The organism is Streptomyces sp. NPDC058246, assembly GCF_042881985.1.
Lineage (GTDB): Bacteria > Actinomycetota > Actinomycetes > Streptomycetales > Streptomycetaceae > Streptomyces.
In genome coordinates this window covers 342,297-397,783 of the sequence record NZ_JBHVWZ010000001.1, presented here as the reverse complement: position 1 = coordinate 397,783, position 55,487 = coordinate 342,297, and the positions used below count along the sequence as shown (strand labels likewise).

Here is a 55,487-nt window from a genome sequence, read left to right as displayed (position 1 = left end):
CGCATCCGGGGCGGCTCAGGGCAGCTACCCGGGCGCTACTGTCCCGATCCGCCCGTTGAGACCCACCAGCAACTCGTCGTAGGGCCCGGCGAACCGGCCTCGCGCGGCCCCTCAGCCGCCGCCGGAGGGCGCGACCGTCTCCGGGGCGCTGCGGGGCACGGAGGTGACCGCGGAGGGCGCGGGGACGGAAGGGGCCGTGGACGAGGACTGCGTCGTCCGCTCCGCGGAGGCGGAGCCCGACGTCGAGGTCGAGGACGAGGTCGCCGTCGGAGGCTCGCTGGACGGGGACTTGGATTCCGACGAAGACGGTGGCGAGGAGGACGACGAAGACGGCGGGGAGGACGAGGAAGGCGACGAGGACGAGGACGACGGGGAGGAGGAAGAGGACGACGGGGACGACGCGGAGGTGGAAGGGGACGAGGACGATGGAGAGGTCGGGGAGCACGGGCTCGACCCGCCCGTGGAAGAGACGCACGGCGACGGGGACTTCGGCGACGGCGAACTCGGCTTCGGGGAGGACACGCTCACCGACGGGAAGGGCGGCCTCTGCGGCGGTCTCGTCTTCTGGTCCTGGTGGACCTTGTCGCCCCTGTGCCGGGCGATCCACTCGTTGTGGTGCGGGTCGAAGATGACGAACACGTTGATGATCGTCGTGGAGGGCGCGACGACCACGACGTTCTGGCTCCGGTACGACGGCCACGAGTCGCCGGTCGGTTTGGGCGTTGTCCTCTGCTGCACCGGCTCCTTCATCGGGTTGCCGCACGCGCAGCGCACCCGGGGCACCCCGCGGGAGTCGACGAGGACGGAGGTGCCCGCCTGGAGGACCGCCTGGTAGCTGGTCGCGGCGCCGTTGCGGTAACCGTGGTTGGTGACGCGGGTGTCCACGCGCAGCTGTACCGGGGTGAGCGAGCGCAGATACGCCGGGACCCCGGACGGCTGGATGCCCTGCGCCGTGGCGAAGGCCCTTTCCTTCGCCGGGTCCGCCTGGAGCGAGCTGATCTGCTTCTCCACGTTGCAACTGGAGACGTTGCGGGTGCCGCTGTAGAGGCCGGGCGCGGAACCGTCCACGCCACGCGTCACGTTGGCGGCCTCCGACGCGGACGACACCGTGGGGGTCTCGGGTGCGGCGGAACTGTCCTTCGCCGTCGACTCGGTGAACGGGTCGGGGCCGGCGTTCGCGGCGGACTGGAGGAAGACCTCACTGCCGGCGTTCTTGCTGCCGCCGGAGTTGGTGTTGCTGAACACGAGTCCCAGGACCACCGCGGCCGCCACGCCCGCGGATATCAATGCGACGCGGGGCGCCGACTTCCACCAGGGCCGCCCCGGTCCCTTGCCCGGCTCATCGGGGCCGGCCGGACCACCGGGTCCGGAAGGGCCGCGGCCGCCCGATCCGCCCGCACCGCTGCCTCCGCGCGAATCGCTCGGCGGCTGCGGTATGCGGCCGTCCGGCTGAGTCGGGGTCGGTCCGGAGGTGCTCGGCTGCGACGGACCCGACAGTGGGCCCGAAGGCGGTCCGGTGGGTCGGCCTGATGACGGCGGTTCGACGCTCACGGGCTCTTCTTCCCGGTGGAGGGATCCCGCGACACTTTGACCATTTTGTGCCGCTTTTCCGTAATGAACCCATTGTGTGCTCCGGTGCCGTACTGCCCGCAAGCCGACGCGGTCGGCCCTCCCGGGGGGCGGGCCGCGTCAGGCCTGTCTAGCGTGGCTGCGTGAGCCCCCCAACGCCGTCCGACCAGGCAGGTGCCCGCAACGGTGAGCGGACGGCCGGCCGCCACGGCTGGGCCCAGGCCGTCGTAGCCGTGCTGGCCGGGCTGATCGTCATGGGGGTGACCGCCGCGCTCGGACTGTGGGCGGCGGGTGCCATGGACCTCCCGGACAACGCCTTCCCGCGGGTCGTCGCGGCCACCGTCGTGACAGCGGTCGGCGGCACTGTCGTCTTCTCGGGCGACGCCGGAGTCATCGCCGACAGCCAGGCGGGTCTGACGGTGATTCCGCTGTCGGTCACCCTGGCCGGTGCGCTGGTGTTCGCGGCCGGTTTCCTGCGGCCCCTTCGGCACCGGGCCGTCGCGGGCGCCCCCGAACTGGCCGGATGGGCCGCCCGGATCGCCGTCCTGTGGGTGCCGGCCCTGGCCGGACTCGCGTGGTTCGCCCGCCAGGACTTCAAGATCTCTCTCGGGAACGGAACCATCGGCGCCATCGGCGACCTTTTCGGCACGACGCCGAAGGCCGGCTTCAAGGCCGATGTGCCGCAGACGCTCGGCTTCGGACTGCTGTGGCTGGCGGGCGTGTTCGTCCTCGCCCTGCTGGTCTCGCCCGGGGCGCCGCTGCCGGCGCGGCTGCTGCGGTTCCAGGAGTCGGTGCGTCCGGCCGCGTACGCCATGGTCGCGCTGCTGCTCGCCTGTGTCGCCGTGGGCCTGGTCATCGGGCTGGTGACGGCGGCGAGCCGCGGGCACGTCCCCGAGACGTTCGCCGTGCTCCTCCTCGGGCTCCCGAATCTCGTCTGGCTCGGCTTCACCATCGGTCTGGGCGCCACCTGGCACGGCCGGGTGGACGGGCCTTTCGGGCTGCCGATGCCGCATCTGCTCGACCAGGTGCTGCGCACCCCCGACGTCTCCACGCTCAACCTCCGCAGCCTGGGCGACTACGACGGCAAGCTGTGGTGGCTGCTGCTCGTCGACGCGGTACTGCTGCTCGGCGCGGCGTTCTTGATGGCGGCCCGCTCACCGGCCCGGATGCGGGCCTGGCAGCACGCCGCGCACATGGCGGTCGCGCTCGCGCTCACGGTGCTGATGATCTGTCTCGTCGGCCGTGTCTCGGCGCACTACGGCCTGTCGATCCTCGGCTTCGGCGATGTCGGCGGCGGCCTGAAGGGCGAACTCTTCCTGAAGCCCCAGGTGTGGAGCGCGCTCGGCTTCGCCGTGCTGTGGGGACTGGTCACCGGCTTCCTCGGCGGTCTGCTGGCCAAGCGCGTCCGCCGGAAGGGCGAGGTCAAGCCGACGGCTCCCGAGGGGCGTTGACGCCGCGACCGAGAGGCGCGGGAAACCGGCCGACCTGGCCGGCTCGGCACCGGCCGGCAGCCGTCGGGCGGGCCGGCCCACGTGGGTGCCGCGCCTCAGCCGGTCGGCCGCCGATCAGGCCACCCGCGCAACACCGGTCCACCAGCACGCGCACCGCCCCCATCCAGTCGTAGGCCGGTCACCGCACGTGCTCTTTCCTCCCTCAGCGGTCGCCCACGTCGTCCCCGTCGTACGTCACGAGCCGGGTGGATTCGTGGCTGTCCTGAGCCGGTCCCCGGACGCCGCCGGTCTGCCCCCGAGGCGTCTCGTCCGCGCCCTCCGGCCTCCCGCGGACCGGGTCCCCCTCCGCCGCGAGAGTGGTCAGCCGGGTTCCGTCGCAGTACACCCACCGCTCGTGCTCGCCGTCGTACAGCCAGAGGGACTCGCCGTCGACGACCACGCCGATCCGCCGGCCCTGCGTACGGCTGCGGAAGGACTGTCCGTCTAGCTGCCCGGCCGCCAGTTCCTCGGCGGCGGCGCGGTAGCGGGTGAGTGCCGCCTCCACGCGGGCGAGCAGCGGGCGCGGGTCCGCCGTGCGGGCGAGTGGGCTGCTCGCGGCGGGCGGTGCCTGCGGTACGGAGATCAGGAGGCGGCCGTCGATCCAGGCCGACCAGCCGTTGGCGCAGACGATCCGGCCCCAGTCCCCGAGCCGGTCGACCAGCTGGACCGGCAGCAGCCCGTCTAGTGGCACGGTGGGCCGGGAGGGATCCGGGCTCTCCCAGGCGGCCATGCCGTCCTGGGGGACGACGTGCGTGGGGTGGAAATCGGGGGTCGTCATCGGTGCCTACTTCCGCATGACCGCGGGTTCGTACCGCCGCAACAGGCGGATCACCGCGTATCCGAAGACGAGGGAGAGCGCCACCAGCATCGAGACGTTGAGCAGCCAGACGCCGCTCGAGTGCCGGAACTGCGGGTAGGCGGTCAGGTCTCCGGGGATGATCCGGGCCAGGCCGATGGTCCCGGCCATGGCGCCCAGGGCCCAGCGCGAGGGCACCAGCCAGGACAGCTGTTCGAGTCCGGGCACACCGTTCACGTTCAACAGTGCGCCGCAGAAGACCACTTGGACGATGGCGAGCAGCACCAGCAGCGGCATGGTGACCTCCTCCTTGCGCACCAGAGCGGAGACGAACAGGCCGAGCATCATCGCGGTGAAGGCGAGCAGCGCCACGGCCACCGTGATCTCCGCCAGCGGCGGCATGAGGACCCCTTTCCCGCCAGGTGCGTTGAGGTTGACACCGAGCAGTGCCACGAGGGTCAGGACGACGGCTTGGAGCACGGTGACGGTGCCGAGGACGACGACCTTGGACATCAGGTACGCCGACCGGGACAGGCCTACCGCGCGCTCGCGCTGGTAGATCACCCGTTCCTTGACCAGTTCGCGCACGGCGTTGGCCGCGCCTGTCAGGACTCCGCCGACGCACAGGATGAGCAGCGCGTTCATCGCCGTCTCCCGGGTCAGGGCGCTGCCGGCCAGTGCCCGGGCCATCGCGCCCATGACGAAAGGGAGCGCGATCATGATGGCGAGGAAGGTCCGGTCGGCGCCGAGCGCGGCCGCGTAGCGGCGGACCAGGGTGCCGAGCTGGGACGCCCAGCTCTGGGGCTTGGGCGGCGGCGGGACGACCGTACCCGAGACGCCCGGCGGCAGATGCGGCTGTTCGCTGGAGTTGTCGATGTACTGCTGGTGGAACGGCGAGTCCCGGTACTCCCCCGCCCAGTCCCGGTCCCGGTCCCCCTCGAAGGCCTCGAAGGCCTCGGGCCACTGCCGGTAGCCGAAGAAGGCGAGGGTGTCGTCGGGAGGGCCGTAGTAGGCGACCTTGCCGCCCGGCGCGAGCACCAGGAGCCGGTCGCAGACGTCGAGGCTGAGCACGCTGTGGGTGACCACGACGACCGTGTGACCGTCGTCGGCGAGCCCGCGCAGCATCTGCATCACCGAGCGGTCCATGCCGGGGTCGAGACCCGAGGTCGGCTCGTCGAGGAACAGCAGCGACGGCTTGGTCAGCAGTTCCAGGGCCACGCTGACCCGCTTGCGCTGGCCTCCGGAGAGGCTGTGCACGGGCTGGTCGGCGCGCTGCCCCAGGCCCAGCTGGCCGATCACCTGGTCGACCCGCGCCCGGCGCTCCGCCTTGGCGGTGTCCTGCGGGAAGCGCAGCTCGGCGGCGTATCCGAGGGCCCGGCGCACGGTGAGCTGCGTGTGCAGGATGTCGTCCTGCGGGACCAGGCCGATGCGCCCGCGCAGTTCGGCGTAGTCACGGTAGAGGTCGCGGCCGTCGTAGAGGACGGTGCCACGGTCGGCGGGGCGCTGCCCGGTCAGGGCGTTGAGGAGCGTGGACTTTCCGGCGCCGCTCGGTCCCACGACCGCGAGCAGACATTTCTCGCCGACGGGAAAGGACACCTGGTCCAGGAGCGTGGTACGGCCCCCGTCGACTTCCACGGTGAGGTCCTGGACATCCAGCGAGACCTCGCCCGTGTCGACGTACTCCTGCAGTTGGTCGCCGACAAGGCAGAACGCGGAGTGGCCGATGCCCACGATGTCACCCGGTGTGACGAGAGCGTGCTCGACGGACCGGCCGTTGAGGAACGTGCCGTTGTGACTGCCGAGGTCGACGATCTCGTACGTACCGTCCGGGTGGGCGCGCAGCTCCGCGTGCCGGCGGGAGACCGCCAGCTCGTCGACGACCAGGTCGTTGTCGCCGCCGCGGCCGATGCGGACGGTGCGCACCGGCAGCGGCCGCACGGCGCTCGGCTGCCGGAAGGTGCCCGTGGCGGCCGGCACGGAGACACGGGAGGGGCGTTCCCCGTCCGGTGGCGGGCGATCGAGGAGGACGACGCGGGGGCCGTCGGAGGGGTTGCCGAAGCGGATGACGCTGCCCGGTCCGACGTACCACTCGTGGACGCGGCGGCCGTCGGCATAGGTGCCGTTGGTGCTGTTCTCGTCCGCGAGCGTCCAATGGTCGGCCTCGGCCCGCAGCACCGCGTGGTGCCACGAGACCCGGACGTCGTCGAGGACGACGTCGCTCAAGGGGTCGCGCCCGACGTGGTAGTCGCGGCTCGGACTCATCACCGTGGAGCCCGTCTCGGTTTCGAGGACGAGTTCGGGCGCAGTCGGCGCGACCGGCCGCTCTCCCATGCCAGGATTCTAGCTATTCGTCCACATGTGCGCCTGATCAATACCGCCGGTCGGGTCGGACCGGCGGTATCGGCCGGACGGCGATCAGGCGGCGGAAATGCCCAGCACGGCGGCGGTCCGCTGCATCCGCAGCGCGTCCACGGATTCGGCGAGCAGTTCGTATTCGGTGGTGTCGTCGCTGGTGGCGATGCGGACGAGCTTTCCCGCGGCCAATTCCTCGGCGACCAGCTCCTGTTGGGCCGAGTCACCGCACCAGGCGCGCAGCATGCTCGGCACGTCGGGGACGGTGTCCGCGACCGGCGCGATCGAGTTCGGCGGGAACGTCGGGTCGTCGGGCTGCGGGTCGAGCCGCTCGGCCATCCACGCGGCACGGTCCCGCATCCACCACAGGGCCAGCGCCAGGGTCGGCGCGCGATACGTCCCCAGGGGGACGCCGACGCGCTGACCACCGCATATTCCGTACGCGGTGACATGGCACAGGAATTCGTCGTGCACGATCGCTCCCCCAGTGGCGTCGCTCGCTGCCGGTCCGGCCTCGCTTTCCCTGCGGCTCATTGGTTGTGCACGATGGCGCTGTGGTGACGTGGTGACGTGACGCTGTGGTGACATGGTGCTGTGGCGAAGCGGCACCGTGGTGATGTGGCACTGTGACGCTGTGGCCCTGTCCGGGCGTGGCTGAAGTGCCCTACGGATTGAGTATCGCCACTCCTGACACTCTGTCACCATGTGATTCCAGCCAGTCTCTTGGCATATTCACCCCCCGGCTTGGCCGAAACGGCACGCCGGCGCGAACGCCCGCGCTCGCGGACATCCCCCGTCGGTCACTCCGGGCATTACCCGCGGGGTAATCGACGCTCCGAACGCCGCCCGGCATGGTTGGTCGTACCGGATCCCAACGGGGCAGGAAGTGTGGGGGTTCGGCCCCTGACCAGCAGATACGACCTCGATGGAGGCTGATTCGCCATGTCCGCGAGCAACGAACGATACGAGACCGCCGTCACCCGTTACCTGGAGGCCTGGAACGCGGGCGAGCAGGACACGCTGACGAAGGCGGTCGCCGCCGCCTGGATCCCGGACGGCAGTTACACCGACCCGCTCGCCGATGTCCGCGGGCACGAGCAGATCGCGGCCGTGATCGCGGCGGCGCACGAGCAGTTCCCCGGGTTCGCGTTCCGGCTGCTGGGCGCGGTCGACGGGCACCACGACATCGCACGCTTCGGCTGGGAGCTGGTCGACACGGCGGACGGCTCGGCGCCCGTCGCCGGATTCGACGTGATCACCCTGGACGGCGAGGGCCGCATCCGGAGCGTCCACGGGTTCCTGGACCGCGTTCCCGCCCAGGCCTAGCGGCGGTCGCCGTCGGCTCGCGATGAGTTTCCCGGCTCCCGGGGGTCTCTTTGAAGGAGGACGACCACGGGACAGGGAGAATCGCATGAGCACGGTGCGCAAGGTGGACGCGGAATTCAGCGCGGTACTGCGGAAGAGCCCGGAGAAGGGTGGCTGGACCTATGTCGTCTGGCCGGAGTCCGTCGCCTTCTTCGGGACCCGCGGACTCGTCAAGGTCAGCGGGACGATCGACGGCCGCCCGTTCCGTAGTTCGTTCATGGCACTCGGCGACGGCACCCACAAGTTGCCGGTCAAGGCCGACGTGCGCAAGGCGATCGGGAAGGAGGAGGGAGACACGGTGACCGTCCGCCTGGAGGAACGCCTTGAGGCGTAGCCCTCGACTCCGAGTCCTCGACGCTTAGTCCCGGACGCGCAGTCCTCGACGCGCAGGCCTCGACGCGCGATCGTGGCACCGGGCGGAGCAGCGCGCTTCAGCAGGCGACAACCGAGACGACAGAGCGTTTCAGCCCGCGGCCGGCGACCGGTGCGTGGCCCGGTAGCGCCTGGGGGCGATCCCGGTCGTGCGCTTGAAGGCGTTGCTGAACGCGCTCTCGGACGTGTAGCCGACCTGCTGGGCGAGGGCGGACACGGAGGTCTCCCCGTCCCGCAGGGCTCGCCGGGCCAGGCTCATGCGCCAGTCGAGCAGATAGGTCAGCGGCGGCACCCCGGCCACGGCGCGGAACCGCTGGGCGAAGGTGGTCCGGGACATGGCCGCCGCCCTGGCGAGTTCCTCCAGCTGCCAGGCGCGGCCGGGCTCGGCGTGCATGAGACGCAGAGCGGGGGCGATGCGGTCGTCGGCGAGGGCGCGCAGCCGGCCGGCCGGAAGCGCGTCGGCGTCCGCGAGGTAGGCCCGCAGGACCTGGACGAACATGAGCTGGGCGAGCTGGTCCGCCGCGAAGTCGGCGCCGGCTCGCCCCGCGGTCAGTTCGCTCAGGAGCTGGTCGAGCAGCCAGCGCAGCACGGGCGCCTCGTCGTCGGCGGCGCGGACATGCAGCAGCGGCGGCAGGGCGTGCAGCAACAACTCCTCTCCGGCCCTGCCCAGTTCGACATGACCGCCGACGGAGACGACGTCGGCTTCGTCGTCCTCGCCGAGGTGGACCACGGGCTCGGGGGCGTCCGCGAACAGCCGCGAGGCGTCCACCGGCTCCAGTACCGGATCGCTGGAGATCACGAAGGGACGGCTGCCGTCGAAGACCGCCGCGTCGCCGGGCTCCAGCAGCACGGCCTCGGACATACCGTCGAGCGCCACCCAGAAGCTCCCCCGCACCACGGCGGTGATCTTGAGCCGGTCCGGCCGGGGGAAGCGCAGCGCCCACTGCCCCGCGGCGGAGAACCCGCCGGAGATCACACAGCGGGCGTCGGTGAGCGCGAGGGTGTCGGAGAGCGGGTCGACGGCCATGCCCGTACTATCGCGCAAGTATTGCGGACTATCAAGCATTCATCGTACGGGTGAGCGGTCCTACGGTGGCGGGGAAGGCACATCCACCTGAGGAGATCCAAGCCATGACCACCGCCCAGCACTCCCTCCACTCCGGATTCGACGCCGCCTCCACCGCCGAGGACGTCATCAAGGGCATCGACCTGACCGGCAAGGTCGCCGTCGTCACCGGGGGCTATTCCGGTATCGGCCTGGAGACGGCGCGCGTGCTGCGCTCCGCCGGTGCCGAGGTCGTCGTACCGGCGCGTGACATCGAAAAGGCGCGGGCCGCGCTGAAGGGAATCGACGGCGTCGAGATCGACACGCTGGATCTGCTGGATCCCGCCTCGATCGACGCCTTCGCCGAGCGCTTCCTCGCCACCGGCCGGCCGCTGCACATCCTGGTCGACAGCGCGGGCATCATGGCGACCCCGCTGACGCGCGACGCGCGCGGATACGAGGTGCAGTTCGCCACCAACCACCTGGGCCACTTCCAGCTGGCCAAGCGCCTGTGGCCCGCACTGCGCCGGGCCGGCGGCGCCCGGGTCGTCGCGGTGTCCTCCTGGGGGCACCGGTTCTCGCCCGTCCTGTTCGACGACCCGCACTTCGAGCACCACGCGTACGACCGCTGGGCCGCCTACGGTCAGTCGAAGACGGCCAACATCCTCTTCGCGCTCGCGCTCGACGAGCGCGGCAGGGCGGACGGCATCCGCGCCTTCTCGCTGCACCCGGGAAGCATCGTCGACACCGGTCTGAAGAGGTACCTCGCGGAGGAGGACCTCAAGGCCGTCGGTGTCCTCGACGACGAGGGCCGTCCCGTTCTGGACCCGGAGCAACAGCTGAAGACCGTCGAGCAGGGGGCGGCCACCAGTGTGTGGTGCGCCACCAGCCCCCTGCTCGACGGTCTGGGCGGGCTCTACTGCGAGAACAGCGACGTCGCGCCCCCGATGTCGCTGGAGGAAGGCAGTGACTGGAGCCTCACGAACAGGTCCCGGAAGCCCGGCGTGCTCCCCTACGCCATCGACCCGGAGGCCGCCGAACGCCTCTGGGACCTCAGCGAGCGCCTCACCGCCTGATCAGTGCGCTCCCGAGCCGGCGTCGGGCGGGGGCCTCACCGCCTGATCAGTGCGCTCCCGAGCCGGCGCCGGGCGGGGGCCTCACCGCCTGATCAGTCCGCTCCCGAGCCGGCGCCGGGTGGGGCGTCACCGCCTGATCGGCGGGCGCCCCAGCGCCTGACCGCCGGGCGTCACGGCTGGATGATCGCGTCGATCCGGGCGAGCTCGTCCGGCTCGAACTCCAGGTTGCCGATGGCCGCGACGCTGTCCTCCAGCTGCCGCGGGCTGCTCGCGCCGATCAGCGCCGACGTCACCCGGCCGCCGCGCAGCACCCAGGCGAGCGCCAGCTGGGCCAGGGACTGGCCGCGCGACTTGGCGATCTCGTCGAGGGCGCGCAGCCGGCGTACGAGGTCCTCGGTGACCGTGTCGGCGCTCAGGAAGGGGCTGTCACTCGCGGCACGCGAACCCGCCGGGATGCCGTCGAGGTAGCGGCCGGTCAGCAGGCCCTGTTCCAGCGGCGAGTAGGCGATGGAACCGACCTGGAGTTCGTCCAGGGCGGCCAGGAGCCCCTCCTCCTCAGGGCGGCGGTCGAGCATCGAGTAGCGCGGCTGGTGGATGAGCAGCGGGGTGCCCAGCTCGCCGAGGATGCGGGCGGCCTCGCGAGTCTGCTCCGGCGAGTAGTTGGAGACGCCGACATACAGCGCCTTGCCCTGCTGGACCGCCGAGTGCAGGGCACCCATCGTCTCCTCCAGGGGAGTCTCCGGGTCGGGACGGTGCGAGTAGAAGATGTCCACGTAGTCCAGGCCCATCCGGGCCAGGCTCTGGTCGAGCGAGGACAGCAGGTACTTGCGCGAGCCCCATTCGCCGTACGGACCCGGCCACATCAGGTACCCGGCCTTGGTGGAGACGACCAGCTCGTCGCGGTAGGGCGCGAAGTCGGCCTTCAGCGCGTCACCGAGGGCCGACTCGGCGGCGCCGGGGGGCGGCCCGTAGTTGTTCGCCAGGTCGAAGTGCGTGACGCCGAGGTCGAAGGCGCGGCGCAGGATCGCGCGCTGCGTCTCCACCGGCCGGTCGGGGTCGAAGTTGTGCCACAGGCCGAGGGACAGCGCGGGAAGCTTCAGGCCGCTGCGTCCGGTGCGCCGGTAGGGCATGTCCGCGTAACGGTCGGGGTGCGGGGTGTACAACGCGTACTCCTGGAAGGCCGGGAAAACAGGCCTCCACTCTCGCGCGCGCCGGGGCAGCGGTCCAACGGGAGAATCGGATGGGATTGAGCGCCGCCGCTTCTCAATCGGCGACGGCGTGTGTCCCGCCCAGTACGCTTGCGCCTCATGGAACTGCGCCACCTTCAGCACTTCGTCGCGGTCGCCGAGGACCAGCACTTCACCCGGGCGGCGGAACGGCTGATGGTGTCGCAGTCGGGCCTGTCGTCCTCGATCCGCGCCCTGGAGCGGGAGCTTCAGGCCCCGCTCTTCGTCCGCACCACCCGTCGGGTCACCCTCACGGAGGCCGGTCGCGCCCTGCTGGGTGAGGCGGAGCGGATCCTCGCCCAGGTGCGCTCGGCACACGACGCGGTGGCCGCCGTGCAGGGTGTGCTGCGCGGCACCCTCTCCCTCGGCACCGAACAGTGCATCGCCGGAGTGCATGTGGCGAGGCTGCTGGCCGCGTTCCGGCGCCGGCACCCCGATGTCGAGATCCGGCTGCGGCAGGCGGGCTCCGGCGCGCTGGCCGAGGAGGTCGCCGCGGGCCGTCTCGATCTCGCCTTCGCCGTGCGGACGCGGGCGGACTCCGACCAGCTGCGTTCGGTACCGCTGACCAGCGAGTCGATGACCGTGCTGTGCCATCCGACGCATCATCTCGCGACCGCCGCCGTGCTCACACCCGAGGAGCTGGGCGGCGAGCCCTTCGTCGACTTCCACCCCGACTGGGGGCCGCGCCGCGTGACGGACGCGGCCTTCGCGGCGGCGGGCGTGCAGCGGACCGTGACGCTGGAGGTCAACGACGTGCACAGCCTTCTCGAGCTCGTCCACGAGGGCCTCGGCATCGCCGTCGTACCGCGGCACTTCGGCCTCAAGCGGGAGGCCGGCGATCTCACCGCGCTCCCCCTCAAGGGCGCTGCCGAGACCTCGTACGAGACCGTCGCCATGCTGCCGCCGCCGGAGGCCACCAGTCCGGCGGCGCGGGCGTTGATGGTCCTTCTGGACACCCCGGAAGAGGGGGCCTGACACCACCCCCACAGGGGTTCCAGCACTCCTGACCCGCCCCGGTCGGCCGCCGCAGACTCGTGGACGTCCACCACGACAACCGCGAGGCGGGAGTACGGAGATGACGGATCACACGCGACGGACGGTCCTGCGGGGCGCCACGGTCGCGGCGGCGGCAGGGCTCGTCGGCGGCGTGAACGGCCGGGCCGCGGCGGCCCGGCCGCACGTTCCGGAGCAGCGGCACCACCCCTTCCTGGAAGGGGCGTTCAAGCCGGTCACCGAGGAGCTGACCGCGTTCGACCTGCCGGTCACCGGGCGGATTCCGCGCGAACTGAACGGCCGCTTCCTCCGCAACGGCCCCAATGTCCTGGGTCTCGAGGACCCCCGCGCCCACCACTGGATGCTCGGCGACGGCATGGTGCACGGCGTACGGCTGCGGGACGGGCGCGCCGAGTGGTACCGCAACCGCTGGGTCCGCTCGGCCTCCGTGGCGCAGAAGCTCGGCGAGCCCTACCCCGGGCCGGTACCGCCGGACGACTTCCCGTGCAACACCCATGTGATCGGGTACAAGGGGCGCATCCTGGCACTCCAGGAGAGCGGTCCGCTGCCGTACGAACTCGATCACGAGCTCAACACGGTGGGCACGTACGACTTCCGTGGCACCCTCAAGGGAGCCTTCACCGCGCACACCAAGTTCGACTCGGCGGCCGGCGAGCTGCACGCGATCGCCTACTACCCGACCTGGGACCATGTCCGGCACCAGGTCATCGACCACACGGGCCGGGTCGTGCGGACCACACGGATCCCGGTGGCGGACGCGCCGATGATGCACGACTTCGCGCTCACCGAGAAGTACGTCGTGATCTTCGACCTCCCGATCACCTTCGACCCCGCGGCAGCCGAGCGGGGCGACATCGTGCCGTACGTCTGGAACGAGAAGCACCCGATGCGCGTCGGCCTGCTGCCACGGGCGGGCGGCGAGATCCGCTGGTTCCAGACGGAGCCGGTCTACTACTCGCACACCCTGAACGCGTACGACGAGGGCTCGTCCGTGGTCATCGACATGACGACCTATCCGGCTCCCTTCTACGTCGCGGGCCGCGGTTCCGACGGACCCTACGGGGCGGGCACCGCCTCGCTCGAACGCTGGACCGTCGACCCGGTGCACGGCCGCGTCCGCACCAGGACGCTCGACGATCGCCCGCAGGAATTCCCGCGCGTCCACGAGGCGTTGGTGTCCCGGCGGCACCGGTACGCCTACACGGCGGCCGCCGCCGACATGACGCTGGCGTATCTGACGGCGGACGGCAATCCGCCCGACCGCGCCTTCGGCAACGCGCTGATCAAGCACGATCTGCTGCGCGGCTCCACCCAGGTGCACCGCCTGCCGCGGGACGCCGCCGCCGGGGAAGCCGTCTTCGTTCCCTCCGCGGGCGCGCGGGAGGAGGACGACGGCTACGCGATCGCCTATGTGCACAACCCCGACCGCGGGGCGGCCGACCTGGTCATCCTGGCCGCCCAGGACTTCACGGGCGAGCCGGTGGCGCGGATCCATCTGCCCGGCCGGGTGCCGCTCGGCTTCCACGGAAGCTGGATTGCGGACGCGTGAGCGACGGCCATGCGCGATGGTGGACCCATGCACGCAAAGGACGTCCTCATCGACGCGTACAGCCGCATCCAGGAAGAAGTCCATGCCGTCGTCGACGGTCTCGCCCCGGACGACCTCAACGCCCGTCCCGCCGTGGGCGCCAACTCCATCTCCTGGCTGGTGTGGCATCTGACCCGCGTCCAGGACGACCATGTCGCCGAGGCCGCCGGGCTGGACCAGGTCTGGCTCGACCAGGGCTGGGAGAAGCGTTTCGGCCTCGATCTGCCCCGGCGGGACACGGGGTACGGTCACAGCCCGGCGAAGGTGGCCAAGGTCCAGATCCCGTCGGGTGACCTGCTGACCGGCTACTACGACGCGGTGCACGAACAGAGTCTGGAGTTCGTGCGCGGGCTGACCGCCAAGGACCTGGAGCGCGTCGTGGACGAGCGGTGGACCCCGGCGGTCACCCTGGGGGTACGCCTGGTGAGCGTCCTGGCCGACGACCTGCAGCATGTCGGCCAGGCCGCTTACGTACGGGGGCTGCTCTAGAACGTGCCTGGTACGGCGGCTGTTCTGGAGCGTGGCCCGGTACGGCGGCTGTGCTAGAGCGCGGCCTCGTATCCGGGCAGGACCACGTCCCGGATCAGGGCGTTGCGCTCGTCGAACGGGATGAACGCGCTCTTGATCGCGTTCACGGTGACCGTGCGCAGGTCCTCGACGCTCCAGCCCGCCTCCTCGACCAGCAGCGACATCTCGCGGGTCATCGTCGTACCCGACACGAGACGGTTGTCGGTGTTGAGGGTGACGCGGAAGCCCAGGTCGCGCAGGGCGGTGATGGGGTGCTCGGCGATGGAGGTGGCGGCGCCCGTCTGGAGGTTGGACGTCGGGCACATCTCCAGGGCGATACGACGGTCGCGCACCCGGCCCGCGAGACGGCCGAGCTTGCCGTCGACGATGTCCTCGGTGATGCGGACGCCGTGGCCGATGCGCTCGGCACCGCACACCTGGAGGGCCTGGTGGATGCTGGGCAGCCCGTGAGCCTCTCCGGCGTGGATGGTGAAGGGGACGCTCTCGCGGCGCAGGTGTTCGAAGGCGGCGAGGTGGTCGGCGGGCGGGAAGCCGTCCTCGGCGCCCGCGATGTCGAAGCCGACGACGCCGCCGTCCCGGAACGCCACCGCGAGGTCGGCGATCTCGCGGGTGCGGTCGAACATGCGCATGCCGCACAGCAGGGTGCCGACGCGCACCGGGGTGCCCGCGGCCACCGCCTTGGCCATGCCCGCCGCCAGGCCCTCCTGCACGGTCTCGACGACCTCGGGCAGGGTGAGCCCGCCGTTCACCATCAGTTCGGGCGCGTACCGGACCTCGCCGTAGACGACGCCGTCCTCGGCCAGGTCGAGGACGTACTCCTCGGCGGTGCGCAGCAGACCCTCGCGGGACTGCATCACGGCGAGGGTGTGCTCGAAGGTGGCTATGTAGCGCACCAGGTCACCGGAGTTGGCGGCCTCGTAGTACCAGTCGGCCAGCGCCTGCGGGTCGGTGGTGGGCAGGGTGTGGCCGACCGTCTCCGCGAGTTCCACGAGAGTCGCGGGGCGCAGACCGCCGTCGAGGTGGTCGTGCAGCACGGCCTTGGGGAGGCGGCGGATGGTGTCGATGTCGATGCGGGGCGCGGTCATGCGTGTCTTTCCTCGGCGGGTCGTCTCTGGGGGGGGTGGTCTGGCTACTGGGCGGGTTGCAGCAGGTCCCAGCGGTTTCCGTACAGGTCCTGGAAGACCACGACCGAGCCGTACGGTTCGTGGCGCGGCTCCTCCAGGAAGGTCACGCCCGCGGCGCGCATACGGTCGTAGTCACGGGCGAAGTCGTCGGTGTGCAGGAAGAAGCCCACGCGCCCGCCGGTCTGGTCCCCGACCCGGCCGCGCTGTGCCTCGTCCTTGGCCCGGGCCAGCAGCAGTCCGGTGCCGCCGCTCGCCGGGCCCGGTTCTCCCGGCTCGACGACGACCCAGCGGGAGCCGTCGGGGCGCGGGGTGTCCTCGACGAGCCGGAATCCGAGGGCTTCGGTGTAGTGGCGGATCGCCTCGTCGTAGTCGTCGACGACGAGGGTGACCAGGGCGATGCGTCTCATCGGGACCCCTCCAGGGTTATACGTAACACGTAGCCTACGGCATCCCGTCGAGTGGCCGGTCCCGGTGGCGCGTTACAGCATCGGAGGCAGCGGTCGCGTCGAAGCGCCTGAAGCGCATCGCCCGGTCGATCCGGGAACGATCTGTGCGCGCCGATCGTCTACAGTTCTGTAGACCGTCTACAGGATTGTAGTCAGCGCGGACGCGGTCTCCTGTGCGCCCGCGCGCCCATCAGGGAAGGGGATCCCGCAGATGTCCGCAGCCCCGCGCACCGCGCCCTCGCGCGCGGTCGACGCTCGCCGGGCCCTGTCGTGAAGCGCGAGGACGCCACGGACCTCACCGGTTCGACAGTGGTGGGGAGCACGGTCGCGTTCGTGCTGCTGGCACTGGTCCTGACCGGCAGGAGCGGCGCCCCGATCTTCGGTGACCAGGATCTCACCTCCTGGTCGGTGGCCCACCGCCCCGACGTGGCGCTCGCCGTGGCCCGCGCAGTGACATACACCGGCACGGGGATCGTCCCGTACACCTTGGTGGCCATCGCGGGCCTCCTCCTCGGGCGTACGCCGCGGCAGCGCGTCCTCGCCGCCATCGGCTGCCTCGGCGTCCTCGCCGCCGCGCAGGCCGTGCGGTACGGGGTGATGTCCCTGGTCGCCCGCCCCCGCCCCCCGGTTGCGGACTGGGCCACGCACGCCTCCGGCTGGTCCTTCCCGTCCGGGCACACCACCACGTCCGCCGTCACGGGCGGGCTGCTCATCCTCGTGGTGCTCGCCCGTGCTCCGTACGGCAGAAGGTCGCTCGTGCTGGTCATCGGCTGCTGGGCCGTGCTGGTCGGACTGTCCCGTGTCTACTTGGGAGTGCACTGGTTCTCCGACGTCCTGGGCGGCTGGCTGTTCAGCATCTGCTGGCTGAGCCTGTGCCTCTACGTCTTCGCACGGTTCGTTCCCCGTGCCTGCTCCGCGATATCGGCGCCCCGTCTCCGCCCAGGTCCCACGACGGAAGAGCGCCGCAATGCATCGCACCCCCAGCGCGACGTCCCCCCGCGCGACGTCCCCCCTCACTCTGCTCCGTAGCCATCTCGGATGGGCCGTCGGCGCGTCCTACCTCGCCGCCGCGGCGGTCCCGGCCCTCGGTCTGTGGCTGCGCCACACGCACACGATCGGCACGGGCGGCATCCTCGGACTCCCCGAATTCCCTTTCCGGACGCCGCATTTCCTGCTGTCCCTCGTCCTGTTCACCGCGGGTCTCCAGGTGCCCCTGCACGAGCTGCGGGCGTTACTCGGCCGCCCCACCGCGCTGCTGACCGGGCTCGTCCTGCATCTGCTCGCGCCGCTGCTGATCATCCCGGGCGTCGCGTTCGCGCTGCGGCAGTCCCCCGACACCGACGGGGGCAGCGGGCTGGTCGCGGCGATGATCCTGATCGTCGCCATGCCGGTGGCGGCCGGGGCCACCGTATGGACCAGCAAGGGGGACGGCGATCAGCCGACGACGGTGGGGCTCGTGCTGGCGTCCACGATCGTCAGTCCGCTGACCATCCCGGTCACCCTGACGGCGCTGTGCCCGCTGCTGAGCGGCGAGTACGCGGCGACGCTGTCCGGAGCCGCCCGGACCGCAGGGAACGGTTTCGCGCTCACGGGTGTGCTGCTGCCCTGCGGCGCCGGAATCCTGTGCCGGCTCGTCCTGCCGCGCCGGCTCATGGACCGCCTGCTCGGCGCGGTGGTTCCCGCGTCGATGCTCGGTTCCCTGCTGCTGACGTACATCAATGCCAGCGGCGTCCTCGGCCCCTTCCTCACCCATCCGGAGCCCGTGCTGTTCGTCGCCGCGCTGGCCGTCGCCGCCACCGTCTGCGGGCTGTCGTTCACCCTCGGCCGGATCACCGCCCGGGTGTTGCGCCTCGACGCGCCCGCCGGCGCCTCCGTCACGCTGGCCTGCGGGATGAACAACAGCAGCGCCAGCGCGGTGCTCATCACGACGACGCTGCCCGACCGCCCGCATGTGCTGCTGCCGGTGCTCGCGTACAGCCTGCTGCAAAAGGTGGCCGCGGGCCGTGTCGTGCGGACCGGGAGGGAGCGCCGCGCCCGCGCATGACATCGTGGAGATCAACTCGGGGCCGCCCCGCCGCGCCCCCACCACCCGACGCCGCCCCACAGGAGTTGAGTGCCATGACCGAGTTGCCGAAGTCGACCGGCGCACCGGCCCATCAGAACGTGACCTTCCCCAGCGCCGGGGGCACCGCGCACGGCTATCTGGCGCTGCCGCCGTCCGGTGAGGGCCCCGGCGTGATCGTCATCCAGGAGTGGTGGGGCCTGACCGACCACATCGCGAATGTCGCGGACCGGCTGGCGGCGGAGGGCTTCGTCGCCCTCGCGCCCGATCTGTACGGCGGCAATGTCGCGCACGACAGCGGCGAGGCCTTCCGCATGATGCAGGAGCTGCCGGTGTCCCGCGGCGTCGAACTGCTCTCCGGCGCCGTCGACCATCTGCTGGGGCTGCCCGAGGTCACCTCGGACACGGTTGCCGCGATCGGCTTCTGCATGGGCGGCGGCTTCGTCCTCTACCTGGCCGCGGCCGACCCGCGCGTCAGCGCCGCGGTGCCGTTCTACGGCGTGGTCCAGGGCGAGCTGCCCGACTTCTCCGGCCTCAAGGCGCAGATCCTCGGGAACTACGGCGAGTTGGACACGACCATTCCCAAGGAGAGCCTCGACCAGCTGAGCGAGGCGATCCAGCGGCAGTCGGGCATCACCCCGGACTTCCGCCTCTACCCCGCCCAGCACGCCTTCTTCAACGACGGCCGCCCCGAGGCGTACGAACCCGAGTCCGCCGCGCAGGCCTGGGAGCGCTCGCTGGCCTTCCTGCACGAGCAGCTGGGCTGAGGCCGTCGCCGGCCGCCGACGATCTCTCGCCGGCGGCTGACGGCAGGGCAGCCCTCCGCGGGACGTACTTCTTGGGGACATCCTTTCCCCGCACGGGAGTTACCTGAGAGTAATCCCCGGTGGTTTGATGTGCGGCGCCACTCAACCCCCTTCACTCACAGGGAGATCCAGTGCCGCTCTCCTCACTGCGCCGCACCCAGGGCGCAGCCGCCCTCGTCCTCGCGCTCACCGCCGCGGGTCTCGTCGGGGCCGCGCCCGCGTCGGCGGACGCCGCGACGACACCGTCGATGAGGGTCTTGACGTACAACGTCTTCCTCATGAGCAAGAACCTCTACCCGAACTGGGGGCAGGACCACCGCGCCGCCGAGATCCCGAAGTCCTCGTTCTTCCGCGGGAACGACGTCGTCGTGCTGCAGGAGGCCTTCGACAACTCCGCTTCGGACGCCTTGAAGAGCTCGGCCGCGGCCGAGTACCCGTACCAGACGCCGGTCGTCGGGAGGAGCAGGAGCGGCTGGGACGCGACGGGCGGGGCGTACTCGTCGACCACGCCCGAGGACGGCGGGGTGACCGTGCTGAGCAAGTGGCCCGTCCTTCACAAGGAGCAGTACGTCTACAAGGACGCGTGCGGCGCGGACTGGTGGTCCAACAAGGGGTTCGCCTATGTGGTGCTGAATGTGAACGGCACCAAGGTGCATGTGGTGGGAACCCACGCGCAGTCCACTGACCCCGGATGCGGCGCCGGTGAGGCCGCCGCCATGCGCAGTCGGCAGTTCAAGACGATCGACGCGTTCCTGGACGCCAAGAACATACCGGCCGGCGAACAGGTCCTGGTCGCCGGTGACTTCAACGTCGACTCGCGCAGCGCCGAGTACGCGTCGATGCTGGCCGACGCGGACCTGGTGGGGGCGGACACCCGGGCCGGGCACCCCTACTCCTTCGACACGCAGGACAACTCCATCGCGCACGACCGTTACCCGACCGACCCGCGCGAGGATCTCGACTACGTGCTCCACCGCGCCGGTCACGCGCGTCCCGCGGTCTGGAAGAACGAGGTCGTCAAGGAGCAGTGCGCGCCCTGGACGGTGAGCAGTTGGGGCACCGACTACACCTACACGAACCTCTCCGACCACTATCCGCTCCGGGCCTTCGCGGGCTGAGCGCGGAGGGCCCCGCCGGGCCGGCCTGCTGGTCCGGCGGGGGCCCTCGGCCTCACTGCGCCCGTGTGTGGAGCGCGTCGAGGCGGGCCATCTCGTCGTCCGTGAGACGGAGCGCGCCCGCCGCCACGTTCTCCGCGAGGTGGTCCGGGTTGCCCGTGCCGGGGATGGCGAGTACGTGGGGCCCCTGCTGGAGGGTCCACGCGAGCCGGACCTGGGCGGGCGTCGCGTCGTGCGCCCGTGCGACGGCGAGCACCACGTCGTCGGTGTCGTCGCTCGGGCCCAGCGCACCGCCCTTGCCCGCGATCGCGAAGAACGGCACGAACGCGATGCCCTGTTCGCCGCAGGCGCGCAGCACGGCGTCGGCCTCGGGATCCGGGGAGTCCAGGCCGTACCGGTTCTGCACGGACACCACCGGCGCGATGGCCTGTGCCTCGGCGAGGTGCCTGGGCTCGACGCTGGAAATGCCGAGGTGGCGGATCAGACCCGCCTCGCGCAGCTCGGCCAGCGCGCCGAAGTGCTCGGCGATCGAGTCCTGTCGCATGCGCCGCAGGTACACCACGTCGAGGTGGTCGCGCCCGAGCTGGCGCAGGTTCTCCTCGACATGGCCGCGCAGGTCCTCGGGCCGCGCCGAGGTGCCCCACTCCCCCGAGTAGTCGCGAAAGGGCCCGACCTTGGTGACGATGACCAGGTCGTCCGTGTACGGGGCGAGCGCGGAGTTGATCAGTTCGTTCGCGGAGCGCAGCGACGAGAAGTAGAAGGCCGCGGTGTCGATGTGGTTGACGCCCGACTCGATCGCGCGTCGCAACACGGCGATCGACCGGGTCCGGTCGCCCGGTGTGCCGTGATGGAAGGCCGCGCTGCCCGTCAACCGCATCGCGCCGAATCCGATGCGGTTGACGGTGAGATCGCCGAGTTTCCAGGTGCCCGCGGCTGCCGCGTTGATCTTCTTCGAGGTCATCGCGGCAGTTTCGCAGACGGTTCACGGATACGTGTAACCGTTCAGCCTGTTCACGGCCGACGCCGGGTCACCGAGGTCGTAGCGGTCCACGGCGAGGAAGTTCGGCTTCTTGCGGGCGCCCGGCAGGCAGAACCGCTGGGCGCGATCGGCGAGTTTGGTGTTGTCCGTGGTGGCGGTGGAGGCGATCGTGGCGTCGCGGAAGTGGTTCATGACGAACAGGGGGCGGAAGCCGGTCTCGGTCCTGGTGAGCGGGATGTTGGTGTCGGCGCCGTACCAACGGCTGTAACACGACCAGTCGGAGGTGCCGATGCCCGAGCCCATCGACCAGTAGTTCTCCACGGTCCACTCCCGCTGGTACATCACGCCGAAACTGTCCCGGGTGAGCCCGGCGTTCTCGTCTAAGGCACGGCTGTGGTCCGTGAAGATCAGCAGCCGGTTGCCCGCGGCCAGCAGGTCGGCCAGCTTCGGCCAGCCGTTCTGGCGTACGCCGGTCCGGTCGGGACGGTAGAGGACGTCGGACAGGCCGCTGACCCGGGCGAGTTCGCCGCGCAGGACACCCGGGTCGACGTAGTCCTCCAGGAAGACGGTGACGAACTGATCGGGGTGCTGCTTGAGGAAGTCGACCATGCGCTGGAGGTCGACCCAGAGTGCCACGGGCCTGCTGACGAGGGTGCAGCTGTTGTGGCAGAGGATCGCGCCGTCGGGGGTCTGGTGGATGTCGAGCATGAACCCGCGTACCCCGTCGGCGAGTTGCTGGTTGATGCCGCGCGTCTGGTTCGGCACCAGGTTCACGAAGGGCGGGGCGAAGCCGCCGTCGACGCCGTTGGCGTAGGCGTTGTGGGCGGTGAGGAAGGTGACCTGGTCCAGGGAGCGTTCGCCCTGGGACGGCATGGGCCTGACCGTCGGCGCGACCGGGGTGAGGTACCAGGCGGCGAGGCCTCCCGCCGAGCCGATGACCAGCTGGGCCGGGTAGTTCGCGCCGGGGGCCTTGGCGGCCACCGTCAGGTAACGCTCCGCGCCGGGGGCTTTGAGCGTGTACTGGTCGGCTCCGGCCGGAGCCACCTCCCACGCCGCGTCGTCGCTCGTACAGGCCATGGTCCTGGCCTGATCGCCGGAGCGGCCCAGACAACTGCCCGCCGTATCGGCGCTTTCCAGGACGTACGAGCCGGCCGTGGTTCCGCTCGCCCGCAGCGTCCACTGCTGATGGTCCTCGTTGCCCTTGGGGTTGTGCTGGACGACCGCTCCTGCGCTGTCCGCGGCGTTCAACCCGGTGGTCGCGCTCTGGACGTAGTAGGCGCCCGCGCCCGGGACTTCCGCGGCCCGGGCGGGCGAGGGTGCGGTGAGGACGGCGCCCAGTACGGCGGTGGCGGTGGCGGCGAGCAGGGAGCGCGGTATCGGTCTCATGTCACGTGACCCCTTCCTGTGGGAGTCATGAGCATGCCATGCACCTGCTTACGCCGTGCCAGTCCGGGGAGCTGTCGGTGCTGCGGTGGGAAGCCCTTCACGGGAGCCACGCGGTGGGGCACGTCCCCACGTCACGTGATCTGCCCGATCAACCACGACACGGTGGGGGCATGCCTGGCGCTTCCGGGGTCCAAGGGGATCCGGTCCGCGTCCGCTCCTGGGCGGCCGGAGTGTGGCCCTCGCCCCGAGCGTTCGTCATCGCTCGACACATGGGCGTACGGCGTCGCACGCTGAAGGTGTGGCAGGAGTGCCGATAGTCGTCCATCGGCCGATTGCGTCGGGCGGTCGTCCCGTCGTCGTGCGCAGCGAGGTCGTCGGTCTGGCGCACACCGACAGCGACGTCGTGGAGTTCATCCGGCTCGCCGGTCTGGCGCTCGGCAAGAACGTCCTCGACGACCCGGTGTGGGTGGAGTGGAAGGGCGGCCGGCCGCACGAGTACGAGGCGCGGTGAGTGGACCGACCTCGCCTCACATCACGGAGAGCCACCGCTTCGACACGGTGCGCACGCCCCGCAGGGCGCGCGACAGCCCTGGGGCGCGCGACAGCCGCGGATCACCCCACCCGGACCTCGCACGAGCGGCCCTAGTGGGCAGCGGTCGTGAGCCGGAGCTGGAGGTCGACCTCCTGGTCGCCGGAGACCGACCCCGTGTCCTCGACGGCGAAGGCGGACGCGAGGGTCTCACGCAGCCGGGCGACGGCCACGGGACCACCCTGGAGCTCCGCGGTGACAGGCCCTGACAGGGCCGCCTCCGGCAAGGGAGCGGCGCTGTGCGAGACGAGGAACCCGTCGGCCCAGGTGTCGGGGTGGGTCCGGGCATCCCGTCGGGTGTCGCTCACCAGGTCGGGGTCGGCCTCGAAGCGACTCCCCAGCGCGCGGAGAACGGTCTCCGCGTCGTCGGCGGAGCATGTGCCCAGCACGACCTGTACCAGGTCCGCGGGAGCCTCGTCGGCAGCGGTCGAGCCGGCTGATGACGGTGTGTCGTTCACGGTGTCCTCCACGTTCGTCGCTCGGGCCCGGCACGGACTCCGCGTCGCGGGCCTCGGCGAGGGTGCGGAGTGGTGAGCGGCCGGACTGCCCTCATCACCTCGCTGCTCTCACCTTCAGCATGGTCCGTTTTGCAGCACATCGCTCGCGTTGCCGATGTCGTCCGCCGCGAACATCCGGGGCGGGCAGCGGCTCACGACCGCAGCACCGCCCCCGGATCCGGATCCCTGGTGGCTCCATCTCGGGGCGCAGCTCAGGTACCCCGTCGGCTCCCGGTGATGCCCGACAGCGCGGATCATCACCGCGGGCCGTCAGGAGCGGCGGACGTCGGGCATCGTCCGCGGTCGGCGGGGTACTCGCGTGGCGGAGCCGGCCCGACCGAGGACATGACGGACCGGGTCCGCCCCAGGAAAGGGAGAGCACCGTGAGTGACCGCCACCCGGAAGGCCGTATGGACGACGGCGGGCAGAGCCGCGACGACGAGCGCACGGACAGCCGCGCGGAGGACGCGGCCCGGGAAGCGAAGCCCGTACCGCGGGACCTGCCCGATCAGCAGGCGAGTCCCGACGAGGATCCCTGGGACGTCTCCGGCGACACGCCGCAGCCGGGCGCGGACGAGCGGCCCGACCCGGAGATCCCGGACACGGACGAGGCCGGCACCGGCCGCAGGGGCGCCCCGCACTCCGCCGGCCCGCACCCCGAGCACCCCGTGCCCGACGAGCCGACCGCGTGACACTCCACGCGACATCGCGCTTCGCCCGCCGGACGCTCCGCGCGACGTGCCACCGCCGGTGGGCCAGTCTGGAAGGGGCGGCCGCCGACCAGGACACGCGGCCGAAGACATGCCACGAGGCCGGGGGGCCCGGCCGCCGAGAGGACACACGATGCGTCTGCGCAAGTGGGTGAGCGACTGGCCCGTCCGCCGTCAACTCACCGGATCCGACCCGTTGGGCCGTGGCCGGGCGGCGATGTCGGAGCGCACCCGGCAGCTCAGACCTCGTACCGACAGCGCCGAACGGGTGGTGAGTTCCGTCTGCCCGTACTGCGCCGTCGGCTGCGGCCAGCAGATCTACGTCAAGGACGACAAGGTCGTCCAGATCGAGGGCGACCCGGCCTCGCCGATCAGCCGGGGCAGGCTCTGCCCCAAGGGCTCCGCCACGCTCCAGCTCACCACCGGTTCCGCCCGCCGCCACCAGGTTCTGTACCGGCCGCCGTACGCCGCCGACTGGGAGCCCCTCGACCTGGAGACCGCCATGGACATGGTGGCCGACCGGGTGATCGAGACGCGTCGCCGGACCTGGGAGTGGGAGTCGGAGGGACTGCGCACCGCCCGCACGCTCGGCATCGCCAGCCTCGGCGGCGCGACCCTCGACAACGAGGAGAACTACCTGATCAAGAAGCTCCTCACCGGTCTCGGCGTGGTCCAGGTGGAGAACCAGGCTCGGGTCTGTCACAGCTCCACGGTGGCCGGGCTCGGCACCTCCTTCGGGCGGGGCGGCGCCACCACCTTCATGCAGGACCTCCAGCACGCCGACTGCATCGTCATCCAGGGCTCCAACTTCGCCGAGGCGCACCCGGTCGGCTTCCAGTGGGTGATGGAGGCCAAGGCGCGCGGCGCCCGGATCATCCACGTCGACCCGCGCTTCACCCGCACCAGCGCCGTCGCCGACCTGCACGTGCCGATCCGGGCGGGCAGCGACATCGCCTTCCTCGGCGCGATCATCAACCACGTCCTGACCGAGGAGAAGGACTTCCGTGAGTACGTCCTCGCCTACACCAACGCCGCGACGCTGGTGAGCGAGGACTTCCGCGACACCGAGGACCTGGACGGCGTCTTCTCCGGCCTGGACGAGGACAAGCACCACTACGACCCGTCGAGTTGGCAGTACGAGGGCGTCGAGGTGCAGCAGCCCACCGGCGACGTCGACGAGCAGTACGAGGAGCGCGTCCAAGGCTCCGGCGGCCCCGAGGCGCACGGCTCGGGCGGAGCGCGCACCGGACAGCACGCGCCCCGCGACGAGACGCTGCGGCATCCGCGCTGCGTCTACCAGATCCTCAAGCGCCACTACGCCCGCTACACCCCGGAATTGGTCGAGGAGGTCTGCGGCGTGCCACGCGAGACGTTCCTCCAGGTGTGCGAGGACCTGACCGCGAACTCCGGCCGCGAGCGGACGAGCGCCTTCGCGTACGCGGTCGGCTGGACCCAGCACTCGGTCGGCTCGCAGTACATCCGCGCCGCGAGCGTGCTCCAGTTGCTGCTCGGCAACATCGGCCGCCCCGGCGGCGGCATCCAGGCCCTGCGCGGCCATGCCTCCATCCAGGGCTCCAGCGACATCCCGACCCTGTTCAACCTGCTGCCCGGCTACCTCCCCATGCCGCACGCCCACGCGCACGAGGACCTGGACGCCTTCATCGAGGCCAGCCGTACCGACAAGGGCTTCTGGGGCAACATGCGGGCGTACTTCGTGAGCCTCCTCAAGGCGTACTACGGCGACGCGGCCACCGCCGACAACGACTTCTGCTTCGACCACCTGCCGCGCCTGACCGGCTCCCACTCCACCTACGACACGGTGATGGCCCAGCTGGACGGCGTGTGCAAGGGCTACTTCCTGATGGGCGAGAACCCGGCGGTGGGTTCCGCCAACACACGACTCCAGCGGCTCGGCATGGCCAACCTGGAGTGGCTGGTCGTCCGCGACTTCTCCCTCATCGAGTCGGCGACCTGGTGGCAGGACGGCCCGGAGATCGAGACCGGAGAGCTGCGCACCGAGGACATCGGCACAGAGGTGTTCTTCTTCCCGGCCGCCGCCCACACGGAGAAGAACGGCTCCTTCACCAACACCAACCGCTGGCTGCAGTGGCACCACGCGGCCGTCGAGCCCGAGGGCGACGCGCGCAGCGATCTGTGGTTCATGTACCACCTGGGCCGCCGCATCAAGGAGCGGCTGGCCGCCTCGACCGACCCGATGGACCGGCCCGTACAGGACCTGACCTGGGACTACCCGGTGGAGGGGCCGCTGGAGGAGCCCGTCGCCGCCACCGTGCTCGCCGAGATCAACGGCCACGGCCCCGACGGAGCACCGCTGTCCGCGTACACCGAACTCAAGGACGACGGCTCGACGAGGTGCGGCTGCTGGATCTACTGCGGGGTGTACGCAGACGGCGTCAACCAGGCCGCCCGCCGCAAGCCCGGCGGCGAACAGGACTGGGTGGCCGCCGAGTGGGCCTGGGCCTGGCCCGCCAACCGCCGCATCCTCTACAACCGGGCCTCGGCCGCCCCGGACGGCACACCCTGGAGCGAGCGCAAGGCGTACGTCTGGTGGGACCGGGCCCAGGAGAAGTGGACCGGGCGCGACGTGCCCGACTTCATCCCCGACCGCGCGCCCGACCACGTACCGCCGGACGACGCGACGGGGCCGGACGCGCTGCGCGGCGACGACCCGTTCATCATGCAGGCCGACGGCAAGGGCTGGCTGTACGCGCCCGCGGGCCTGGAGGACGGGCCGCTGCCCACGCACTACGAGCCCCAGGACTCGCCCTTCCGCAACGCGCTCCACCCCTCGACGCCGCGCAATCCCGTACGGCAGCTGCTGCCCCGCGAGGGCAACCGCTACCACCCCAGCGGCGACGAGCAGGGCGCCGACGTCTTCCCGTACGTCGTCACCACGCACCGGCTCACCGAGCACTTCACGGCGGGCGGTATGAGCCGCTGGTCGCCGTACCTCTCCGAGCTCCAGCCGGAGTTCTTCTGCGAGGTCTCCCCACAGCTGGCCGCCGAACGCGGCCTTGAGCACATGGGATGGGCCACCATCGTCACGGCCCGCAACGCGATCGAGGCCCGCGTCATGGTCACCCGTCGGATCGCACCGCTCACCGTGCAGGGGCGGACGGTCCACCAGATCGGGCTGCCGTTCCACTGGGGGCCCAACGGTGTGGCCACCGGTGACGCGGCCAACGAGCTCGTCGCGATCGCGCTCGATCCCAACGCCCACATCCAGGAGGACAAGGCGCTGACCGCCGACATCCGCCCCGGGCGCCGGCCCCGCGGCCCCGACCTGCCGAAGCTGGTCGCCGAATACCGCAGGCGCGCGGGCATCACCGCCATGACGGGGACGGAGACGAGGAAATGACGGATCGCCATCTGCTCAGCGGAGTCGAACCCGACCCCGCGCGCGACGCCGGGCACCCCGAACCTCCGCCGCGCGTCGGCTTCTTCACCGACACCTCCGTCTGCATCGGCTGCAAGGCCTGCGAGGTGGCGTGCAAGGAGTGGAACGCGATCCCCGAGGACGGGCTCTCGCTCACCGGCATGAGTTACGACAACACGCAGGGGCTCGGCGCCTCCACCTGGCGCCATGTCGCCTTCATCGAACAGCAGACGCCGGCGCCGGACGGACGGACCCAACTCCCCCTGCTGGGCGGCGGGTCCGAGACACCGAGTGGGGCGCCAGGACTCTCCCGACCGGCTCCGCCGGAGGCCGGGTCCGAAGGCCCCGGCGCGGCGGACGGGACGGGCGAGCTGCGCTGGCTCATGTCGTCCGACGTCTGCAAGCACTGCACCCACGCGGCCTGCCTGGATGTCTGCCCCACCGGTTCGCTCTTCCGGACCGAGTTCGGCACGGTCGTCGTCCAGGAGGACATCTGCAACGGCTGCGGCTACTGCGTACCCGCCTGCCCGTACGGCGTCATCGAGCAACGCCCGTCCGACGGCCGGGCGTTCAAGTGCACGATGTGCTACGACCGTCTCGGCGCCGGACAGGAACCCGCCTGCGCCAAGGCCTGCCCGACGGAGTCCATCCAGTTCGGCCCGCTGGACGAACTGCGCGAACGCGCCGCGCTGCGCGTCGACCAACTGCACGCCGCCGGCGTGGACGGGGCCCGGCTCTACGGCCACGAACCCGACGACGGGGTCGGCGGCGACGGCGCGTTCTTCCTGCTCCTCGACGAACCCGAGGTCTACGGGCTTCCGCCGAACCCGGTGGTCACCACCCGCGACCTCCCGGCAATGTGGAAGCACGCCGGGGCGGCCGCCCTCTCCCTGGCCGGGGGTTTCGCCCTGTCCTTCGCGCTGCCCGCACTCCTGCGACGGAAGGCGACACGACGATGAGCGAGTCCGAGCGGAACGGGCGCCCCGAGCGTCGCGAAGGCCGTGGGCGCGGCGGGCGTCGCGGAGAGCAACTCATGGTGCCACGAGCCGAGTTCGAGTCGTACTACGGTCGCCCGATCATCAAGGCGCCGTCGTGGGGCGCCCGGGACATCGCCGGATACTTCTTCCTCGGCGGCCTGGCCGGCGCGGGCTCGGTGCTCGCGGCGGGCGCCCAGCTCACCGGTCGCGGGAGGACCGCCACCGCGATGAAGGTGTCCTCCCTCGCGGCGGTCTCGCTGTCCGCCGCCGCCCTCGTCCACGACCTCGGCGTGCCGAGCCGGTTCCCGAACATGCTCCGGGTGCTCAAGCCGACCTCGCCGATGAGCGTGGGCTCCTGGCTGCTCGCCGGGTACGGTCCCGCCGCCGCAGCGGCCGCGTTCACCGCCGTCACCGGGCGGCTGCCCAGGGCCGGGGCGGCCGCGACCGCGACGGCCGCGCTGCTCGGCCCGGCGATCGCCTCGTACACGGCCGTCCTGGCGGCGGACACGGCCGTTCCCGCCTGGCACGGCGCGCACCGCGAACTCCCTTACCTCTTCGCCGCCTCCGCGACGGCGGCCGCCGCCGGCATGGCCCTGGTGCTCGGGCCCGCGGGCGAGTCCGCCCCGGCCCGCTGCGCCGCGACGCTGGCCGCCGCGGCCGACGTGGCGGCGACCGGCGCGGCCGAGAAGCGCCTCGGCATGGTCGGCGAGACGTACCGCCAGGGCCGGGCCGGCACCCTGCTGCGCGCCGCCCGGCTCCTCACGGTGGCGGGCGCCGCGAGTGGCCTGCTGCTGGGCCGGCGCAGCCGCCCGGCGGCCGTGGTCGGCGGGCTGGCCCTCCTCGCGGGCTCGGCCTGCACCCGCTTCGGCGTCTTCGCGGCCGGGGTCGCCTCGGCCGAGGATCCGAAGTACACGGTGCTACCCCAGCGAGCCGGCGCTCCACCCACGAACACGGAGGACTGAGCGGGCCCCGAGGCGAAGGAGAGGGAACCGCTGCCGCGCGGCGTCGGCGGTCCCGCCGGGCGAGGTCGTCCGGCGCACCACGAAAAGAAAGGGAGCAACCATGCGTGTCGCATTCCTGATAGCGCCGGAGGGCGTCGAGCAGATCGAACTCACCGATCCCTGGAAGGCGGTGACCGACGCGGGCGGCGAGCCCGTCCTCGTGTCGACCGAGCCGGGCGAGATCCAGGCCTTCGACCATCTCGACAAGGCCGACACCTTCCCGGTAGACCAGGTCGTCGGCGACGTGTCGGCCGAGTCGTTCGACGGGCTCGTCCTGCCGGGCGGCGTGGCCAACCCGGACGAGCTGCGCCTGGACGAACGCGCCGTGTCCTTCGTACGGGACTTCTTCGAACAGGGTCGTCCGGTGGCCGCTATCTGCCACGCGCCCTGGACCCTGGTCGAAGCGGACGTCGTCACGGGCCGGACCCTCACCTCGTGGCCGAGCCTGCGCACGGACATCCGCAACGCGGGCGGCAGCTGGGTCGACGAGCAGGTGCGGATCTGCCGGAGCGGGCCCAACACGCTGATCACCAGCCGCAAGCCGGACGATCTCAAGGCGTTCTGCGAGGCCTTCCTGGCCGAGTTCGCGAAAGCAGCGCCCACGACGACGTGACGGTCCCGCCCGCCGCGCCGGCGGGCGGGACCGGAGCACGGACGACGGAGGACGTACATGTGCGCGTCCGTCTGAGATGCTGGACCGGTGTCGACCACCGCGCGGACACCGGAGCCCGTCACCCCGGAGGCGCCCGCACCCCTGGAGCGGCCGCTGCTCACCCAGCAGTGGCTCGATCTCGCCTTCCTGCACTGGGCGGTCGCTCCGGACGACGTCGCCGGGCTGTTGCCGGACGGAACCGTCCCGGATGCGCTCGGCGGCGTCACCTATGTCGGCCTGGTCGCCTTCCGGATGCACCGGGTCGGCTGGCTGGGGTCACCGGGAGTGCCGTATCTGGGCACGTTCCCGGAGACGAACGTACGCCTGTACTCGGTGGACGCGCACGGCCGGCGCGGTGTGGTCTTCCGGTCGATGGACGCGGCGAGGCTGGTGCCGGTCCTGATGGGTCGGACCGGCTTCCGGCTGCCGTACCTGTGGTCCCGTATGGCAGTGCGTACCGACGACGACGTCATCACCTACATCAGCTCACGACGGTGGCCCGGGCCGCGCGGCGCGTACAGCAGGATCGTGGTGCGCCGGGGCGAACCGGTCGTGGAGGCCACCGAGTTGGAGCACTTCCTGACCGCCCGGTGGGGCATGCACAACACCTTCTTCGGCGACACCGGGTACCTCCCGAACGAGCACCCGCGCTGGCCGCTGCACCGCGCGGAGCTGGTCACGTGCGAGGAGAACCTCCTCGCGGCCGCCGGGATACCGGCGGACCTGGGCGCGCCGGTGAGCGTGCTGTACTCCCCCGGCGTCCCGGTCCGGCTCGGACGTCCGGCCCGGCCGGCCGGCATCGCGACCCCCTGAACGGTTTCCGGGGCCGCGACGAGTGCCTCACCCTTCGCGTTCCACGTCCCGCACGAGGTCGAGTGCCCGGCCGAGCGTGGTGAGCCGCGCGTCGAGGGTGTCGCCCGCCGGGTAGAAACGCACGGTGTCGACTCCGGCGTCGCGCCACACCCGCAGGCGGGCGCGGACCATGTCCTCGGTGCCGATGAGGGTGGTGGCGAGCACCATGTCGTCGGTGACCAGCCGCGCGGCTCCGTCCCGGTCGCCGGACTGCCAGCGCTCGCGCACGGCCTCGGCGGTCTCCGCCCAGCCCTGTCTGCTGTAGGCGTTGTTGTAGAAGTTGGTGGTGGCGGAGCCCATGCCGCCGAGACTGAAGGCGAGTTCCTTCTTGCGGCCGGCGACCATCGCGCGCAGCGCGTCCTCGTCGTCCGCGAAGGCGACTTCGGCGCCCTGGCAGATGTCGAGGTCGGCCCGTTTGCGGCCGGATGCGGCGAGCCCGGCGTCCAGGTGGTCGAAGTACGCCTCCTTCGCGCCTTCCGGTACGAAGCTGGTGCCGAGCCATCCGTCGGCCACCTCGCCGGTCAGGTGCAGCATCTTCGGTGAGAGGGTGGCCAGATAGACCGGCAGCTCGTGCTCGGCGCGCATCGACAGCCGCATCGGCTTGGCCCCGCCGCCGGGCAGCGGGAGGGTGAACTCCCGCCCCCCGTAAGCGATTTTCTCCCCCGAGGCGGCCTCCCGCACGATCTCCACCGTCTCCCGCATCCGCGACAGCGGCCGCGCGAACGGGACACCGTGCAGCCCCTCGATCACCTGCGGGCCGGACGGGCCGAGACCGAGCAGGAAGCGTCCTTCGGAGATGTTCGAGAGGGTGATCGCGGCCCGCGCGATGGCGACCGGGGTACGGGTCGCGAGCTGGATGATCCCGGAGCCGAGCAGCATCCGCTCGGTGCGCGCGGCCAAGTAACCCAGCGGGGACGGGGCTTCGGAGCCCCACGCCTCGGCGACCCAGCAGATGTCCATGCCGAGCTTCTCCGCCTCGGTCACGAAGTCGACCGTCTCACGCCAGTCGCCGCCGGAGGCCTCGATCGTCGTCGACGTCCGCATCACACGCCCGCCTCTTCCGCGCGCCCGGCGCCCTCGGCCAGTTTCTTGATGGCGTCGAGCGTGGCCGTCATGTTCCGCTCGAACTCCCGCATCCGTACGAAGACGATCTTCTGCTCCTTCTCCGGCATTCGGTCGATGGCGAAGGACAGCCCAGAACGGCCGGGTCCCATCCGCATCCACTGGGTCAGTACGGTTCCGCCGTCGTCGGCCGCCTCGAGACGGAACCGCCAGAGGGCGCTGGGGCGTTCGGGATCGGCCACCGCCCAGGCGAACACGCGCGGCGGCTCGTACTCCACGACGTACGACGTGGTCTCCCACTCCCCCAGCGCGTCGTGTCCGCTCCGGCCGACGAACCGTGCGCCGAGCGCGGGCCGACCCGCCCCGTCCAGCCACTCGACCGACCGCAGCTCGGCGCTCATCGTGGGCATCAGCTCGATGTCGGAGACCAGCTCCCACACCCGCTCGGGTGACGCCATGACCCGGGTCCGCACCTCGGCCGTCGGCCCGTCCGCATACCGCGCGCCCGTCCACTCCATCGTGGTCCACCTCTCTGCGCTCGCCCACTCCAGGAACTCGCATACGTCCTGACCACGAGAGTTGCGTAGATAGACTCACTCGTCAAGGGGTACCGCCCCGGCGGGGCGGTCGTGTCGGCTAGCGGCTGAAGCGCTCCCGTACATCCGGGCGCTCGGCCAGCCGCGGCGGATAGCCGGGGCCGAGGCGGGGATGCGTGTCGTCGGCCGTCATCGGCTGCTTGCAGTCGGCGCACACGACCTCGGCATGGCTGTCGTGGCCGCACGGTTCGTGATGGAAGACGACCGGCGGCCCGGCCTCGCCGGCCAGCCAGCGGTCGCCCCAGGCGTTCATGGCCGCGAGCACGCCGAAGAAGTCCCGCCCCTTCGCCGTGAGGACGTAGTCGTAGCGCACCGGCTCCTGCTGGTAGGCCTGCTTCTCCATCAGCCCCTCGTCCACCAGGCGCCGCAGCCGGTCGGTGAGGGTGTTCCGTGCGATGCCGAGCTCCTGCTGGAACACGTCGAACCGCTTGATCCCGTAGAAGGCCTCCCGCAGCACCAGCGGAGTCCACCAGTCCCCCAGCAGATCCATCGTGCGCGCGATGGAGCAAGGCCAGTGAGCAAATGATGTACGCCTCATATCGCCAGCATACGAGTTGCGTCATAAGACTCAGCAGATGCTAGCGGTTCCTCCGGGAGGGCCCGCCGCCCGAGGCGGTCGCCGGTGACCGGGGAGAGTTTCCGCGGACGGACGCACAGCGGATCGCGTCGCAGGGGTCGGTACCGTACGAGGCGCACCCCGCTCACCAGGAGAATCATGCCGCCGTCCCAGCCCCGCGTCCTGTACGTCACCGACCTCGCCTACGACGCCAAGGGGCGGCGGTACTGCGACGAGGACATCTTCCTCACCTCCCGCCTGCGCGCCGACTTCGACCTCGCGCTGTGCCATCCGCTCGAAGCTTCCGCGCTGATGGACGCCTTCGACCTGGTCGTCGTCCGCAACAGCGGCCCCGTGCTCCACTACCAGGAGGCGTACGACGCCTTCCGGGCCGAGGCGGTCCGGCGCGGCACGCTCGTCTACAACGAGTTGACCGGCAAGGCCGACATGGCCGGTAAGCAGTACCTCCTGGATCTGAGCGCCGCCGGCCGTCCGGTCATCCCGACCATCGACCGCCCCCAGGACCTGGGCCGCCTGCCCGAGGCCGCCGAGTACGTCGTCAAACCCAAGGCCGGCGCGGACTCCATCGGCCTGGAATTCGTGCCCGGCGAGCGGCTCCGGGACCTGCCCTACGAAGGGGTCCTCGTCCAGCCGCGCATCCCCTTCGCGTACGAGGTGTCGTTCTACTTCATCGACCACACCTTCCAGTACGCCCTGTACGCGCCCCACACCGACCGGCGCTGGGTACTGGAGCGCTACCGACCCACCGCCGCCGACCTGGAGTTCGCCCAGCTCTTCGTCGACTGGAACGACATCGGCCACGGCATCCAGCGCGTCGACGCCTGCCGTGCCCCGGACGGGCAGCTGCTCCTGGTCGAGCTGGAGGACCTCAACCCGTACCTCTCACTGGACCTTCTCGACGACGCGACCCGCGACGCTTTCGTCACCGGCCTGAAGGACTCGCTGCTCGGGCTGTTGAAGGCACGCACTCCCTGACGGGGGTGCGCCGGAGCGGGTTCAGCCGGTGGTCAGCGGCGGTACGACGGGGACCTCGGGGGCGTCGTCGATGTCGGCCCGGGTCATCCGGAACTCGACGGGGTAGGCCTCGCGCCGGGTACGGCGGTCGGGCTCGGTGGTCCGCCACCCCGGCCGTCGCTCGGCGCACCCATCGGTATGGACGTCCTGGACTTCACCGAACTGCTCGCTCGCGGCCGTCGCCGAGGCATCGACCTGGCGGCCCCGCAGCGGCCGGACTTCCACCACCTGATCCACGTGGCCGACGGCACCCTGCGGCACAGCGTGGACTTCACGGACTGCGCCGTGGCACCGGGCGGCTGGCTGTGGGTACGCCCCGGGCAGATCCATCGGTACGTCCTCGACGACCTCGCCAGGGCGCGCGGCACCATCGTCATCTGGCAACCCGGCTTCGTCCTCGCCGACCCCCCGTTCGACCAGTCACCGCTGCTGCCGCCGGGCCCGCACGCCCGCGCCGCCGGCCTGGCCCTTCGCCATCTCGCCCACGAGTACGCGGACCTGGGCTCTCTCCCCCTCGACGCCCACATCCAGGCCCTGCGGCTGCTGCTCTCCGTCCTGTTGCTGCGGCTGGCCCACGCCCGCCCGGACCCGGTGTCGTCCGCCCCGGCCGACGACACGTTCCGCCGCTACAGTGCCGCACTGGAACGCGACTTCCGCACCAGTCACCGCGTCGCCGACTACGCCGCCGCGCTCGGCTACAGCGCGCGTACCCTCACCCGGGCGACCCTGGCCGCCACCGGCTCGACGGCCAAGCAGTACCTCGACGCGCGCGTCCTGCTGGAGGCCAAGCGCCTTCTCGTCCACACCGACGCCACGGCGGCGGAGGTCTCCCGCACGCTCGGCTTCCGCGAGCCGAGCGACTTCGCGAAGTTCTTCCGCACCCGCGACGGGCGTACCCCGCTGGAGTTCCGCGCGCTGGCACGCGGGCAGGGTCGACCGGCGGCGGGACCGCGGCTCAGCCGAGCGGCTTCTCCAGCACCGCCTTGCGGTGGCTGAACGTCTCGATGGAGTAGCGGCCGTGGTAGCTGCCCATGCCGCTCTCCCCGACGCCGCCGAACGGCAGGTCGGAGACGGTCAGATGGGCGAGCGGCAGTCCGAAGCCGAGGCCCCCGGACGACGTCTCGGCGGCGATCCGCTCGCGGGTGGTGTCCGACTCGGTGAAGACGTACAGCGCGAGGGGCTTGTCGCGGTCGTTGATGAAGCCGATGGCCTCGTCGAGGTCCGCGACCGTGACGATCGGGAGGATCGGGCCGAAGATCTCCTCCCGCATGACAGGCGCCTTCGGGTCGACGTCGGCGAGCACGGTCGGCGCGATGTACTTGGTGGCACGGTCGCTGTCGCCGCCGGTGACGGTCCGGCCGGAGTCGAGCAGGGAGCTCAGCCGGTCGAAGTGGCGCTCGTTGACGATCCGCCCGAACTCGGCGGACCGCCGCGGCTCAGTTCCGAAGAGCGCCTCGACGGCCTGGGCGAGTTCCGGCTCCAGGGCGCGGGCGGTCTCGGGGTCGGTGAGGACGTAGTCGGGCGCGACGCAGGTCTGGCCGGCGTTGAGGAACTTGCCACGGGCGAGCCGGTCCGCGACCACGGCCAGGTCGGCGTCGCGGTCGACGAACGCCGGGGACTTGCCGCCCAGTTCGAGGGCGACGGGGGTGAGGTGCTCGGCGGCGGCCCGCATCACGATGCGTCCGACCGTGCCGTTGCCGGTGTAGAAGATGTGGTCGAAGCGTTCGGCCAGCAGGGCGGTGGTCTCCGGGATGCCGCCCTCGACGACGGCGACCGCCTCGGTGTCGAGGTACCGCGGCAGCAGCCGGGCGACGACGTCGGAGGTGGCCGGGGCCAGCTCGCTGGGCTTGGCCACCACCGCGTTGCCCGCGGCGAGCGCGCCGAGCAGGGGCGTGAGCAGGAGCTGGAGCGGATAGTTCCAGGGGGCGATGACCAGGACGACGCCCAGCGGGTCGTACTGCGTCCAGGCCGACGCGTCGTCGCCGAGGTGCGCCGGGACCGGGGCCGACTCGGGGCGCAGCCAGCCGTCGAGGTGTTCCAGGGTGTGGTCGATCTCGCGCACGGTGAAGTCGATCTCGGTGCGGAAGGCCTCGGTCGAGCTCTTGCCGAGGTCCGCGTGGAGGGCGGCGGCGAGGTCCTCGCCGTGCTCGGTGAGCATCTCGCGCAGGCGGCGCAGCTGGTGCGTACGCCATTCGACGGGCTTGGTGCGGCCCGAGCGGAAGGTGGCGCGCAGTCGGGAGACGACGTCGGCGGGCTGTTCGGGTGCGGAGTGGTTCACGGTGCCTCGCTGGTCGGGGCGCGGACGGGCAGGCCGGCCGCGCGCACATGCTCAGTGGTCGGTGTATACGCCAACCCTAGCTGGATGTATATGACAACCTTTCACCTGCCCAAACAAATTCCGGGCGAGCGGGAACTACTTTGCGCGCCGGCGCCGACTCAGAGGGTGAACTCGGCGCCCGTCGCGTCGAGCGTGTCCGCCAGGCGCCCCAGCAGGGCCCGCAACAGCTCGTCGTCGCCGTCGCTCAGCACCGGCCACCGCGCGCGGACCTCGCGGTCGAGGCGCCGCCAGTACGTCTGACCGCGCGGGGTGAGATGCGCGAGGATGCGGCGCCGGTCGAGCGGGTCGACGCGGCGGTGCACGAGGTTCTGGTCGACGAGGTGATCGACGAGTTTCGTCAGCGTGGCGGGCGGCAGGAAGGCGGCCTCGGCGACCGCCGTCATGTGATGCCCCTGACCGTCGGAGAGCAGGGCGAGCACCCGCCAGGCGTCGAGCGAGCAGCCGTCCTCGTCGAGCACGGTCCGCAGCCGGCGCGCGGCCAGCCGTTCGGCGCGCGTCAGGAGGTGCATCAGATCCTGGGGCTGACGCGGAGATGGGCTGGGCATCCTGCTCCTCGGTCCAGGGGGATGTACATGCTATGAGACGGAGTGGAGTTCACCCGGCGGACCCGAAATCATGACGTCATGTTCCGGCCCGATTCGCCTCCGCCCGACTGGTTCACGGCAGACGACTCCGTGCTCCGTGTGGCGCTCGTCTTTCCCATGCAGGGGTCGGCCGGGATCTTCGGACCCACCTGCGAGCTGTGCGCCCAGCTGGCCGTCGAGGAGGTCAACCGCGCGGGTGGCGTCCTCGGCAAGGAGCTGCGGCTGCTGCCCGTCGACGGTGGCGCCGCTCCGCGCGAAGTGGCCGAGCACGTCCAGGCGTTGGTGGATCTGGGGGTCGTGCAGGGCGTCACGGGCTGGCACATCTCCTCGGTGCGGCAGGCACTGGCGCCGAGGATCGCGGATCGGGTGCCCTACGTCTACACGGCCCTGTACGAGGGCGGCGAGCACACCGCGGGCGTGTTCCTCACCAGCGAGACGCCGCGCGACCAACTGCGGCCCGCGATGGCCCTGTTGGCACACGAACGCGGGGTGCGCCGATGGTTCGTCGTGGGCAACGACTATGTGTGGCCTCGCCGAACGGCCCGGGCCGCGCACGCCTACGCGCGCGACTCGGGCGGCAGTGTCCGGGGGGAGGTCTATCTGCCGCTGGGCACACACGACTTCGACGCGGTGCTGCGCCGGATCGAGCGTTCGGCCACGGACGGCGTGATCATGCTGCTCGTCGGCAGCGACGCGGTGCGCTTCAACCGGGCGTTCGCCGCGGCCGGGCTCGACGCGTGCTGTCTCAGGCTGAGCACACTGATGGACGAGAACATGCTGATGGCCAGCGGACCGACGGCCACCGTGGACCTCTACAGCACCGCCGGGTTCTTCGCCTCGCTCGCGAACCAGGACACCCTCGACTTCCACGGCCGGTACGCCGGACGGTACGGCGTCGAGGCGCCGGCACTGGGCAGCCTCGGCGAATCCTGTTACGAGGGTGTGCTGTTGCTGGCCGCGCTCATCGGCCGCGCGAGGACCCTCGACGTGTCGGCGATCGAGGCGGCGGCCGAGACCGTGTCGTACGAGGGCCCGCGCGGTCTGCTCCACCTGCGCGACAGCCACGTCCGTCAACGGATCTACCTGGCGCGGGCGGACGGCGTGGACTTCGACGTCGTGGCCGAACTCGATCTTCACGGATCCCGCCCTTGACATGACCGCACCCTCGCCAAGATACTTCCCACAGGAAGTAATGAGAATGCCTTGGGCCGATGGTGAATTCAGGTGACGAATTCCGCCCAGGGCATTTTTTGTTGCCTCGCGAATGCCTCGCGAATCCCCCGTGAAGGCTTCATGAGAGCGGGAAGATACCGCCGGGAAAGTATCGCGAAACACCTTGGAAACAGGGTGACTTGAGGCTGTGGACCGCACTTCAGGAGCTTGTCTCCTCCACGGCCCGAGGGGGTTCATTTTGTCCAGCGGTTCCAGCGGTTCCGGTAATCTGCGACGCCGTGCGATGGCCGGTGCCGCCGCGCTCGCGGCGGTCGTCGCGCTCTCCGCGTGCGGCGCCAAGACCGACGCGGGCGGTACGTCCGACAAGGCCGCGCAGGCGGACGTGAGCGGCGACACCGTCAAGGTCGGACTGCTCAACTCGCTGTCCGGCACGATGGCGATCAGTGAGGTGACCGTACGCGACTCGCTGAAGCTGGCGATCGACGAGATCAACGCCTCGGGCGGAGTGCTCGGCAAGAAGATCAAGCCGATCAGCGAGGACGGCGCCTCCGACTGGCCGACCTTCGCCGAGAAGGCGAGCAAGCTCATCAAGGAGGACCGGGTCGCGGCCACCTTCGGCTGCTGGACCTCCGCGAGCCGCAAGGCCGTCAAGCCGGTCTTCGAGAAGAACAAGTCGCTGCTCTTCTACCCCGTGCAGTACGAGGGGCTGGAGGAGTCGCCGTACATCTTCTACACGGGCGCCACCACCAACCAGCAGATCGTCCCCGCCCTCGACTACCTCAAGAGCCAGGGCAAGAAGAAGATCTACCTGGTCGGCAGCGACTACGTCTTCCCCCGCACCGCCAACAAGGAGATCAAGGCGTACGCCAAGGCCAACGGCATGACGGTCCTCGGCGAGGACTACGCGCCGCTGGGCTCCACGGAGTTCAGCACGATCGCGAACAAGGTCAAGGCCTCGAAGGCGGACGCGGTCTTCAACACCCTCAACGGCGACTCGAACGTGGCCTTCTTCAAGGAGTACAAGTCCGCGGGCCTGACCGCCAAGAGCATGCCGGTCGTCTCGGTGTCGATCGCCGAGGAGGAGGTCAAGTCGATCGGATCGCAGTACCTGGCGGGCCAGTTGACGGCCTGGAACTACTACCAGACCACCTCCGGCGAGGCGAACACCAAGTTCGTGAAGGCGTACAAGGCCAAGTACGGCCAGGGCAAGCCGACCAGTGACCCGATGGAGGCCGCGTACACCTCGGTCTACCTGTGGAAGGCGATGGTCGAGAAGGCGAAGTCCTTCGACCCCGAGAAGGTGAAGGCGGCCTCCGACGGCATCACCTTCGACGCCCCCGAGGGCAAGGTCACCGTCGACGGCGCGAGCCAGCACATCTACAAGACCGCCCGCATCGGCAAGATCGGCTCCGACGGTCTGATCAAGCAGGTCTGGGACTCCGGCGAACCGATCAAGCCGGACCCGTACCTGAAGGGCTACGACTGGGCCTCCGGCCTCTCCTGATCACCCGTCGCGCGGGGGCCCGAGCCAAGCGGCCCCCGCGTCCCGCCTCTCCGGAGCCGCCGCATGACCGTGATCCTCGGGCAGATGTTCACCGGTGTCAGTATCGGTGCCGTTCTGCTGCTCATCGCGCTCGGCCTCTCGCTCACCTTCGGCCAGATGAATGTCATCAACATGGCCCACGGTGAGTTCATCATGGCCGGCGCCTACACCACCTACGTCCTCCAGAAGTCCATTTCCAGCGCGGGATTCTCACTGATCGTCGCGCTCCCCGTCGCCTTTCTCGTGTCGGGAGCGCTCGGCGCACTACTGGAATGGCTGCTGATTCGCCGCCTTTACCTTCGGCCACTCGACACGCTGCTTGTCACGTGGGGCGTCTCCTTGATGCTTCAGCAGCTCGCGCGGGACATCTTCGGCGCGCCCAATGTGCAGACCCGTGCGCCCGATGTGCTGACCGGGAACATCACCGTCATCGGGGGCGACGATCCGCTCACCTTCGCCAACAGCCGTCTGTTCATCCTGGGTCTGGCGATCGCGGCGGTCGTGGCGCTGTCCCTGACACTGCGCCTGACGCCGCTCGGCCGGCGTATCCGCGCCGTCGTGCAGAACCGTGACCTCGCCGAGGTCTCCGGCATCTCCACCGGCCGGGTCGACCGCACCGCCTTCTTCATCGGGTCCGGTCTCGCCGGAGTCGCCGGAGTCGCGCTGACGCTGGTCGGCCCGATCGGGCCCACGATGGGCACCAACGTCATCATCGACGCCTTCCTGGTGATCGTGGTCGGCGGCATCGGACAGCTCAAGGGCAGCGTCATCGTCGCCTTCGTGCTGGGCGTGCTGCAATCGGTCCTGGAGTACTCCACCACCGTCAGCGTCGCGAAGGTGCTGGTCCTGGTGGCCATCGTCGCGTTCCTCCAGTGGCGGCCCCAGGGGCTGTACACGCTGCGTACGAGGAGTCTCGTATGACCACCACCACTTCTGTCGCGCCGAAGCAATCCATCGGTCCGAAGGGACGGTTCAGCTCCGCGCGCCCGGCGGCCGGCTTCGCGGCGGCCGCCGTCGTGCTCTTCGCCGTCGCCCCGCTCGCGCTCTCCGACTTCCGGCTCGGGCTGCTCGCCAAGTACCTCTGCACCGCGATGGTCGCGGTCGGCATCTGTCTGGCCTGGGGGCGCGGCGGCCTGCTGACGCTCGGGCAGGGCGTGTTCTTCGGGCTGGGCGGATACGCCATGGCGATGCACCTGAAGATCGCGGACGCCGGGCCCGGCAACCTCCCCGACTTCATGCAGCTGTACGGCACGGCGACCGGACTGCCGTGGTGGTGGAGGCCGTTCGCGAACCCGGTCTTCGCGCTCGCGGCGACCGTGCTGCTGCCGATGGCCGTCGCGGCGGTCCTCGGGACGTTCGTCTTCCGGCGCCGGGTCAAGGGCGCCTACTTCGCGATCCTCAGCCAGGCGCTCGCCGCGGCCTTCGCGATCTGGCTGGTCGGCCAGCAGGCCACGACCGGCGGCACCAACGGACTCACCGACATCCAGGGCTTCTTCGGCTACGACCTCAACGACCCGGTCAACCAGCGGATGGTGTACTTCATCATCGCCGCGGTCCTGCTCCTTCTGATCGCCCTGGCCCGCCAGCTGGTCCACAGCCGCTACGGCGAACTCCTCGTCGCCGTACGGGACTCGGAGGAGCGGGTGCGCTTCCTCGGGTACAACCCGGCGAACGTGAAGCTCGTCGCGTACGTCGTGGCGGCGGGCATGGCCGGGCTTGCGGGCGCGCTGTTCGTGCCGGCGGTCGGCATCATCTCCCCCGCGCTGATCGGCATCGTGCCCTCCATCGAGCTGGTCATCGGCGCCGCGGTCGGCGGCCGGGCGAGCCTGGTGGGCGCGGTGCTCGGCGCGATCGGTGTCGCCTGGGCCAAGACGGCGCTGTCGGAGGAGTTCCCCGCGGCCTGGACGTATTTCCAGGGGCTGCTGTTCATCGTGGCCCTGGCGTTCCTGCCGGGCGGTCTCGCCTCACTGCTCGGGATCGTGCGACGACGCAGGTCGGAGCAAGCACTCGCTGGAGACACGGCATGACTGAGATCTCGGGTATCGAGCCCTCCGGCATCGAGCCTTCCGGTAGTGAGCCTTCGGGCATCGAGCCTTCGGGTCTTGAGATACGGCAACTGCGGGTGTCCTTCGACGGTTTCACGGCCGTCGACGGTGTGGACCTCGACGTCCGGCCCGGCGATCTCCGCTTCCTCATCGGGCCGAACGGCGCGGGCAAGACGACCTTGGTCGACGCGGTCACCGGCCTGGTGAGGGCGCAGGGGTCGGTGCGCTTCGGGGGCGAGGACATCCTCGGCCGCAGCGTGCACAGGATCGCCCGCTCGGGGATCGGCCGCACCTTCCAGACTGCCACCGTGTTCGAGGAGTTGACGGTCCTTCAGAACCTGGACATCGCGGCGGGCGCGGGCCGGGGCCCGCTGACGATGCTGCGTCGCCGCAAGGGCGTCCCGGATTCCGTCGCGCGCGCCCTGGAGACGGTGGGCCTGACGGAGTCCGCCGACCGCCCGGCCGGGACGCTCGCGCACGGTCAGAAGCAGTGGCTGGAGATCGGCATGCTGCTCGTGCAGGACGTGCGGCTGCTGCTGCTCGACGAGCCGGTGGCCGGCATGAGCCACGACGAACGGCAGGCCACCGGTGAGCTGTTGGAGCTCATCAGCCAGGAGCGGACCGTGGTCGTCATCGAGCACGACATGGACTTCATGCGCTCCTTCGCGCGCAGCGTCAGCGTGCTGCACGCGGGCAGGGTACTGAGCGAGGGGACGGTGGCCGAGGTGCAGGCGGATCCGAAGGTGCAGGAGGTGTACCTCGGGCACGCGGCCACCACCGACGACACACCGGAAGGCGCAGCCGCGGCGACCGTCCACGACTCCGCGGGCCCGACGGCCGTACGGGACACCGCGGGCCCGGCGACCGAACAGGACACCGCGGCCTCCGCGGCCGTACAGGAGGCGTGAGGCAGTCATGATGCTGGAGATCCAGGACGTCCGGGTCGGCTATCACCGCAGTACCGTGCTGCACGGCGTCTCCGTCGAGGTCCCCCGCGACGGGGTGGCCGCCGTGCTCGGGCACAACGGCGCGGGCAAGAGCACCCTGCTGCGCGCGGCTGTCGGGCTGCTCACCCCGCAGAGCGGTGTCGTGCGCCTCGACGGCGAGGACATCACCCGCCGCAAACCCCACGAGCGGGTGGCGCGCGGCATGGCCTACGTCCCGCAGGGCCAGCAGGCCTTCCCGCACCTCACGACCGCCGAGAACCTCCAGCTGGTCGCGGACGGACGGCGGCGCGGCAGGGAGGCGATCGGCGAGGCGCTGGACCTGTTCCCCGCGCTGCGCGCGCTCTCCAGCCGCCGTGCGGGTCTACTCTCCGGCGGCCAGCGCCAGCAACTCGCCCTTGCCCGAGCCCTGGTGACGGAGCCTCGGATCCTCCTCCTCGACGAGCCCACCGAGGGCATCCAGCCCTCCGTCGTCGCCGAGATCGAGGAGACGATCCTCGCCCTCGCCGCCCGCGGCGGCCTCTCAGTGCTCCTGGTCGAGCAGCACGTCGGCTTCGCGATGCGTGCGGCACAGCGGTACTACGTCCTGGAGGCCGGCCGGGTCACCTCGTCCGGCGCGGGCGGACAGGAGGCGGAGGGGGCCGTCCGCGAGGCACTCAGCGTGTGAGGACGCCCGCGAAAAGGAGCCGGGCCGCCGTCCCGGCGACCCCGCCCCGACCGAGCTGACCAGCGTCGGATCGCCTGCACGGCACCCCCGACTCCCCCGCCCAGGAGGCCCCGCGCCTCCTCCTCCAGTGGTCCGCCCGCACCACCGACCGGCAGGACGTCTCCACACCTGAACGCGACCGTCGCCGCTAGGAGTTGGTGTGCGCGAGTGCCTGTCGACGGCGTTCGAGGTACGCGCGCTCGGCGGCGTTCTCGCTGAGCGCAACGGCCCTCGCGTACGCCTCCATGGCCTGCGTCGCGCGGCCCGTGCGGCGGAGCAGATCCGCGCGTACGGCGTGGAAGGCGTGGTAGCCGTGCAGGTCGAGCGTGTCGACGAGGGCGAGGGCCGGCTCGGGCCCCTCGACCTCGGCCACCGCGACGGCGCGGTTGAGCGCGACGACCGGGCTCGGCGCGAGGGCCATGAGCTGGTCGTACAGCTGGAGGATCTGGCCCCAGTCCGTCGCGTCGGCACTCGGGGCATCGCTGTGTACGGCGTTGATCGCGGCTTGGATCTGATACGGGCCCGGTCGGTTCAGGCGCAGGCAGCGGCGTACGAGTGACTGGCCCTCGGCGATCAGGGCGGGGTCCCACCGGGAGCGGTCCTGCTCGGCGAGGACGATCAGGTCGCCGTCGGGTGCCGTCCGGGCGGGCCCGCGGGACTCGATGAGGAGCATCAGCGCGAGCAGGCCGAGGGCCTCGGGCTCGTCCGGCATGAGCTCCGCCAGGACACGGCCGAGGCGCAGGGCCTCCGCGCAGAGGTCCTCCCGGCCGCCGTACCCCTCGTTGAAGACGAGGTAGACGACCGCCAGCACACCCTTCACCCGGTCCGGGAGGTCGGCGTCGCGCGGGATCCGGTACGGGATGCGGGCGTCGCGGATCTTGGCCTTGGCCCTGACCAGGCGCTGGGCCATGGTGGGCTCGGGGACCAGGAAGGCGCGCGCGATCTGCGGGGTGCTCAGGCCGCCGAGGAGGCGCAGCGTGAGGGCGACCTGGGCCTGGGTGGCGAGCGCGGGGTGGCAGCAGGTGAAGATCAGGCGGAGCCGGTCGTCGCGCACGGGACCCTCCTCGGTCGGTTCGTCCGGTGCGTACAGCTGGGCGGCCTCGGCGTGCCGGGCATCCCGCGTGGACTCGCGGCGCAGCCGGTCGACGGCCCGGTTCCGGGCGGTGGTGATGATCCATCCGGCCGGGCTCGGCGGTACGCCCGTCTCCGGCCACTTCCGCACGGCCGTGGTGAAGGCGTCCTGGACGGCCTCCTCGGCGAGGTCGATGTCGCCGAGGAGGCGGATGAGGACGGCGACCGCGCGGCCGTACTCCGCGCGGAAGACGTCCTCGATGTCGACGGTCATCGGTCGTCGGTTTCCCTCAGTCCTCGGCTTCGCCCATGAAGGGCCGCACCTCGATGGGGAGCGTGGTCGCCAGGGTCGCCTTGCGGCCCCATGCGAGCGCCGCGTCCAGATCGGGGGCCTTGATCAGGCAGATCCCGCCCAGATACTCCTTGCTCTCGGTGTACGGACCGTCGGTGACCAGCACGTCCGCGCCCGTGGCCCGCAGCACGGTGGCCGTCTCCGGTCCGTGCAGTCCTCCGGCGAACACCCAGGCGCCGGCGGCGCGCAGCTCCGTGTGGAAGACATCGAGGTTGTGCATGATCTCTTCCATGACCTCGGGCGCGGGCGGCTCGCCCTGGGGCTGCATCACGCTCAACAGGTAGTGCTTCATGACGTGTCCTCCTGGTCTCCCGTACCGCTTCTCACTGCCTACACGAACGGGAGACGGCCGGATCGACACCGGACACCACGACACCGGGAGATTTCTTCGATGACCACCGCACCGCACCCCCTCGTCACCCGTGCGCGTCGGCTCGCGGCCGAGGTGCTGGCGCCCCGCGCCGCGCGCGTGGACCAGGAGGGCGTGCCCGCGAGCAGTGTCGAGGCGGTCAAGCGTTCGGGGCTGCTCGGGGTGAGCGCGCCGGTGGAGTACGGCGGGTCTGCCGCGCCCGCGGCGGTGGTCCGGGAGACCGCCGAGATCCTGGCCGGGGCGTGCTGCTCGACCTGGTTCGTGCAGACCCAGCACCATACGCCGGTGATGACGCTGGCCAAGAGCGAACTCCCGGTCCGGGAACGGTTGTTGGGCCCGCTGGCGAGAGGGGAGTTGCTGTCCGGGGTCGCCTACGCCCAACTGCGCGCCCATCCCCGGATGCCGGTCCGGGTCACGCGGGAGCGCGGTGGCTGGCGCTTCGACGGGACGGTGCCCTGGTACACGGGCTGGGGGCTGAACGACGTGATGCTGCTGGCGGGGGTGACGGACGCGGACGAGGCGCTGTTCGCGTTCACCGAGGCGCGCGAGCAGCCCGGCCTGCGCCCCTCCCCGCCGATGCGGCTGGCCGCGCTCACCGCCTCCCGTACGGTCTCGCTGGAGCTGGACGGCCTGTGGCTGCCCGATGAGGCGGTGGTCCTGCGGGCTCCGTACGAGGCGTGGGCAGCCACCGATCGTCCGAGGAACACCAACGCCTCACCGGCCGTCTTCGGCATCGCCTCGTCGGCGATCGACCTGCTGGACGGCGATCCCGTCGCGCGGGAGACCGCCCGCGTCCTGCGCTCCCGCCTCGACGAGCTGCGGCGGCAGGCGTACGCCCTGGCCGATCACCCGGTGCCGACGGAGCGCATCGAGGAGCGACTGGTCTGCAAGACGCGGGCGTACGACCTCATGCGCGCGGCGACGACCGCGGCCGTCGTGGCCGGCGGCGGCCGGTCCATGGATCTGGGCAGCCCTGCGCAGCGGCTGGCGCGGGAGGGGATGTTCCTGCTGGTGCAGGGGCAGACGGCCGAGGTGCGCACGGCACACCTCGGCACGCTCGGGTCTCTCGGAACTGTCGGGCCTCGCGGGTCTCGCGGGTCGCTCAGCTCGTGAAGGGCACCTGCGCGGCGGGCGCGGGTGACGGGGCGAACGGGTGCTGCCACAGTCCCTGCGCGGCGAGGCGCGGCAGGACGCCCTCGCCGAACCAGTACGCCTCCTCCAGGTGCGGGTAGCCGGAGAGCACGAACTCGTCGATGCCGAGGGCGTGGTACTCCTTGATCCGCTCGGCGACCTCGTCGTGGCTGCCGACCAGTGCGGTGCCCGCGCCGCCGCGCACCAGGCCGATCCCGGCCCAGAGGTTGGGGTGGATCTCCAGCCCGTCCCGGCTGCCGCCGCCGTGCAGGGCGAGCATGCGCTGCTGGCCCTCCGACTCGCTGCGTGCCAGCCCGGCCTGGACGGACTTCACGGTCTCGGGGTCGAAGCCGTCGAGCAGCTTGTGGGCCTCGGTCCAGGCCTGCTCGGAGGTGTCGCGGGTGATGACGTGCAGCCGGATGCCGAACCGGAGGGTGCGGCCCTCCCGCGCCGCGAGATCCCGGATCCAGGCGATCTTCTCGGCGACCTGGGCGGGCGGTTCGCCCCAGGTGAGGTAGACGTCGACGTGCCGGGCGGCGACCTGTCCGGCGATGGGCGAGGAGCCGCCGAAGTACACCTCGGGGACCGGGTCGGGGACCCGGGCCAGCCTGGCGTCCTCGACCTGGAGGTGTTCACCGGCCAGGTCGACGGTCTTGCCATCCCACAGGTCCCGGACGATCTGCAGGAATTCGCCGGTACGGCGGTATCGGGCGTCCTTGTCGAGGAAGTCCCCGTAGGCGCGCTGCTCGTGGCTCTCGCCGCCGGTGACGACATTGAGCAGCAGCCGTCCGCCGGTCTGCCGCTGGAAGGTGGACGCCATCTGCGCGGCGAGCGTGGGCGAGACGAAACCGGGCCGGAAGGCGACCAGGAACTTCAGCCGCTCGGTGTTCTGGCTGACCATCGCGGTGGTCAGCCAGGCGTCCTCGCACCAGGCGCCGGTGGGGGTGAGCGCCCCGACGAAGCCCAGGTCCTCGGCGGCGCGGGCGATCTGGCTCAGATAGGCCACGGTCGGCGGCCGGTCCCGGCCCGAGGCGGTGGCGGGGGTGCCGTGGCCGCCGCCGACTACATGCCGGCTGTCGCCGTTGGTGGGCAGGAACCAGTGGAAGGTGAGGGACACGGCGGCGTTCTCCGATCGTGGGGGCCTGTCGGCGAGGGGGCGCTGTGGGGAAAGTCTTGGAGGCCGACGCGAGGCCTTACAGCAGGCCGTGGCGGGGCGGCTTGGTGCCGTTCAGTACGTAGCGGCCGATGTGCTGGATCTTCCAGCGGGCGGGGTCGTGCAGGGTGTGGGTACGGGCGTCGCGCCAATGGCGGTGCAGGTTGAGGGAGTTGAGGGCCGAGCGGGTGCCGGACACCTCGAAGAGGGCGCCCGCCACCTCGACGGCGGTGGCGGCGGTGTGCGCCTTCGCGGCGGCCACGGCGATGGACGCCTCGGCCGCCGAGTCGTCGGTCAGCTCGTCACGGGCCGCGTCGACCGCACGGGCCGCGACACCCAGCAGTGCCTCGGATGCCCTGACCTGGAGGGCGAGTTCACCGAAGCGCTGGATGAGCAACGGGTCCTCGGCCGCCGTGTCGACGCCGCTCTCGAACCAGGGCCGGCTCTTGGTGCGCACGAACTCGACCGCCTCGGCGAGTGCGCCCGCCGCGATCCCGGCGTCGATGGCGGCATGCAGCAACTGTGCCACGGCGCCGTGGAGTTGCGGCCCCTGGAAGGTGAGGTGGTGGGGGACCACGCGGTCCGCGGGGACGCGGACGGCGTCGAGGCGGACGGTGCCGCTGGCCGTCGTCCGCTGCCCCATGCCGTCCCAGTCGTCGACGACCGTGACTCCGTCGGCGTCCCGTGGGACGTACGCGACGTTCAGGTTGTCGTCGTCGGCGCGGGCCAGCACGGGGATCCAGTCGGCGAAGAGCGCGCCGGTGGAGTAGTGCTTGACGCCGGTGAGCAGGTAAGAGCCGTCGGGCCTGGGTTCGAGTCGGGTGCGGACGTCCTGGACGTGTCGCGTGCCCGCCTCCGACTGGGCGTTGCCGAAGCGACGCCCGGCCAGCACCTCTTTGAAGAAGAACTCCTGCTGGCCCGGCGATCCCTGGCGTCGGATCACGTTCACGTACACGAAGTGGTTCTGCGGGATCTGCGCGAGGCTGGCGTCCGCCGCGGCCAGCAGCCGGAAGATCTCCGCGAGGGTTTCCTGCCGGACGTCCGCCCCTCCGTACTCGGCGGGCACGGTGACGGCCAGCAGCCCCGAGGCGGTCAGGCGCTCCAACTCCTCGCGCGGAAGCCTGCGTTCGGCGTCCCGCTCCGAGGCTCCGGCGCGGAACTCGTCGGCGAGCGCGGCCGCGATAGCGAGGGCTTCGACGTCGTCGGCGATCACTTTGGCGGTCACGTCACCCGCCGACGCCTTGGCTGCCACGTCATGCACTGTCTCGTCGGCGGTCACGTCGCCCGCCGTCGCATCGGCCGTCACGGTGTCAGCCCGCCGCGGCCAGCAGGTGCGTACGGCCGAGGACGGCCGAGAACTGGTCGACGACCTGGGCCAGCGCCTCGGCCGTGGCCGGTGCCACGGTGACGCTGCCGTCCTCCGCCGTGGTGATGTCCTTGTCGAGGGTGAACCAGCCCTGGACGATATGTGCCGCACCCATGGAATTGAGCACCGGGCGCAGCGCGTAGTCGAGGGCGAGGACATGGGCGGGGCTGCCTCCGGTGACGAGCGGCAGCACCGTCTTTCCGGTGAGCGCGTACTGCGGGAGCAGGTCGAGCAGGGCCTTGAGCACACCGGAGTAGGCGGCCTTGTAGACCGGGGTGCCGATGACCACTCCGTCGGCGCGGGCGAAGAGCTCGGTCGCCTCGACGATGGCGGGGTGCTTGAAGTCGGCGCCGAGAAGCGCCTCGGCGGGGATCGTACGGACGTCGAGCGGAATCACCTCGTGGCCCTGCGCGGCGAGCCGGGCATCCAGGTGGCGCAGGAGTTTGGCGGTGCGGGAGGAGACGGAGGGGCTGCCGGAGACGGACAGGACGGAGGCCATGAGCTCTCTTTCGTGAGCGACGTTCAAAGGGGAGGTCCGGCGCGGACCGACGCGGTCTCCGCGTCAGGCGGGCGCGGGGATGGACGCGGAGTCCGCGTCAGTCGTGCGCGGGTACGGACACGGTCTCCGTGTCAGGCGTGCGTGGCTACGGATTCGCGCTCCCTGTCCGGCAGTTGGGCTTCCAGCTCGCGTACGAGGGGCAGCACCCGGCGGCCGAAGTACTCGACCTCCTCGTGGTAGTGCAGGAAGCCGAGGAGGAAGAGGTCGACGCCGAGCCGCTTGTAGGCGACGATCCGCTCGGCGATCTGCTCCGGGGTGCCGATCAGTCCCGTCCTGAAGCCGTCGTTGTACTGCACGAGATCCTCGAAGCTGGAGTCCTGCCACATGCCCTTGCCGTCGGCGGTGGACTGCCCCGCCTGCTTCACGGCGGCGCCGAAGCCCTCGACGGCCTCACGGTCGGCGTGGGCGACGATCTCACGGAGGGTCTCGCGGGCCTCCGCCTCGGTGTCGCGGGCGATCAGGAACCCGTTGAGGCCGAACTTCGGTGCCGTACGCCCGACGTCAGCGGCCGATGTACGGACGTCGTTGATCTGCTCGACGACGCCGTCGAAGTCCTTGCCGTTGGAGAAGTACCAGTCGGAGACGCGGCCCGCCATGGCGCGGGCGGCGGTGGAGTTGCCGCCCTGGAAGATCTCCGGGTGCGGTCGCTCGGGGGTGTTGAGCGGCTTGGGCTTGAGGGAGAAGTCGCGCAACCGGTAGAAGTCACCGGCGAGTTCGGTGTGGTCCTCGGTCCAGATCTGGCGCAGGGCGCGGATGAACTCCTCGGAGCGGCGGTAGCGTTCGTCGTGCTCCAGCCAGGGTTCGCCGAGGGCGGTGAACTCGCCCTTGAACCAGCCGCTGACGACATTGACCGCGAAGCGGCCTTTCGACAGGTGGTCGGCGGTGGCGCCGAGTTTGGCGAGGACGCCGGGGTGCCACAGCCCCGGGTGGACGGCGGCGATCACCTTCAGGCGCTCGGTGGCGAGCAGCAGGGCGAGGCTGAAGCTGGTCGACTCGTGCTGGAACTCCGCGCCGTAGCTGGCCATGTAACGGACCTGGCTGAGGGCGTAGTCGAAGCCGTTGTTCTCGGCCAGGACGGCGAGTTCGCGGTTGTAGTCGTAACCCCAGTCGGTGCGCTGCTCGATCTTGCTGGTGACCAGGCCGCCGCTGACGTTGGGCACCCAGTAGGCGAAGCGGACGGGTTCGGCGACGGCGCCCGCCGCGGATTCTGCTGCGGTTTCCGGGGCGGATTCTGTTGCGGACACGGAGAACTCCTGGTGTGCGGAAACGAGGGCATGACGAATTGAGGCCCGGCATTTCAGCGGGAACGCGGGCGGCAAAAAGGGGTGCGGCAGGCGAGGCAATGCGTCGAGGTGCGCCGTGCGGGAGGAAAACACCGGGGGCGGACCGGCCCGTGCGAAGGGGACCCTACCGTCGGGATCGTCAGGCTTCGCGACAACAGAAGGAGCTGGAGACACGCGCGAGGTCGACATGGCGTCGCCGCGTGAGGTCCAGTCGCATCTTCATGTCGTCGATCGTCGCAGCCCCCGCTCCGGGCAGTCAAGGAATAGCCGACCGGTCTCGCATCCCGGACCGCCGAATTTCACGAAGGCGTAATAGGGAAACCCTTGAACGCGGTGCGCGCGCGTCGGCAGTCTGCTGCGGTGCGCACCGAACAGCTGGAATACATCGCGGCGGTCACCCGGCTCGGCTCGCTGCGCCGGGCCGCCGAGGAACTCCATCTCTCCCAGCCCGCGCTGAGCGAGACCGTACGGAATCTGGAGCGCGAGCTCGGCGTCGATCTGCTGGAGCGCAAGCGGTCCGGGGCGCGGATGAGCGCCGATGGCCGGGAGCTGCTGCCGCACATCATCAACGTGCTGGACGCGGTGGACCGGCTGCGGGGTGCGGCGGGCGAACAGCACCGCATCAGCCGGATGGTCCGTGTCGGCACGGTGAACGCGGCGACGGTGCCGTTGCTCATCCCGACCGTCCAGGGCTTTCGCGCGACGCATCCGCTGACACAGGTCGAGGTGGTCGGCGCACAGCAGTCGGAGATCCACCGGGCCCTGTCGGAGGGCGGCTTCGACCTGGGGCTGGTCAACCATCTCGACGGCGACGACCTGCCCGCCGACTTCGAGACCACCGAACTGCTGCGCGGGCGCCCCGTGTTGTGCGTACGTCCGGACAGTCCCCTGGCCGCACTGGACACGGTGTCGGCGGCCGATCTCCTCGACGAGCGGGAGCCGCTGATCGCCATGCGCTCCGGATATGTGATGCACCGTTACATCCACCGGCTCCTCGAGGGCCGGGCGCCGGCCGTCTCGTACTCCACGGACGGCGCCGAAATGGGCAAGCTCATGGTCGCGGAGGGGCTGGGCGCCACGGTGCTGCCCGACTTCAGCGTCGTCGGCGATCCGCTGGAGCGGCGCGGCGCGATCACCTACCGGCCGCTCGCCGACGCCACCACCCAGGTCCTGCTGATGCTGCAACGCCGGCGGGCCGACTCCGTCCCCCGGGCGGCACACGACCTGCACGAGGCGTTCGTCCGCAGGGCCGGGGAGCTCGGCGGCCGCCTGAGCCGCCGCCCCTGACCAGAGCGATCAGTCGTCGTCGCCGGCCGCCGGCACCACGACGAGGAAGGCGTCCGACGGAAGATCCATCACCACGGTCGCGGGCTGTCCCTCGGTGCGACGTCGGGCCGCGTACTCCTCCGCCGTCCAGGATCCGCGCGGCGCTCCCGCGGGAAAACGCTCCAACACCTTCGTCCCCATAACGGCAGACACCTCCAGCTGTGACCTTCGGCTCTCGTTCCTTTCGTCTGCCCGCGATTCACGCGGACATGTCGGTGAAGATTGTCCGTCGCGCATCCGCGGACTGCGTACACGGGGAAGGGATGGTTGAGGGGAGCGACGAAAGGGGGCAGCCCAGCGGCCACGGAGGACCCATGAGCGACGACGATCCCGGCCCCGGCCTGCGGTGTCTGGTGACCGGTGCCACCGGCTACATCGGCGGCCGGCTGGTCCCCGAGCTGCTGGCCGAGGGGCACCAGGTGCGCTGTCTGGCCCGCTCCCCCGCCAAGCTGCGCGACTATCCGTGGGCGGCCGACGCCGAGGTGGTGGGTGGGGACGTCACCGACGCCGGATCGGTCGCCGAGGCCCTGCGCGGTGTGGACGTCGCGTACTACCTCGTGCACGCCCTGGGCACCGGCGACGACTTCGAGGAGACCGACCGGAAGGCGGCCCGGATCTTCGGGGAGCGGGCCCGGGCCGCGGGCGTCCGGCGCATCGTCTACCTCGGCGGCCTCACCCCGGCCGGCGTGCCGCAGGACAAGCTGTCGCCGCATCTCAGGTCCCGCGCCGAGGTCGGCCGCGTCCTGCTCGACTGCGGGGTACCGGCCACGGTGCTGTGCGCCGCCGTGATCATCGGCTCCGGCTCGGCCTCGTTCGAGATGCTGCGCTACCTCACGGAACGGCTGCCGGTCATGGTCACTCCCCGCTGGGTGCGCACCCGCATCCAGCCGATCGGCGTACGGGACGTCCTGCGCACCCTGGTCGGCAGCGCGCGCATGCCCGCCGACGTCAGCCGCTCCTTCGACCTCGGGGGTCCCGAGGTGCTCACGTATCTGGAGATGATGCAGCGGTACGCGGCCGTGGCCGGGCTGCCGCGGCGACTGATCCTGCCCGTGCCGGTGCTCACCCCTGGGCTGTCCAGCCACTGGGTGGGGCTGGTCACGCCGGTGCCCGCGTCGATCGCGCGCCCGCTCACCGAGTCGCTGCGCCACGAGGTCGTGTGCCACGAACACGACATCGCCCGGTACGTCCCCGATCCCCCGGGGCGCCCCGTCGGCTTCGACGAGGCGGTGTCCCTGGCACTGCAACGTGTGCGGGACGCCCAGGTCGCGACCCGGTGGTCGTCGGCCTCGGTGCCCGGCGCGCCCAGCGATCCGCTGCCCACCGACCCGGACTGGGCAGGCGGCAGCCTCTACACCGACCGCCGCGAACTGCCCGTGGACGCGTCCCCCGAGGCACTGTGGCGGGTGATCGAGGGCATCGGCGGTGACAACGGCTGGTACTCCTTCCCGCTGGCCTGGGCCGTACGCGGCTGGCTGGACCGGCTGGTGGGCGGTGTCGGACTGCGGCGCGGACGGCGTGACGCGGCCCGGCTGCGCGCGGGCGACTCGCTCGACTTCTGGCGCGTCGAGGAGATCGCACCCGGTCATCTGCTGCGGCTGCGCGCCGAGATGCGGCTGCCGGGCCTGGCCTGGCTGGAGATGTACGCCGAGATCGGCGACGACGGCCGGACCCGCTACCGGCAGCGGGCCCTGTTCCATCCGCGCGGGCTGCTCGGACACGCGTACTGGTGGAGTGTCTCGCCGTTCCACGCCGTGGTGTTCGGCGGCATGGCCCGCAACATCGCCAGGGCCGCGACCCAGGGCGCGGCGGCCGGGAAGCGGACGGCCGCCGTGCGTTCTCGCTGACCTCCGCATCCGTGCGGGGCCGCGGGCCCGAAGTAGTCGCGGCCGCACTCCGCGCCGGCTCGTCCGCCGCCCCCCGTAGCCCTCTTGCCCAGGAGCCGCACCATGAACGTCTCGGTCGTCCTGTTCACCTCGGACCTGCGCCTGCGTGATCACCCGGCGCTGCGCGCGGCCCACGACGGCTCGTCCGCGCTGGTGCCGCTGTTCGTGCGCGACGACGCCGTCGCGGCGGCAGGGTTCACGGCGCCCAACCGGATGGCGTTCCTCGCGGACTGCCTGGCCGATCTCGACGCCGGGCTCCGGGAACGCGGTGGCCGGCTGGTGGTGCGCTCGGGCGATGTCGTCGCGCAGGTGTGCAAGGTGGTCGCCGAGGCGGACGCCGACGAGGTGCACATGGCGGCCGGGGTCAGTGCCTACGCTCAGCGCCGGGAGGAGCGGCTGCGTAAGGCGCTGGAGGCCGAGGGGTGTCGCCTGCACGTGCACGACACCGTGATCACCGCGCTCGCCCCGGGCGCCGTCGTGCCCGCCGCATCGGACCACTTCGCCGTCTTCACGCCGTACTTCGGACGCTGGTCGCGGCAGCACCTGCGCGACGCCGTCGCCGCGCCACGGGCGATCCGGGTGCCGGACGGCGTCGGATCGGAGAAGCTCCCCGCCCGTACCGGCCTGTCGGGGGTGTCGCAGGCGCTGGCCCGGGGCGGCGAGAGGGAGGCCAGGAAGCGGCTCACGGCCTGGCTGCGCGGTGGGATCGCGGCGTACGAGGACCGTCACGACGACCTGCCCGGCGACGCCACCTCCCGGCTCTCCCCCCATCTGCACTTCGGCACCCTCTCCCCGGTCGAAGTCGTGCACCGGGCCCGCGCGGCGGGCGGCCCGGGCGCCGAGGCGTTCGTACGGCAGCTGGCCTGGCGGGAATTCCACCACCAGGTGCTGGCCGCCCGGCCGGACGCGGCCACCGCCGACTACCGCACCCGGCACGACCGTTGGCGGTCACCGGCCGAGGCGCGCGAGGACATCGACGCCTGGAAGGAAGGCCGCACCGGCTATCCGGTGGTCGACGCGGCGATGCGCCAACTGCGCCACGAGGGCTGGATGCACAACCGCGGACGCCTGCTGACCGCGAGCTTCCTCACCAAGACGCTGTACGTGGACTGGCGGGTCGGCGCCCGGCACTTCCTGGAGCTGCTGGTGGACGGTGACATCGCCGACAACCAGCTCAACTGGCAGTGGACGGCGGGCACCGGCACGGACTCGCGGCCCAACCGCGTCCTCAATCCGGTGATCCAGGCCAGGCGTCACGACCCGGACGGGGTGTACGTCCGGCGCTGGGTGCCGGAGTTGGCGGGCCTCGCGGGAGCCGCCGTGCACGAGCCCTGGAGGCTGCGGGGCCTGGAACGCGCCGCCTACGACTACCCGGACCCGATCGTCGAACTCCC

Annotated in this window: 54 protein-coding genes and 1 pseudogene (1 of these 55 only partly in view); 30 read left to right on the top strand and 25 right to left on the bottom strand. The window is 71.2% G+C overall.

All coding sequences use genetic code 11. The features are described from left to right. Positions 1-237: 237 nt before the first annotated feature. Positions 238-1,551, bottom strand: a pseudogene (locus tag ACFVXA_RS01740) (DUF6777 domain-containing protein); the annotation flags it as partial. Positions 1,552-1,712: 161 nt separating this feature from the next. Here ACFVXA_RS01740 and ACFVXA_RS01735 point away from each other — a divergent pair. Continuing rightward, a complete protein-coding gene (locus ACFVXA_RS01735; protein ID WP_390023436.1) occupies positions 1,713-3,020 on the top strand; it encodes a streptophobe family protein in 1,308 nt (435 codons plus the stop codon). Positions 3,021-3,222: 202 nt separating this feature from the next. Here the strand turns inward: ACFVXA_RS01735 and ACFVXA_RS01730 are convergent, their stop codons facing one another. The 3 genes from ACFVXA_RS01730 to ACFVXA_RS01720 all read right to left on the bottom strand — a co-directional run bounded on the left by ACFVXA_RS01730 (position 3,223) and on the right by ACFVXA_RS01720 (position 6,681). Next, positions 3,223-3,837: a hypothetical protein gene (locus ACFVXA_RS01730; RefSeq protein WP_362019581.1), complete on the bottom strand. Its 615-nt coding sequence runs from the start codon at positions 3,835-3,837 to the stop codon at positions 3,223-3,225. Positions 3,838-3,843: 6 nt separating this feature from the next. Continuing rightward, on the bottom strand, positions 3,844-6,186 hold the full coding sequence (locus ACFVXA_RS01725; protein ID WP_390023433.1) for an FHA domain-containing protein: 2,343 nt from the start codon (positions 6,184-6,186) through the stop codon (positions 3,844-3,846). 84 nt (positions 6,187-6,270) lie between these two features. Next, positions 6,271-6,681 (bottom strand): hypothetical protein, encoded by a 411-nt coding sequence (locus ACFVXA_RS01720; protein ID WP_362019809.1) that lies wholly within the window; start codon positions 6,679-6,681, stop codon positions 6,271-6,273. Between the two features lie 468 nt (positions 6,682-7,149). On the opposite strand from ACFVXA_RS01720, the gene ACFVXA_RS01715 reads away from it, so the two are divergent. Both ACFVXA_RS01715 and ACFVXA_RS01710 read left to right on the top strand, forming a co-directional pair. Next, positions 7,150-7,533 (top strand): nuclear transport factor 2 family protein, encoded by a 384-nt coding sequence (locus ACFVXA_RS01715; protein WP_362019575.1) that lies wholly within the window; start codon positions 7,150-7,152, stop codon positions 7,531-7,533. A gap of 85 nt (positions 7,534-7,618) precedes the next feature. Then, the gene (locus ACFVXA_RS01710) at positions 7,619-7,906 is read left to right on the top strand and encodes a DUF1905 domain-containing protein (RefSeq protein WP_362019572.1); all 288 of its coding nucleotides are present in this window, start codon (positions 7,619-7,621) and stop codon (positions 7,904-7,906) included. Between the two features lie 129 nt (positions 7,907-8,035). Here the strand turns inward: ACFVXA_RS01710 and ACFVXA_RS01705 are convergent, their stop codons facing one another. After that, a complete protein-coding gene (locus ACFVXA_RS01705) occupies positions 8,036-8,971 on the bottom strand; it encodes an AraC family transcriptional regulator (protein WP_390023431.1) in 936 nt (311 codons plus the stop codon). Between the two features lie 104 nt (positions 8,972-9,075). On the opposite strand from ACFVXA_RS01705, the gene ACFVXA_RS01700 reads away from it, so the two are divergent. After that, on the top strand, positions 9,076-10,065 hold the full coding sequence (locus tag ACFVXA_RS01700; protein ID WP_362019567.1) for an oxidoreductase: 990 nt from the start codon (positions 9,076-9,078) through the stop codon (positions 10,063-10,065). A gap of 170 nt (positions 10,066-10,235) precedes the next feature. On the opposite strand, the gene mgrA is transcribed toward ACFVXA_RS01700, so the two are convergent. Further along, entirely contained in the window at positions 10,236-11,228 is a 993-nt protein-coding gene (gene mgrA, locus ACFVXA_RS01695) for an L-glyceraldehyde 3-phosphate reductase (protein ID WP_390023429.1), read from the bottom strand. A 144-nt stretch (positions 11,229-11,372) separates the two neighbouring features. Here mgrA and ACFVXA_RS01690 point away from each other — a divergent pair, with 144 nt between their 5' ends. The 3 genes from ACFVXA_RS01690 (at position 11,373) to ACFVXA_RS01680 (ending at position 14,382) form a co-directional block, all read left to right on the top strand. After that, positions 11,373-12,266, top strand: a complete 894-nt coding sequence (locus ACFVXA_RS01690) for a LysR family transcriptional regulator (protein ID WP_362019562.1) — start codon at positions 11,373-11,375, stop codon at positions 12,264-12,266. A 100-nt stretch (positions 12,267-12,366) separates the two neighbouring features. Further along, positions 12,367-13,854: a carotenoid oxygenase family protein gene (locus tag ACFVXA_RS01685; RefSeq protein WP_362019560.1), complete on the top strand. Its 1,488-nt coding sequence runs from the start codon at positions 12,367-12,369 to the stop codon at positions 13,852-13,854. A gap of 27 nt (positions 13,855-13,881) precedes the next feature. Beyond that, the gene (locus ACFVXA_RS01680; protein ID WP_383744692.1) at positions 13,882-14,382 is read left to right on the top strand and encodes a DinB family protein; all 501 of its coding nucleotides are present in this window, start codon (positions 13,882-13,884) and stop codon (positions 14,380-14,382) included. Positions 14,383-14,435: 53 nt separating this feature from the next. On the opposite strand, the gene ACFVXA_RS01675 is transcribed toward ACFVXA_RS01680, so the two are convergent. Both ACFVXA_RS01675 and ACFVXA_RS01670 read right to left on the bottom strand, forming a co-directional pair. Then, a complete protein-coding gene (locus tag ACFVXA_RS01675; RefSeq protein WP_390023427.1) occupies positions 14,436-15,506 on the bottom strand; it encodes an adenosine deaminase in 1,071 nt (356 codons plus the stop codon). 44 nt (positions 15,507-15,550) lie between these two features. Next, on the bottom strand, positions 15,551-15,952 hold the full coding sequence (locus tag ACFVXA_RS01670) for a VOC family protein (RefSeq protein ID WP_362019551.1): 402 nt from the start codon (positions 15,950-15,952) through the stop codon (positions 15,551-15,553). A gap of 309 nt (positions 15,953-16,261) precedes the next feature. Here ACFVXA_RS01670 and ACFVXA_RS01665 point away from each other — a divergent pair, with 309 nt between their 5' ends. The 4 genes from ACFVXA_RS01665 (at position 16,262) to sph (ending at position 19,977) form a co-directional block, all read left to right on the top strand. Further along, positions 16,262-17,020 (top strand): phosphatase PAP2 family protein, encoded by a 759-nt coding sequence (locus tag ACFVXA_RS01665; protein WP_362019547.1) that lies wholly within the window; start codon positions 16,262-16,264, stop codon positions 17,018-17,020. Then, positions 16,959-18,035, top strand: coding sequence for a sodium-dependent transporter (locus ACFVXA_RS01660; RefSeq protein ID WP_389467577.1), 1,077 nt, complete (start codon positions 16,959-16,961; stop codon positions 18,033-18,035). The genes ACFVXA_RS01665 and ACFVXA_RS01660 overlap by 62 nt, the downstream gene beginning before the upstream one ends. 74 nt (positions 18,036-18,109) lie before the next feature. Continuing rightward, complete coding sequence (locus ACFVXA_RS01655; protein ID WP_390023425.1) at positions 18,110-18,820, top strand: dienelactone hydrolase family protein; 711 nt, start codon at positions 18,110-18,112, stop codon at positions 18,818-18,820. 170 nt (positions 18,821-18,990) lie between these two features. Continuing rightward, complete coding sequence (sph, locus tag ACFVXA_RS01650; RefSeq protein ID WP_383744681.1) at positions 18,991-19,977, top strand: sphingomyelin phosphodiesterase; 987 nt, start codon at positions 18,991-18,993, stop codon at positions 19,975-19,977. Between the two features lie 52 nt (positions 19,978-20,029). On the opposite strand, the gene ACFVXA_RS01645 is transcribed toward sph, so the two are convergent. Beyond that, positions 20,030-20,935 (bottom strand): oxidoreductase, encoded by a 906-nt coding sequence (locus ACFVXA_RS01645; protein WP_390023423.1) that lies wholly within the window; start codon positions 20,933-20,935, stop codon positions 20,030-20,032. 21 nt (positions 20,936-20,956) lie between these two features. Next, entirely contained in the window at positions 20,957-22,339 is a 1,383-nt protein-coding gene (locus tag ACFVXA_RS01640; RefSeq protein ID WP_362019533.1) for an RICIN domain-containing protein, read from the bottom strand. Between the two features lie 307 nt (positions 22,340-22,646). Between ACFVXA_RS01640 and ACFVXA_RS01635 the strand changes: the two genes are divergently transcribed. Next, complete coding sequence (locus tag ACFVXA_RS01635; protein ID WP_383903327.1) at positions 22,647-22,850, top strand: hypothetical protein; 204 nt, start codon at positions 22,647-22,649, stop codon at positions 22,848-22,850. A gap of 131 nt (positions 22,851-22,981) precedes the next feature. Here ACFVXA_RS01635 and ACFVXA_RS01630 read toward each other — a convergent pair whose 3' ends face one another. Beyond that, a complete protein-coding gene (locus ACFVXA_RS01630; RefSeq protein WP_362019527.1) occupies positions 22,982-23,386 on the bottom strand; it encodes a hypothetical protein in 405 nt (134 codons plus the stop codon). A gap of 449 nt (positions 23,387-23,835) precedes the next feature. Between ACFVXA_RS01630 and ACFVXA_RS01625 the strand changes: the two genes are divergently transcribed. The 6 genes from ACFVXA_RS01625 (at position 23,836) to ACFVXA_RS01600 (ending at position 30,975) form a co-directional block, all read left to right on the top strand. Continuing rightward, positions 23,836-24,117, top strand: coding sequence for a hypothetical protein (locus ACFVXA_RS01625; protein WP_383744771.1), 282 nt, complete (start codon positions 23,836-23,838; stop codon positions 24,115-24,117). Between the two features lie 151 nt (positions 24,118-24,268). Further along, entirely contained in the window at positions 24,269-27,514 is a 3,246-nt protein-coding gene (gene fdh / locus ACFVXA_RS01620) for a formate dehydrogenase (protein WP_383744672.1), read from the top strand. Next, positions 27,511-28,491 carry a 4Fe-4S dicluster domain-containing protein gene (locus ACFVXA_RS01615; protein WP_390023421.1) on the top strand — a complete coding sequence of 327 codons (981 nt, stop codon included), beginning with the start codon at positions 27,511-27,513 and terminating at the stop codon, positions 28,489-28,491. Before fdh ends, ACFVXA_RS01615 begins: the two co-directional genes overlap by 4 nt. Before the next feature lie 74 nt (positions 28,492-28,565). Continuing rightward, on the top strand, positions 28,566-29,471 hold the full coding sequence (nrfD, locus tag ACFVXA_RS01610; RefSeq protein ID WP_389467594.1) for an NrfD/PsrC family molybdoenzyme membrane anchor subunit: 906 nt from the start codon (positions 28,566-28,568) through the stop codon (positions 29,469-29,471). A gap of 100 nt (positions 29,472-29,571) precedes the next feature. Next, positions 29,572-30,123, top strand: a complete 552-nt coding sequence (locus tag ACFVXA_RS01605) for a type 1 glutamine amidotransferase domain-containing protein (RefSeq protein ID WP_362019513.1) — start codon at positions 29,572-29,574, stop codon at positions 30,121-30,123. A gap of 87 nt (positions 30,124-30,210) precedes the next feature. Continuing rightward, positions 30,211-30,975, top strand: coding sequence for a YqjF family protein (locus tag ACFVXA_RS01600; protein WP_384016901.1), 765 nt, complete (start codon positions 30,211-30,213; stop codon positions 30,973-30,975). 27 nt (positions 30,976-31,002) lie between these two features. Here ACFVXA_RS01600 and ACFVXA_RS01595 read toward each other — a convergent pair whose 3' ends face one another. The 3 genes from ACFVXA_RS01595 to ACFVXA_RS01585 form a co-directional block, all read right to left on the bottom strand. Continuing rightward, a complete protein-coding gene (locus ACFVXA_RS01595) occupies positions 31,003-32,058 on the bottom strand; it encodes an LLM class flavin-dependent oxidoreductase (RefSeq protein WP_383744662.1) in 1,056 nt (351 codons plus the stop codon). Beyond that, positions 32,058-32,594, bottom strand: coding sequence for an SRPBCC family protein (locus tag ACFVXA_RS01590; RefSeq protein WP_362019507.1), 537 nt, complete (start codon positions 32,592-32,594; stop codon positions 32,058-32,060). The genes ACFVXA_RS01595 and ACFVXA_RS01590 overlap by 1 nt, the downstream gene beginning before the upstream one ends. A gap of 118 nt (positions 32,595-32,712) precedes the next feature. Beyond that, positions 32,713-33,162, bottom strand: a complete 450-nt coding sequence (locus tag ACFVXA_RS01585) for a winged helix-turn-helix transcriptional regulator (RefSeq protein WP_383744659.1) — start codon at positions 33,160-33,162, stop codon at positions 32,713-32,715. Positions 33,163-33,387: 225 nt separating this feature from the next. Here ACFVXA_RS01585 and ACFVXA_RS01580 point away from each other — a divergent pair, with 225 nt between their 5' ends. Continuing rightward, a complete protein-coding gene (locus ACFVXA_RS01580; RefSeq protein ID WP_384016898.1) occupies positions 33,388-34,224 on the top strand; it encodes a hypothetical protein in 837 nt (278 codons plus the stop codon). 21 nt (positions 34,225-34,245) lie between these two features. Here the strand turns inward: ACFVXA_RS01580 and ACFVXA_RS01575 are convergent, their stop codons facing one another. Then, positions 34,246-34,500, bottom strand: coding sequence for a non-oxidative hydroxyarylic acid decarboxylases subunit D (locus tag ACFVXA_RS01575; RefSeq protein WP_389756388.1), 255 nt, complete (start codon positions 34,498-34,500; stop codon positions 34,246-34,248). Here ACFVXA_RS01575 and ACFVXA_RS01570 point away from each other — a divergent pair, their 5' ends adjacent. Continuing rightward, complete coding sequence (locus ACFVXA_RS01570) at positions 34,501-35,259, top strand: helix-turn-helix domain-containing protein (RefSeq protein WP_390023418.1); 759 nt, start codon at positions 34,501-34,503, stop codon at positions 35,257-35,259. It abuts the gene before it with no gap. Here ACFVXA_RS01570 and ACFVXA_RS01565 read toward each other — a convergent pair. Next, complete coding sequence (locus ACFVXA_RS01565) at positions 35,219-36,541, bottom strand: aldehyde dehydrogenase family protein (protein WP_389516821.1); 1,323 nt, start codon at positions 36,539-36,541, stop codon at positions 35,219-35,221. The two genes, ACFVXA_RS01570 and ACFVXA_RS01565, sit on opposite strands and share 41 nt — an antisense overlap. A 158-nt stretch (positions 36,542-36,699) precedes the next feature. Further along, the gene (locus ACFVXA_RS01560; RefSeq protein ID WP_362019489.1) at positions 36,700-37,146 is read right to left on the bottom strand and encodes a MarR family transcriptional regulator; all 447 of its coding nucleotides are present in this window, start codon (positions 37,144-37,146) and stop codon (positions 36,700-36,702) included. Between the two features lie 78 nt (positions 37,147-37,224). Here ACFVXA_RS01560 and ACFVXA_RS01555 point away from each other — a divergent pair, with 78 nt between their 5' ends. The 6 genes from ACFVXA_RS01555 (at position 37,225) to urtE (ending at position 43,557) form a co-directional block, all read left to right on the top strand. Next, complete coding sequence (locus ACFVXA_RS01555) at positions 37,225-38,337, top strand: substrate-binding domain-containing protein (protein WP_390023416.1); 1,113 nt, start codon at positions 37,225-37,227, stop codon at positions 38,335-38,337. 304 nt (positions 38,338-38,641) lie between these two features. Then, positions 38,642-39,862: an urea ABC transporter substrate-binding protein gene (gene urtA / locus ACFVXA_RS01550; RefSeq protein WP_389516983.1), complete on the top strand. Its 1,221-nt coding sequence runs from the start codon at positions 38,642-38,644 to the stop codon at positions 39,860-39,862. 63 nt (positions 39,863-39,925) lie between these two features. Next, positions 39,926-40,822: an urea ABC transporter permease subunit UrtB gene (gene urtB, locus ACFVXA_RS01545; protein WP_383744646.1), complete on the top strand. Its 897-nt coding sequence runs from the start codon at positions 39,926-39,928 to the stop codon at positions 40,820-40,822. After that, positions 40,819-41,928 carry an urea ABC transporter permease subunit UrtC gene (urtC, locus tag ACFVXA_RS01540; RefSeq protein ID WP_390023414.1) on the top strand — a complete coding sequence of 370 codons (1,110 nt, stop codon included), beginning with the start codon at positions 40,819-40,821 and terminating at the stop codon, positions 41,926-41,928. The genes urtB and urtC overlap by 4 nt, the downstream gene beginning before the upstream one ends. Then, the gene (gene urtD / locus ACFVXA_RS01535) at positions 41,925-42,854 is read left to right on the top strand and encodes an urea ABC transporter ATP-binding protein UrtD (protein WP_390023412.1); all 930 of its coding nucleotides are present in this window, start codon (positions 41,925-41,927) and stop codon (positions 42,852-42,854) included. Before urtC ends, urtD begins: the two co-directional genes overlap by 4 nt. A gap of 10 nt (positions 42,855-42,864) precedes the next feature. Continuing rightward, entirely contained in the window at positions 42,865-43,557 is a 693-nt protein-coding gene (gene urtE / locus ACFVXA_RS01530) for an urea ABC transporter ATP-binding subunit UrtE (protein WP_362019803.1), read from the top strand. A gap of 187 nt (positions 43,558-43,744) precedes the next feature. Here urtE and ACFVXA_RS01525 read toward each other — a convergent pair whose 3' ends face one another. Together ACFVXA_RS01525 and ACFVXA_RS01520 are read right to left on the bottom strand one after the other, a co-directional pair. Continuing rightward, positions 43,745-44,941 carry an RNA polymerase sigma factor gene (locus ACFVXA_RS01525; protein ID WP_390023410.1) on the bottom strand — a complete coding sequence of 399 codons (1,197 nt, stop codon included), beginning with the start codon at positions 44,939-44,941 and terminating at the stop codon, positions 43,745-43,747. A 16-nt stretch (positions 44,942-44,957) separates the two neighbouring features. Beyond that, entirely contained in the window at positions 44,958-45,311 is a 354-nt protein-coding gene (locus tag ACFVXA_RS01520; protein WP_362019472.1) for a YciI family protein, read from the bottom strand. A gap of 99 nt (positions 45,312-45,410) precedes the next feature. Here ACFVXA_RS01520 and ACFVXA_RS01515 point away from each other — a divergent pair, with 99 nt between their 5' ends. Then, entirely contained in the window at positions 45,411-46,502 is a 1,092-nt protein-coding gene (locus tag ACFVXA_RS01515) for an acyl-CoA dehydrogenase family protein (protein WP_390023408.1), read from the top strand. Here the strand turns inward: ACFVXA_RS01515 and ACFVXA_RS01510 are convergent. The 5 genes from ACFVXA_RS01510 to ACFVXA_RS01490 form a co-directional block, all read right to left on the bottom strand. Then, entirely contained in the window at positions 46,492-47,637 is a 1,146-nt protein-coding gene (locus ACFVXA_RS01510; RefSeq protein ID WP_362019466.1) for an LLM class flavin-dependent oxidoreductase, read from the bottom strand. The two genes, ACFVXA_RS01515 and ACFVXA_RS01510, sit on opposite strands and share 11 nt — an antisense overlap. Before the next feature lie 76 nt (positions 47,638-47,713). Then, entirely contained in the window at positions 47,714-48,898 is a 1,185-nt protein-coding gene (locus ACFVXA_RS01505; protein WP_383903494.1) for an SfnB family sulfur acquisition oxidoreductase, read from the bottom strand. 85 nt (positions 48,899-48,983) lie between these two features. Continuing rightward, the gene (gene ssuE, locus ACFVXA_RS01500; protein WP_362019463.1) at positions 48,984-49,538 is read right to left on the bottom strand and encodes an NADPH-dependent FMN reductase; all 555 of its coding nucleotides are present in this window, start codon (positions 49,536-49,538) and stop codon (positions 48,984-48,986) included. A 131-nt stretch (positions 49,539-49,669) separates the two neighbouring features. Further along, a complete protein-coding gene (sfnG, locus tag ACFVXA_RS01495) occupies positions 49,670-50,842 on the bottom strand; it encodes a dimethylsulfone monooxygenase SfnG (protein ID WP_389515113.1) in 1,173 nt (390 codons plus the stop codon). Between the two features lie 178 nt (positions 50,843-51,020). Then, complete coding sequence (locus tag ACFVXA_RS01490; protein WP_356242872.1) at positions 51,021-51,098, bottom strand: putative leader peptide; 78 nt, start codon at positions 51,096-51,098, stop codon at positions 51,021-51,023. 143 nt (positions 51,099-51,241) lie between these two features. Between ACFVXA_RS01490 and ACFVXA_RS01485 the strand changes: the two genes are divergently transcribed. Next, a complete protein-coding gene (locus ACFVXA_RS01485) occupies positions 51,242-52,168 on the top strand; it encodes a LysR family transcriptional regulator (RefSeq protein ID WP_389515115.1) in 927 nt (308 codons plus the stop codon). A 9-nt stretch (positions 52,169-52,177) separates the two neighbouring features. On the opposite strand, the gene ACFVXA_RS01480 is transcribed toward ACFVXA_RS01485, so the two are convergent. Next, complete coding sequence (locus tag ACFVXA_RS01480) at positions 52,178-52,348, bottom strand: hypothetical protein (RefSeq protein WP_362019455.1); 171 nt, start codon at positions 52,346-52,348, stop codon at positions 52,178-52,180. A gap of 173 nt (positions 52,349-52,521) precedes the next feature. Between ACFVXA_RS01480 and ACFVXA_RS01475 the strand changes: the two genes are divergently transcribed. Both ACFVXA_RS01475 and ACFVXA_RS01470 read left to right on the top strand, forming a co-directional pair. Then, positions 52,522-54,054 carry an SDR family oxidoreductase gene (locus tag ACFVXA_RS01475; RefSeq protein WP_390023406.1) on the top strand — a complete coding sequence of 511 codons (1,533 nt, stop codon included), beginning with the start codon at positions 52,522-52,524 and terminating at the stop codon, positions 54,052-54,054. Between the two features lie 102 nt (positions 54,055-54,156). After that, on the top strand, positions 54,157-55,487 hold the 5' portion of the coding sequence (locus ACFVXA_RS01470) for a cryptochrome/photolyase family protein (RefSeq protein WP_383744625.1). Its footprint extends 43 nt past the window's final position; the window shows 1,331 of its 1,374 coding nt (coding positions 1-1,331); it begins with the start codon at positions 54,157-54,159; its stop codon lies beyond the right edge, outside the window.

Coding starts and splice junctions, on each gene's coding strand:
- ACFVXA_RS01730 (WP_362019581.1), bottom strand. CDS start 3,837: ATGACGACCCCCGATTTCCACCCCACGCACGTCGTCCCCCAGGACGGC.
- ACFVXA_RS01725 (WP_390023433.1), bottom strand. CDS start 6,186: ATGGGAGAGCGGCCGGTCGCGCCGACTGCGCCCGAACTCGTCCTCGAA.
- ACFVXA_RS01715 (WP_362019575.1), top strand. CDS start 7,150: ATGTCCGCGAGCAACGAACGATACGAGACCGCCGTCACCCGTTACCTG.
- ACFVXA_RS01710 (WP_362019572.1), top strand. CDS start 7,619: ATGAGCACGGTGCGCAAGGTGGACGCGGAATTCAGCGCGGTACTGCGG.
- ACFVXA_RS01705 (WP_390023431.1), bottom strand. CDS start 8,971: ATGGCCGTCGACCCGCTCTCCGACACCCTCGCGCTCACCGACGCCCGC.
- ACFVXA_RS01700 (WP_362019567.1), top strand. CDS start 9,076: ATGACCACCGCCCAGCACTCCCTCCACTCCGGATTCGACGCCGCCTCC.
- ACFVXA_RS01690 (WP_362019562.1), top strand. CDS start 11,373: ATGGAACTGCGCCACCTTCAGCACTTCGTCGCGGTCGCCGAGGACCAG.
- ACFVXA_RS01685 (WP_362019560.1), top strand. CDS start 12,367: ATGACGGATCACACGCGACGGACGGTCCTGCGGGGCGCCACGGTCGCG.
- ACFVXA_RS01680 (WP_383744692.1), top strand. CDS start 13,882: ATGCACGCAAAGGACGTCCTCATCGACGCGTACAGCCGCATCCAGGAA.
- ACFVXA_RS01675 (WP_390023427.1), bottom strand. CDS start 15,506: ATGACCGCGCCCCGCATCGACATCGACACCATCCGCCGCCTCCCCAAG.
- ACFVXA_RS01670 (WP_362019551.1), bottom strand. CDS start 15,952: ATGAGACGCATCGCCCTGGTCACCCTCGTCGTCGACGACTACGACGAG.
- ACFVXA_RS01660 (WP_389467577.1), top strand. CDS start 16,959: ATGCATCGCACCCCCAGCGCGACGTCCCCCCGCGCGACGTCCCCCCTC.
- ACFVXA_RS01655 (WP_390023425.1), top strand. CDS start 18,110: ATGACCGAGTTGCCGAAGTCGACCGGCGCACCGGCCCATCAGAACGTG.
- ACFVXA_RS01645 (WP_390023423.1), bottom strand. CDS start 20,935: ATGACCTCGAAGAAGATCAACGCGGCAGCCGCGGGCACCTGGAAACTC.
- ACFVXA_RS01640 (WP_362019533.1), bottom strand. CDS start 22,339: ATGAGACCGATACCGCGCTCCCTGCTCGCCGCCACCGCCACCGCCGTA.
- ACFVXA_RS01625 (WP_383744771.1), top strand. CDS start 23,836: ATGGACGACGGCGGGCAGAGCCGCGACGACGAGCGCACGGACAGCCGC.
- fdh (WP_383744672.1), top strand. CDS start 24,269: ATGCGTCTGCGCAAGTGGGTGAGCGACTGGCCCGTCCGCCGTCAACTC.
- ACFVXA_RS01615 (WP_390023421.1), top strand. CDS start 27,511: ATGACGGATCGCCATCTGCTCAGCGGAGTCGAACCCGACCCCGCGCGC.
- nrfD (WP_389467594.1), top strand. CDS start 28,566: ATGGTGCCACGAGCCGAGTTCGAGTCGTACTACGGTCGCCCGATCATC.
- ACFVXA_RS01605 (WP_362019513.1), top strand. CDS start 29,572: ATGCGTGTCGCATTCCTGATAGCGCCGGAGGGCGTCGAGCAGATCGAA.
- ACFVXA_RS01595 (WP_383744662.1), bottom strand. CDS start 32,058: ATGCGGACGTCGACGACGATCGAGGCCTCCGGCGGCGACTGGCGTGAG.
- ACFVXA_RS01590 (WP_362019507.1), bottom strand. CDS start 32,594: ATGGAGTGGACGGGCGCGCGGTATGCGGACGGGCCGACGGCCGAGGTG.
- ACFVXA_RS01585 (WP_383744659.1), bottom strand. CDS start 33,162: ATGGATCTGCTGGGGGACTGGTGGACTCCGCTGGTGCTGCGGGAGGCC.
- ACFVXA_RS01580 (WP_384016898.1), top strand. CDS start 33,388: ATGCCGCCGTCCCAGCCCCGCGTCCTGTACGTCACCGACCTCGCCTAC.
- ACFVXA_RS01560 (WP_362019489.1), bottom strand. CDS start 37,146: ATGCCCAGCCCATCTCCGCGTCAGCCCCAGGATCTGATGCACCTCCTG.
- ACFVXA_RS01555 (WP_390023416.1), top strand. CDS start 37,225: ATGTTCCGGCCCGATTCGCCTCCGCCCGACTGGTTCACGGCAGACGAC.
- urtA (WP_389516983.1), top strand. CDS start 38,642: ATGGCCGGTGCCGCCGCGCTCGCGGCGGTCGTCGCGCTCTCCGCGTGC.
- urtB (WP_383744646.1), top strand. CDS start 39,926: ATGACCGTGATCCTCGGGCAGATGTTCACCGGTGTCAGTATCGGTGCC.
- urtC (WP_390023414.1), top strand. CDS start 40,819: ATGACCACCACCACTTCTGTCGCGCCGAAGCAATCCATCGGTCCGAAG.
- urtD (WP_390023412.1), top strand. CDS start 41,925: ATGACTGAGATCTCGGGTATCGAGCCCTCCGGCATCGAGCCTTCCGGT.
- urtE (WP_362019803.1), top strand. CDS start 42,865: ATGCTGGAGATCCAGGACGTCCGGGTCGGCTATCACCGCAGTACCGTG.
- ACFVXA_RS01525 (WP_390023410.1), bottom strand. CDS start 44,941: ATGACCGTCGACATCGAGGACGTCTTCCGCGCGGAGTACGGCCGCGCG.
- ACFVXA_RS01520 (WP_362019472.1), bottom strand. CDS start 45,311: ATGAAGCACTACCTGTTGAGCGTGATGCAGCCCCAGGGCGAGCCGCCC.
- ACFVXA_RS01515 (WP_390023408.1), top strand. CDS start 45,411: ATGACCACCGCACCGCACCCCCTCGTCACCCGTGCGCGTCGGCTCGCG.
- ssuE (WP_362019463.1), bottom strand. CDS start 49,538: ATGGCCTCCGTCCTGTCCGTCTCCGGCAGCCCCTCCGTCTCCTCCCGC.
- ACFVXA_RS01490 (WP_356242872.1), bottom strand. CDS start 51,098: ATGCGACTGGACCTCACGCGGCGACGCCATGTCGACCTCGCGCGTGTC.
- ACFVXA_RS01480 (WP_362019455.1), bottom strand. CDS start 52,348: ATGGGGACGAAGGTGTTGGAGCGTTTTCCCGCGGGAGCGCCGCGCGGA.
- ACFVXA_RS01475 (WP_390023406.1), top strand. CDS start 52,522: ATGAGCGACGACGATCCCGGCCCCGGCCTGCGGTGTCTGGTGACCGGT.